This window comes from Maritimimonas sp. 2205BS37-2, from assembly GCF_056591755.1.
This window is the reverse complement of record NZ_JBWQOI010000001.1, coordinates 346029-403699: the sequence shown is the minus strand read 5'-3', so window position 1 is coordinate 403699 and position 57671 is coordinate 346029. Positions and strand designations below refer to the sequence as shown.

Sequence of the window (57671 nt, the reverse complement as noted above, 5' to 3'; positions counted from 1 at the left end):
TTTAATTGTGGATAGTTTACTAACTCTTTATAAACAATTTTTAATTCTCTAAATCCTTTCCATATATAGTCTTTTTCAGGTTTTTTGTTATACACATTGTTTGGTAATTTTCTAAATGTAATATGCGCAAAACCAAGCCACCAAATTCCTACTAATACAAAAGTCAATCGTGAAGGCATAGCTGCATCAGTAAAGCCAAACCACTCAGGTTTTTGAATCATTACTAAATTGAAAAGCAATAAAAGTACTGAGCCTACATAACCATAAATAAATCCTTTAGCACTAGCTTTATCTTGTTGCTCAGGAAGTGCAACTTCGGGGAGATATGAATTATAAAAAACAATACTTCCCCAAAAGCCAATGCTTGCTAAAATAGTAAACAAGATTCCCACCCAAAGAGAATCAACATCTTTAAAAAAGAACAAGCTCATTACCGATAATGCTCCAACCCAACAAAATACTTTTAAGAATTTAAGTTTGTTACCTGTATAATCGGCTATTCCAGAGAGAATTGGAGAAATAAAAGCTACAATCAAAAAAGAAAATGACAGAGCATAATCATATAAAGTTATAGGCGTCCATAAGCTTCCTAAAAAAGAAACCTTATCAAATTGTTCTGTAACAACTCCGTAATATATTGGAAAAACAGCTGTAGAAATTACTAAAGAATATACCGAATTTGCCCAGTCATAAAATGCCCAGGCATTAATGAGCTTCTTATCTCCTCGTTTTAGCATGGTTGGTTAGTTAAATTAAAAAAGCCGTTCTATTGTAGAACGGCTTACAATGTACTAATTTATTTAAATATCAATTTGCCATCGTTTGAGCATTCAATCTTTTAGCAATTACTTTTGCTTGAGGTATCCATTCGGTTAAATGCTTAATACGTGTTTGATTTGACGGATGTGTGCTCAAAAATTCTGGTGGCGCTTGTTGCGCTCCTGCTCTTTTGCTCATACGTATCCATACGTTCACAGATTCAGCCGGATTATAACCAGCCATAATCATAAACACAACGCCTAATTTATCAGCCTCTGTTTCGTGCGTTCTACTAAACTTTAATTGCCCCAACTGTGACCCGATACCATAAGCGGTCATCCACATTTGTTGTGTTTTTGGGTCTTTATTACCAGTTGCTAATGCAACTCCCAAACCACCAACTTGAGCTAACATTCCTGTAGACATACGTTCTGCTCCATGTCTAGCAAATGCATGTGCTACCTCATGTCCCATAATAGCCGCTACGCCGTCTTCATTCTTTGCTATAGGCATGATGCCTGTATAAAAAACCACTTTGCCGCCTGGCATCGCCCAGGCATTTACTGTTTTATCATCAATTAAATTAAATTCCCAGCGGTAAGCATCTGCTTTATCTGCCATGTTGTTAGCGCGCATATAACGATCTACAGCACCAGCTATCCTTTTACCAATAGTTTTTACTTGATTGGTCATTTCTGAGTTGGATGATACCTTATTCTGATCTAGAAATCCCTGATATTGTTGAAATGCCATAGGCAATATCTGAGCATCGCTAACTAAGCTAAATTGTTTTCTCCCTGTAATCGGCACTGTACTACAACTTAAGAGAAATAAAAAAACCAGACTAAGTGAAGTTACTTTTTTCATATTACTATTCGTTTTTTGTTACTCGTAAATATACAAATTTTGCATAAATTAGTGTCTATGAATCAAAAATCAAATTCCGTTCCAAAAGAAGCATTTAAGTTCCCGAGTTCGATTATTCAGCGAGCAAAATTTTATCAGTTTATATCGAATTCATTGGCTTCAAAGTTTGCCTATAAATTATTCATTACACCTTCAAAATTCAAAACACCAGAGCGTGAATTGATGATGCGCAAGAGTGCTAAAAATATTCTAGTGAAGATTCCTGGAATAGAACATGAAGTTATGCTATATGAGTATGGGTTTTCAAAAACTAAAGTATTATTAGCTCATGGCTGGTCGGGGCGTGGAACGCAACTCTATGAAATAGCTGATAAATTATTAGAAAATGGTATGATGGTTATTGCCTTTGATGCTATAGCTCATGGGCAATCAAATGGAAAAGCCACAAGTTTAGCCGAAAGCATGGCCGTTACAAAATACATCGCTGAACATTATGGCCCATTTCAGTTTGGGATTGGTCATTCATTTGGTGCAATGACTTTGTTAAATGCTCAGGCATCAAAGCCACTATTTGAAAAGATTGTTTCCATAGGTCAAGAAGGTTCTTTAAATATTGTTATTGATGAATTTTCCAAAAAATTAGCATTGAAACAGAAAACCGCGAACGGAATAAAAAATTATATTAAGTCTTCACTCAACACGAATATAGAAGCAATCTCAGGAAATCAAATTGCTAAGAAAATAAATATTCCGGTTTTAGTTTTGCACGATATGAAAGATACAGATGTTGATGTAAGTAGTGCTTTTAAATTGCGTCAAAATTTACGACATGGCACCGTAGTTATTTCAAACGGGTTGGGTCATCGAAAAATTTTACGTGATCAAGAAGTGATCAACAGAATAATTAAGTTTTTAAAACCTAAATAATGAAGCGTTTACTATTTGTATCTCTTACCCTATTACTTTTTAGCTGTTCGACAAATGCTCAGAACAAGAATTCAAAGAAGTCAACAAAGAAAACCATGAAAAAAAATATAGAAAAAGTGGTTAAAACAGAAGCAGAATGGAAAGCCATTCTCTCACCACAAGAATATTATGTTTTAAGACAAAAAGGAACCGATAGACCAGGTAATGTTGGTTACACAAAGCATTTCGAAAAAGGCACATATCATTGTCGTGCTTGTGACTTACAATTATTTGAATCGAACAGTAAATATGAATCACATTGCGGATGGCCCTCGTTTGACGATGCTATTGAAGGCACCATAATATTTACACCAGACTATAGTCTTGGAATGAGGCGTACCGAAATTACTTGTGCAAGATGTGACGGCCACTTAGGGCATATTTTTGATGATGGGCCAAAAGAAACTACCGGTAAACGTTATTGCGTAAATACAAGTTCAATTAAGTTTGTAAAATCAGAGTAAGTTTTTGGATAAATTTCATTAAATTTAGAGTTCTTGATCTTATCAAGAACTCTTTTTTTATGGAAGAAAATTACATCATCAGTATTCAAAAACAATTTAATTATTATAAAAGTTTAGGAGATAAGACTTTTGAGCAATTAAATGAAGATCAGCTATTTTGGCAAAGCAATGAAAGCGATAATTCAATTGCAATTATCGTAAAACACATTGCTGGAAATATGCGAAGTCGATGGACCAATTTTTATACCGAAGATGGAGAGAAAAGCTGGAGAAATAGAGATCAAGAGTTTATAAATTCATTTAACACAAAGGAAGAAATAATTGCGTATTGGGAATCTGGTTGGCACTGTTTGTTTTCTATCATTAATTCACTAAAAGCGGAAGATTTAAGCAGGATTATTTACATAAGAAATATTGGACATACTGTAACTGAAGCCATTAATAGACAGCTTTGTCATTATTCATTTCATATTGGTCAAATAGTTTTTTTAGGAAAATTGTTAAAAGGTGCGAATTGGAAAAGTTTATCGGTTCCAAGAAATCAATCTGATGCCTATAATAAAGAAAAATTTAGTCAAGAAAAACACCGAGGGTATTTTACAGACGAACTATAATAAAATTAAAATATATGCAACGTACGAACTGGGTAAATAGAACATTTAATTTGGGGATTCCGGCTGGTTGGTTATTCAATATTTTAACTCGGCTGGATGGCACTTCAGTTAGATTAAACGGCTTGACGGAGCACCTCTCAAATGAGCAACTTAGTCTAAAGCTAAAAGATAAATGGAGTATAAAAGAACATATTGGACATTTAATTGATCTTGAGGAACTCCATTCAGGTAGAGTGCAAGATTTTATGGAGAGGAAGACTATTCTAAGAGCCGCCGATATGAGTAATAAGAAAACCTATGCAGCCAATCATAACGATAAATTAGTAAGAGATCTAATCGATGAGTTTAGATTGAAAAGGGATGAATTTACAAGTTCTTTAAAAAATTTAGACGATGGCGCTCAATTGTTTGTAGCCACACATCCTCGATTAAATGTGCCTATGAAAGCTGTAGATATGGCTTTTTTTACAGCAGAGCATGATGATCATCATATTGCTTCAATTTACGAGATAATAGCAGCATTAAAATAGATTCAGTTTTTATAAGTTTTCATTTTTTATATCTTTAAAAACAAATTCATTAGCATATGGATAAAAAAGCGATAACCGAATTATTGGAAGAGAAACATCAAGATCTTTTTGATTGGATTGAAAATCAACCCGAAGAAAAATGGACAGAAGGACCGCAAGGAAAATGGACAACCGGGCAACATGTGCTTCATCTATTAAACAGTATCAAACTATTAAATCATGCCATGAGCTTTCCTTCGTTTCTGTTAAAATATAAATACGGCACTTCAAATAGAGAATTGAGAGATTATTCAGCCGTGGCTAATCGTTATCAGGAAAAGCTAACTGCAAATCTAGACCGAGCAAGAGACTTTAACAGTAATTTAAAAACACCAACACTAAAAGAAAAAGAACATCTTCTCACTACTCTAAAAATTCAAAATAAAAAATTACAACATAAGACCAACAAATGGAAGGATAAAAATTTAGACAACCTTATCTTACCTCATCCTTTAATGGGAAAAATGCCTGTTCGTGAAATCGTAATGTGGACCGCCCATCATACCGAGCATCACACAAATTCTTTAAAACAAAACTATTAGTTTTAGTTACAACTAGACATCAAGTTAGATCTTTCGAGCAATTACTTCACGCATTGCAGGGCAAAAAATAGTTGCTCCTGGTTCTTTTTCAAGTTCGGCAAAAGCAGCTAATGCTGCTTTTACTTCTTGATTGGTTAAATACCCAGAGCTTACTAATTTCGGAAAATAAATATGAAAAAAACTTTTCGGCCAATGCCAGGTAAACTCTTTTGGTGTTGCCATTTTAGTTAATGGTCGCATGCTGATCACCTCGTATCCACATTCTTTGAAATAAACCGGTAAGTTTCTGCCTACGTCGATCTCTCCATTTTGTTCTTTTAAGCTTTTTAATGCAGCGGCAATTCCTTTTGCCAATGCAGGAATATGAGGTTCAGATTGTAAGGTAGACCAATCAAAATACTCTTGTGTTACCACTACTCCACCCTTTCTCAAGGCTTTATTTAATTTATTGAGTACTACTTTAGGGTTTGAAACCCATGCAAGTGCCCAGCGATCGTATACGCCATCAAGGCTATTATCTTCAAGTTGCATAGCATCAAAATCACAGCATTGAGTTTCTATGTTTAATCCGAAGCTTTCTGTTACTTTATTTAAGAAATCAATAAAATGAGCAGATTTATCAACGCCAATAACTTTTCCTTTAGTTCCGGTTATATATGCTAATTCTGTAGTGCAAAACCCAGGGCCACAACCCAAATCTAATAAGGTTTGTCCTGCTGAAAATCCTGCTAAGTCCCATCCTTTAATGGCCTCGCTAGACCAAACTTGATGTTGCAATCCTAAACGATGTAATTCTTCTTTTTCGGTACCTAAAATATATGCATTTGCTTCTTGCTTAGACATAAAGTAAATTTAATCTTTTAAATTGGTGAACTCTCAAATTTATGGATAATATCTATCATCAAAAAAAGACAAAAGGTAAATTCTCGAATATTATAAAGAGTTATTGGCAAGTTTACAGCGAGAACACTGAGGTACATAAAGAGAAAATAGTTCCTGATGGTTATCCCGAGCTAATTTTTCACTTTGGTGATCCATATAGGATACATATTAATGGAAAATGGGAAATACAATCTCGTTATCTTCTGGCGGGCCAAATTCGAAACTTCTTTTTTTTGGAAAACACAGGAATGTCCAAAATTTTTGCCCTAAAGTTACAACCTTGGGCAGTTCCCCTTTTTTTAACTATCGAAATGTCATCTTTAACCGATAAGGTAATTGAAATTCCTGATGAGGTCCTTAAAAAATTATCGCCATTAAAAAACATTGCAATAAGTTCAGAATCTTTTGAAGATAAAATTAAACTAATTGAAAATTGGCTAGCGATTAATTTAACTACTTTTAAAGGGCATAGAGGTCAAAAAATTGTTAAACAAATAATAGAAAGAAAAGGAAACATCGATTTAAAAATTGCTCGAGAAAATATTGGCATTAGCGAACGCAGCTTAGAGCGTTACTTTAAATCTAAAATCGGATTGTCTCCTAAATTTTATACGCGCATCATTCGTTTTTCTAACATTTTTAAACTCATCAGAGAAGAAACTATTGATTGGGGAGATATATACTATCAAACGGGATTTTACGATCAAGCACATTTTATCAAGAATTTTAAAGAGTTTACCGGAGAATTACCCACAAACTATAAGTTCTTCGAAGAAAATATGGCCAATTTATTCCTAAAAAAATAGTTGTCGGTTTTGTACAATACTTTACTTCATTTTACCAATAAGTTTGTACAAACTAGTGTAACATGAGAAATTTTAGATTAAGCTGTATTATTTCATTATTAGTCCTTTTTTGTGCTTGTGCTCAAAATAAAGAATTAGAAAAGGTAAACTTTTTAATAGGAATTTGGAAAGTAGAACATAAAGAAAGTTATGAAGAATGGAAAAAATCTGATGCTCATTTAACAGGCAAAGCTTACAAAATAAAAGATGGAGGAAAAAGGGTATCGGAAAGATTAGAAATAAAATTTGAAAACAAAAATATAGTATATACTGCAACTGTTTTAAATCAAAATCAAGGTAAAGGGATTCCTTTCATCTTAAATACTTCTAAAAAAGAACTTATTTCTTTTGAAAATTTGGAACACGATTTTCCGAAGAAAGTACAATATAAACAACTCAATAAAAATGAGTTACAGGTATTCGTATTAGGAGAAAATGATAGAGGGTTTTCTTATAAGTTGATAAAGCAATTCGATTAGTCTTTAGTTCTAAATTCATTTAGTATTAAATGGTTATTTTTGATGTGAATCTTTGTACAAATACTATGTTCAAGAGAATTACTTTGATAGCGGCAGTTCTAGTATTTAATTTCATGTTTTCGCAATCGAAATCAAAAGAGCGTATTCTTTTTATAGGAAATAGTCTTACCTACACAAATGATCTTCCAAGCCTTGTGAAAGAAGAAGCAAGCAAAAAAGGTAAAACGGTAAAAACAAAAATGATTGCTTTTCCAAACTACGGTCTTGAAGATCATTGGAATGATGGAAAAGTACAAAAACTTATAAAAAAAAATCAATTCGATTATGTAATCATTCAACAAGGCCCTTCTTCACAGGCCTATGGAAGAAGTAGCTTAATAGAATTTGGTGAAAAACTAAAGAAATTATGTCAAGAGAATAATACACAGTTAGTTTACTTTATGGTATGGCCCTCAACACATTATTACAAGACCTTTGATGGTGTTATAAAAAATCATACCGATGCCGCCAATAAGAATAATGCCTTACTCGCACCGGTTGGTAAATTTTGGAAAGCGTATTTTGATGAAACCAATGACCATTCTTATTACGGAATTGATGGTTTTCACCCTTCTGTAAAAGGCAGTAAAAAGGCCGCTGAGATAATTGTAAAAACACTCTTTTTCAACTAAATTTTCTTCTCACAAATCATTATCTTTGCCACTTACTAAAAATGACGCGAGATTATGTTTAATAATTTAAGTGATAAATTAGATAAAGCCTTTCATGTTTTAAAAGGGCATGGAAAAATTACAGAAATAAACGTTGCTGAGACTTTAAAAGAAGTTCGTAGAGCACTTTTAGATGCTGATGTTAACTATAAAATAGCCAAAGACTTTACCAATCGTGTAAAAGAGAAAGCGTTAGGGCAAGACGTATTAACTACCTTAAATCCTGGTCAATTATTAGTAAAGATCGTAAAAGACGAGCTTACTGAATTAATGGGTGGTGAAACCGTTGGTATTAACCTTGGCGGCTCTCCAACAGTAATTTTAATGTCTGGTTTACAAGGTTCTGGTAAAACTACCTTTTCAGGGAAACTGGCAAATTACCTTAAAAATAAAAAAACAAAGCAAGTTTTATTAGTTGGTTGTGATGTTTACCGACCTGCCGCAATTAATCAGTTAAAAGTAGTTGGTGAACAAATAGGTGTTGAAGTATATGCTGAAGAAGGAAATCAAAATCCTGTTGAAATCTCCCAAAACGCAATAAAATATGCCAACTCCAATGGCAAAAATGTAGTTATTATTGATACCGCTGGTCGTTTAGCGGTTGATAATGAGATGATGACCGAAATCTCAAATATTCACAAAGCCGTAAATCCGCAAGAGACTTTATTTGTTGTAGATTCAATGACGGGTCAAGATGCTGTGAATACCGCAAAAGCATTTAATGACATTCTAAATTTCGAAGGGGTAGTATTAACAAAATTAGACGGTGATACTCGTGGTGGTGCTGCTTTATCAATAAAATCAGTAGTTGATAAACCTATAAAATTTATAGGTACCGGAGAGAAAATGGAAGCCATAGATGTTTTTCATCCTGATCGTATGGCCGATCGTATTCTTGGAATGGGAGATGTGGTGTCTTTAGTAGAAAGAGCTCAAGAACAGTTTGATGAGCAGGAAGCCCGTAAACTACAAAAGAAGATTGCTAAAAATCAATTTGGTTTTGATGATTTCTTAAAACAAATTCAGCAAATCAAAAAAATGGGGAATATGAAAGACTTAGTTGGAATGATCCCCGGAGTTGGTAAAGCAATGAAAGATGTTGATATTGATGATGATGCTTTTAAGGGAATAGAGGCTATTATTCACTCTATGACACCATCAGAAAGAAGTAAACCTTCAACTATAAATTCTAGCAGAAAAAAGCGTATCGCCAAAGGCTCTGGCACATCAGTTCAAGAAGTCAATCAGCTTATGAAGCAGTTTGACCAAATGAGCAAAATGATGAAGATGATGCAAGGTGGTGGCGGTAAACGTATGATGCAAATGATGAAAGGCATGGGAAGATAAAACAATTGGCTACTTACTTAAGTAGCCTTTTTTAATTATAAATTTTATACAATGATTCTACTTGACGGAAAATCAACCTCAAACGCAATTAAAGACGAACTCACCGAAGCCGTTGCAAAACGTAAAGCTGAAGGAAAAAAAACGCCACATCTTGCCGCTGTTTTAGTTGGTAATGATGGCGCAAGTATGACCTACGTTAATAGTAAAGTTAAGGCCTGTGAGCGTATTGGGTTTGAATCAACGTTAGTAAAACTAGAAGATACAATCTCTGAAGATGAATTATTAGTAGAAATTGAAAAACTAAATACTAATGATGCCATTGATGGATTTATTGTTCAGTTACCACTACCAAAGCATATTGATGAATTGAAAATCACAATGGCTGTTAATCCAGATAAAGATGTAGATGGGTTTCATCCTATGAATGTAGGTAAGATGGCTTTAAATTTACCTACTTTTTTGCCAGCTACTCCATTTGGTATATTAGAATTATTAGAGCGCTATGATGTTGAAACAAGTGGTAAACATGTAGTTGTTATTGGTAGAAGTCATATTGTGGGTGAACCTATGAGTATTTTACTAGCCCAAAAACGTAAGCAGGGAAATGCAACGGTTACGTTAACACACAGCCGTACGAAAAACCTACCTGAAATTACACGCCAAGCTGATATTATTGTTGCGGCATTAGGAATTCCTGAATTTCTAAAAGCCGATATGGTTAAAGAAGGTGTAACAGTAATCGATGTTGGAATTACTCGTATTGATGATCTTTCAAGAAAAAGAGGCTATCGATTAGTTGGAGATGTTGCATTCGAAGAAGTGAGCAAAAAATCTAGTTTTATCACACCAGTTCCTGGTGGCGTGGGGCCAATGACCATCGCGATGCTTTTGAAAAATACTTTATTGGCTTGTGAAAGCAGAGACTAACCTAATAAAGATTAAAAGACAACAGATAAAATATAAATTATTAATTCAATAATTAATCTCATAACCATAGCATTAAATGTATATCAAATGTAAACATGAAAATGTTATTAAGTGTTAAGGATTTATTATTTAATAAATATTTAACATCGACAAACTACTGAATATCAGTCCTCTCTTTTTAGACAACTAATTTTCCAGGTGGCATAGGCAAAAGTTTCATCTTTTGTAACCCACTCACCCATCCAGTTAAATCCTTTATCAGAAATATTAGAAAAAGTTAAACGGTAATATCCATCCATACCGTTTGGTGCTTTTTGTTCATTATATAAGACAATATTATCTCCTTTTTTATTCCCTTCCCAGGCCGATAATCTGCTAGCAATAGATTTCGTAGTATAATAATGCACATACCAACGAGCACTATCTTGACTATATTGACGAATACTTCCAGAACTACTACCATCAGATTTAGTAGTTTCATCTTGAACAGCCATCCCGTTCATTATATATTTAAATTTCCAAGTCATATCAATAGGCGCTGCCCATGATTTATCTTTTTTTCTTACTTCCGATTTACAATCGCAAATTCCAATTAAAGCGTCATAATCTTTAAGTTGCTCTGGAGCGTTAGGGTTTATTTTCCCAAAAGGGAATTTTTTAGAAGGCTCATAATTCGCTGAAATGCTTTGAGCGAAGTTAGTAAACGATAATGAGAATAGTGAAATTAATAGGAAAACTCTAATGATCATAATAGTAGATTTGGTATTTAAATCTACCAATAAATACCTTGTTAAAATGTTAATTTGTAATTATTTAGGAAAAATTTAACTACATACCCAGTGTTGGTAAGTGTTTTATCTTATGATACCGTAACGTAGTCCTTATACAGTTTTTCAACTCCTCTTCAGGGGGTTTATCTTTAATTTGAAAAATGATCGCTCTGCTACCTTCAAAATTAAATGTATTCTTATATATAAATTTAAAAGTTGGCACTAATTTACTGGTACATTGAAAGTACATCGCATATTGCTGAGGAGATTTTGCTTTCCAATCTATTCTAAGTGTACTTCCTTTAGTTGTTAAATAACTTGGTTCTCCCCATTTTAAGGTCTCTTCCAAACTTGACACTCCTTCGAGCTCTTGAGCTGATTCAATAATTAAAGCTCTAAGGTGCATCATTCTCTTTTTTACCACAGCAGGGTAATTTTCAAAAACAGCTGTAACTCTTGGGTCGGTTATTACTTTTAAATCTTCCACTAGCTCTCTATTTTGCAAACAATTGAGACCTGTCTTTGAATGCTTTAAACTCTAAAGCATTACCGGCTGGATCTAAAAAGAACATCGTGGCTTGCTCACCAACTTCTCCTTTAAATCGTATGTAGGGTTCTATTATAAATTCAATACCTTTAGATTTAAGATCATCTGCAAAAGCATGAAATTGATTCCAATCTAATACAACACCATAATGTGGTACCGGAACATTTTTTCCATCAACAGGATTGACATGCAAATCGGTTTCAGATTTCGGTTTATAATGAATCACCAATTGATGTCCAAATAAATTAAAATCAACCCAATGTTCAGCACTTCTTCCTTCTTCACATTCTAAAACATCACGATAAAAAATTCTGCACTCACGAAGATTATGAACTGGTATGGCTATATGAAAAGGTTGTACACTCATTCTTCTCTATTTACTAAATCTATTGAAAAAGCGGGTGTACATACTGCCAAGTACTCACACTCCTCATCAAAGGGATTTGAATACTGAACTCTAACATTTTTCTCAATTTTTATAGACTGTCCCGCCTCTAATATTATGGTCTCACCTTCTATAATAAATTGTTTTCTTCCTTTAATGATATATGTAAATTCATCGAATTCTGGAGTCTGAAAAGGTTCACTCCAACCCGATGGCGCCACCATATGTGCAATACTTATTTTTTGGTTACCATCAGCGGCATTACCAAAATGTTCCTCAATTAATTTCCCATCGTTAGTAGGAACCACGAAAGGTGATTTTTGTATTGTATATTTTTTAATCATACCATTTTAATTACCAAGAATAAAAATAGCAATTTGATGCCTAATTGTTTAATTTTGCGCCTTAATTTTTACGCAATGTCTATTCAAGATATATTAAAATCAGCCATTCAAGATGCTTTTAATAGCATTTATGATGTTTCTATTGAAAAAATTGAATTTCAAGCTACCCGTAAAGACTTTAAAGGTGATATTACGGTAGTTGTCTTTCCTTTTTTGCGTGTTATAAAAGGAAATCCAATTGAAATAGGAACTAAATTAGGCGAATACATAAAAAGTCATGTAAATGAAATAGCTGATTTTAATGTAGTAAAAGGTTTCTTAAATTTAGAGTTAAGCGATGCCTACTTTTTAAATCAGTTCAGTGATATTAATAAAACCAATAATTATGGTATTTCATCAATTAATACTAATGGAAAAGCCGTTATGGTTGAATATTCATCACCAAATACAAATAAACCTTTACATTTAGGACATATACGTAATAATTTACTAGGATATTCTGTTGCTGAGATTTTAAAAGCTTCGGGTAAAAAAGTATATAAAACTCAAATTATCAATGATCGTGGTATACACATCTGTAAAAGCATGCTCGCTTGGCAACGTTATGGAAATGGAGAAACTCCTAATTCTACTGGGTTAAAAGGTGATAAACTGGTAGGTAATTATTATGTTAGGTTTGACCAAGAGTATAAAAAAGAAATTGAAACTCTTATTTCTAATGGAGTTCCTTCGGAAGAAGCAAAAAAACAAGCTCCAATCTTATTAGAAGCACAAGAAATGCTTCGCAAATGGGAAGCGGGGGATGTTGAGATAGTTGATCTATGGAAAAAAATGAATGGTTGGGTTTATGCCGGGTTTGACATTACCTATAAAAATTTAGGAGTTGATTTCGATACCTTATACTATGAAAGTGACACGTATTTATTAGGAAAAGAATTTGTTGCCGAAGGTTTAAAAACAGGAGTGTTCTTTAAAAAAGAGGATGGTTCCGTTTGGTGTGATCTAACAGATGAAGGTCTCGATGAAAAAATTGTTTTACGTGCTGACGGTACAGCGGTATACATGACCCAAGATATAGGTACAGCCATACAACGTATTAAAGACCACCCGGACGTTGGAGGTCTGGTTTACACCGTTGGTAATGAACAAGACTATCATTTTAAAGTGTTATTTCTAATACTGAAAAAACTAGGCTTTGATTGGGCCAAGAATCTACATCATTTAAGTTATGGCATGGTTGATTTACCTAGTGGAAAAATGAAATCTCGCGAAGGGACGGTTGTAGATGCTGATGATTTAATTATTGAGATGACTAATACTGCCCGAGAAATCTCTGAGGAGTTAGGGAAACTTGAAGGATATACCAATGACGAAAAGGAAGCTCTTTATAAAACTATCGGTTTAGGTGCCTTGAAGTATTTTATATTAAAAGTAGACCCTAAAAAGAGAATATTATTTGACCCAAAGGAATCAATCGATTTCCAGGGAAATACAGGTCCGTTTATTCAATATACGTACGCTAGAATACAGTCTATTTTACGTAAAGTAGATTTTGATTATAATATTGATCTAAATACTGTTGAAGGTGCTTTACATGAAAAAGAGCGTAATCTTTTAAAACAACTTTCTTTATTTCCAGAAGTTGTACAACAAGCTGCTAGTAATTATAGTCCAGCTTTGATTGCAAATTACACCTATGATTTGGTAAAAGAATACAATTCATTCTATCAAAGTGTACCCATTTTAGGTTCAGAGAATCCGCAAGAAAAGATTTTTAGAACACAATTGTCAAATAAGGTGGCAGAAGTTATTAGATCTGCCTTTGGATTCCTAGGCATTAATGTGCCTGAGCGCATGTAATTTGACAAGTCTCTTTTATACATAAATAAAGCAAAAAACGAGGATGTTATCCTCGTTTATTATTATGTACATCTTTATCTTGGGTTCTACTGGTGTTTGTTGTTTTTCTAGTGTTATACTACTTGTAAAAGTCCATTTGAATGTATTCCCTCCTATAATATCTTCATCTTCCAGTTTCCTTAAAGCTCTGCCTTAGTTAATGGAATGGCCATGTCATCATCACTAGAACATGAAGCAAATAAGGCCACAGCTGCGGTAAGGAAAATTATAACCCAAAACGCCCTTAAATTGAAGAAACTATTGATAAAAGCCAATAAATTATTAGTTTAGTGCTTTAATAAAGATAATTAATCCCCATTGCTATGAAAATTAATGCCAAAAAAAAGGAGTATAATCCTAAAAAATTTTTTGAATCTTTACATTCAATAACCGAAGAATTCTCTGATCGAGCTACCATTTCTCCTACATTTAGTTTACTAGGTACTAAGTACCATTATAATAGTGTTGAAAATTTAATTATTGAATTTTTCTATGGTAAAAATATGCCATCAGAAATTAATCTTTTAGATATTGGATCTGGATCTGGTCACTGGATAGATTTCTATCGACAAACTTTCGGTGCTTCCTCTTGTTTAGGTTTTGAAATCTCTAAACCTCAGTCTGAAAAACTAAAAAATAAATATAGTACCAACAAAAACGTTACTATAAAGGTTCAAGATATTACCGATGATAATTTTAGTGTAAACAAAAAATTTCAAATTATTAATGCGGTTGGTGTATTATTTCATATTGTAAATGATGCTAAATGGCGCACGGCTATCAAAAATTTACAAAGTTGTTTGGCTGATGATGGTATATTAGTAATCGGTGGAAGTTTTGGAAATACTACGGAAGATGTACAATTTCATAAAATTGATGAATTTAAAACACGAGAAGCATTTAAAGAAGCTTGGGATAGTTTTAAAAACACGGAAAATGAAGAGGTTCTTGTAAATAAGAGAATTCGATCGTTATCATACTGGGTTGAATGCCTGTCTGCCAATGGCTTGGAGGTTGTAGACCTATTTAGAAACAAAAAAAATAAGGATATCAAAACTCCTGAAAATAATATTTTAATTGTTCGAAAGAAATCTTAGCTCTAGTTCTCTTCATCAAAAACAATATGTTGGTAGGCACCAATATCTGGTGAAGATGTTCTATTAATTCCTAAAATATCAAAAGGAACAAGCAAGGCACCTGTAGAAGAGGCATTATTATTGGCATCAGAATTTTCACCAATTATAAAGTCATTGTCTGAAATGTTTCTAAAGTCTGGGCTTCCATTTAAGATAATATTCTGATAAAGAGTATTATTGCCGAAATCGTATACGGGATTCTCTAATAATTCTTGATTGGTAGTATCAAATTTTAATAAGCTATGCGATATATTAAAGTTAAAATTAGCTCCTTCTACTTTGTCTAAAATGAAATCAACATTTTGACTTCCATCGACTATGCAATTCGTGAAATTGGCTTCTAATAATTCGACGGGGACTATCACCTCATTGCCATCTTGCACTGTTGTAAAGAAATTATTTACTAATACAGTTGGGAACTGTCTAAAGCTTCTATTCCAATAATTTGCGAAAGTACTATGAGTAAAATTGTAAGTACCTCCTACAGTACAAGCTAAACTAGCCTGACCTGTATTACCAATCACTAAATTTTCTCCCAAAATATTTGTTTGGCGTCCCAATATTCCGAAGTTAGAGAAATTAAATAATTGCGAATTCCTTATGGTTAATGTCTCGTTACTCCCATTCACATCGTCAACAAGTAGACCGATAATTCCATTTTTTATAATAGCATAATTAATGTCATTATTTTGACTACCCGATCGCAGCCATATAGTACCCCATTGCCCAGCAATTTCGGAGAATTCGGGTTCAAGTCTATCTCCTTCAAAAATCACTTCATTATTTAATTCACCATTTACTTTTAGCGAAGCATTTTGTTGTACCAAAATACCTGAATTAGCATGAAAGTGCACTTTGGTGCCGGCTTCTATGGTTAATGTTTTATTTTCTGGTATGGCCACATAACCATAAACCACATGAGGTTTATCATTTTGCCAAGTGGTGTCATCTTCAAGTAAAAAGCCATCAACAAATAATTCATTGCCTTCACCATCTAAACCTAATGAGATTGTTTCTCGAATGCCCTGAGAGATTTGACGTGGAAACCAAAAATGGGCATCTTGGACCAAAGTTACCAAGTCCACATCTTGAAAATTATTTGCGGCATCAAATACAATAGAATCAGTATATACCGGATTTGTTACCTGATCAAAATCAATTGTGGCCTCTACAAAAATGAAGATACTATCTTTTGCAAGTATATCAATATTTTCAAATGTCTTTCCGGGTCTACCATCTACATTCAAACGATAAAAAGAGTCCTCTCCTCTACCTAATGCAATTGTTGGAATGGTTATATCATTATTCGTTCTATTATACACTCTAAAACTTCGTGTACTAGAACTAATATTAGAAAAAATTGTGTCTAAAAAAACCGTGTCTCTTGAAAATTCGAGCTGCCCGGAACTCAATATAGTATCAAAATCCTTTCGGCAAGAATTCAATGAAATTAGAAAGAGTGCAAATAAAAAAATATAACCAGATCGCATATGGAGTCTTATGAATTTATAACTAAATAGTTATATCATTTATTGCTTCTTTTTCAATTTAATTTCAAAAAGTTTTTCCCAGCGTTTTCCGGTAACAAACAAACGGTCATTTTGAGCATCGTATGCGATTCCGTTTAATACATTATCACTACCAGATTGCCCAGCCTTCGCTTGTAAACCTCGTAAATCTACAATACCTTCAACGGCGCCAGTTTTTGGGTCTAAAATTAGAATGCTATTGCGCTGCCACATATTGGCATAAATCTTACCATCAATATATTCTAATTCATTAAGATCATCCGTCTTACGCTCATTAGTATAAATTTCAATAAAGTTCTTCTCCTTTTGAGTATTAGGATCTAAATACCAGATGCGTTCGGTACCATCGCTTTTTATTAAGCTGTTTTCGCTATGGGTTAAGCCCCACCCCTCTTTGCTTTGATTATAAATGAACTCTCCTTCTTTGGTAAATGTGTCTAAGTCAAAGACAAAACCTTTCCTTCTCTTCCAAGTGAGCATATAAATTTTCCCGTTATAAATGGTCATTCCTTCTCCAAAATATGGACTTTCCAAGTTATACCTTTGTAATACTTCACCAGTTTCTATATTTACTTTTCTCAATGAAGACTCGCCTACTTGCCCTGTGCTTTCATATAAGAAGCCATCCTTAAACTCTAATCCTTGCGTAAAAGCATTTTTATCATGAGGATATTCGTTTATAATTTCATAGTTGTAAACATCTGGAGCATTTGCAGCTAAAAAAGTAATTGTATTGGTTAACTGTTTTTGTTTATCACCGTAAAAAACGGTGGCAGAAATCGCATGTTTACCTAAACGAAAATCATCAACATTAATATCCGAATTGCCATCTAAACGCTTTCCGTCAAGATAATAACGAATAGAATCTATAGGCATATTGTTCTTCTCACTTACAGCAACATTCAGTTTTTGATTAACTTTTAGAGTCTTTGGAGATGTTAATTTGAGCTTATATGGGTTGCCACAGGCCGATAAAATAAGAATTACAATACAATAAATTAGAAGTGATCTTAATGCCATTATTTAATTTTTATGTAAAAAGTATTTTTTAGTTTGAATTTTCAAAAATAGTATTAAATTTGCACTCTCAAAACAGCAAGGCTGTTAATTTAACAATTTAAAAAAGATTACGATGAGAAAAGAGATTCATCCAGATAATTATAGAATGGTAGCTTTTAAAGATATGTCTAACGATGATGTATTTTTAACAAAATCTACCGCTGAGACTAAAGAAACGATTGATGTTGACGGTGTTGAGTATCCATTAGTTAAATTGGAGATCTCGAGAACATCACATCCATACTATACTGGTAAAGTTAAATTAGTTGATACAGCAGGACGTATTGATAAGTTTAAAAACAAATACGCTAAGTTTAAAAAATAATTCCACTTCTTTCTCCCCTTTTAAGAATGGATACAAAAAAACCTCGAAATTTAGTATTTCGAGGTTTTTTTATTTAAACTAGTTAATTACTAGATTTTCTTCATTTGTTGCTTCAGCATTTGTATCTGCTCTTTTAACATACCATGTTTATCTAGCTTTTTTGCTTCTGCTATTAAATTAGTGGCCTCTCGTTTTCTTCTTTTTGTCATCGCTACTCCAGCAAGCTGTAATTTTGCCATTGCTAAATCATGATCCATTGATAAACCCAGCTGTATTGCCTTTTTAAAGAATTTTTCTGCTTTAGTTAAATTAGTTTGAGATACCATAACACCTTGTAAAAAATTGTAGTAACCTTCTTGTTTTTGTATTAGAGCAGAACTTGGATTTTTAATATAAGATAGCCATTTGGATGCTCCTGCAAAGTCTTGCTTACGCATGCGTAAAAAAGCTAATAATATAAATTCATTTTTAAAATAGAAGAAAACAAAAACACCTGCTAACAACACCAATGAAATACCGTTACCAATATTACTTTCAACAAACTGATATATTGCCCAAGCAAAGATACCAGCAGCAATTACTAATTTTATATTTTTATTAAACATATAAGGGTCTTAAAATTTAGAGCCGCAATTTACAAAATGATTTTGGGTTAGCCTTCATAAAAGCTAGCGCAACGGGATACATTTTAGAAACAGAAAAGAATAAATACTAATTATTTAATTTAAACGTTTAAAATCAAAGATTTTAAAGCAATCCCCTAAACATCTGTAATGTTAAAAAAAGTATTTAAGTTTTTACTCAAACTCCTTTTAGCAGGGACTATAATTTTTGGTATTTTCTTGGCTGCCGTTTATTATGGCGTATTTGGACCGTTGTATACGGTTAATGAGCTAAAGGAGTTTAAAAATGAAACTGCTACATTGATACTCTCTGAAGAAAATTCAATTATAGGTAAGTTTTATGCCGAAAATAGAACCAATACTACCTACGATAAACTCCCTAAACATTTAGTAAATGCATTAGTAGCAACAGAAGATGCTCGTTATTTTGAACATGAAGGCATTGATTCGCGAAGCTTAATGCGCGTTCTTTTTAAGACAATTCTTTTTAATCAGAAAAGCTCAGGTGGAGGTAGTACCATCAATCAGCAGTTGGCTAAAAACATGTATGGGCGTAAAAGTTATGGACCACTTACGATGTTGGTAAATAAAACTAAGGAAGGTTTTCTAGCGCATCGTTTGCATGGAATTTATACCAAAGAGGAGATTCTTACATTGTACCTAAACACCGTTCCTTTTGGGGAAAATGTACTTGGTATTGAGGCTGCATCAAGACGTTACTTTAATAAACCTGTAGAAAAGTTAAGAATTGAAGAAGCGGCTATTCTGGTTGGTATGTTAAAAGCAAATACGTATTATAATCCGAGACTGTATCCAGACAACGCCATAGAACGAAGAAATGTAGTTTTATCGCAAATGGGAAAATATGGATATCTAAACAGTATAGAAAAAGATTCATTACAGAAACTTCAATTAAAATTAGATTATGCAAATTTAGAATCAGAGGGTCCAGCAAATTACTTCTTAGTACAAGTAAAAGATGAAGTTAATGATATTTTAGATGTCATTAATAAAAAAGAAGGCACTGATTATAGTGTAGAAAAAAGCGGACTTGTTATTAAAACAACTTTAAATCTTAATCTACAAAAATATGTTCTAAATGCTTATAAAGGTCATTTAAGCATTATGCAGAATAGACTCCGAAAACAATATAGGACAGGAGAAAGCAACAAAAAACTGAATGAGCTTCTTGCAAAAGAAATAAAGAGATTAAAATTAACTAAAAGGACCAATGAACGAAAAAATAGAGAGCTTTTTGGCTGGAATGGCTTTTATACCGATTCGATCTCGGTACGCGATAGCCTTCGTCATTCTTTAACTTTACTACATGCAGGTTTTATATCACTAGAGCCTTCAACCGGCGCTATAAAAACATGGGTAGGTGGTATTGATTATAGAACACAGCCCTATGACCAAATTTTCGCGCAAAGACAGATTGCCTCTACTTTTAAACCAATTCTTTATGCTGCCGCATTAGAAAATGGCTCGCAACCATGTGATTACCTTGATAATGATAAGTTAGTTCTAACCGATTTTGATAATTGGCAACCTCAAAATTATGATAAAACAACCGGAGGTAAATATACCATAGCTGCGTCACTAGCAAAATCATTGAACATCCCAACTGTAAATCTTTTTTTAAGCACCCCATATACTACCTTAGAAGATGTTTGGAAGCGTATGGGTTTTTCGCAAGAACTCATCAACAAGCCTTCATTGGCATTAGGAACTTCCAATGCCAGTATTTATGAATTAGCAGTTGCGTATTCTTCCTTTGCGAATGGCGGATATAAAATTAAACCTCAAGCAATTGTATCTATTAAAACACAAGATGGCAAGACCATTTATTATAATAAATTATTAAAAAGCAACGAGCGCATTTTAAATGAAGAAAATGTATCTGTAATGAATGCGATGCTACAAAAAACTATAAATGAAGGAACTGGCACATCTTTAAAAAGTAAATATGGTATTAGCCTACCTTTAGCAGGAAAAACAGGTACCTCACAAGACTATGTAGATGCTTGGTTTGCTGCTTATAATCCAAAACTGGTAATGGTTACAAGGGTTGGAGCCTCTTCTCCTTTGATAAAATTTAATTCGGGTGCAAACGGTGCAGGTAGTACATTAGCACTACCATTGGTTGCCAAGACATTACAAAAAGTTCAAAAAAGCAACTGGATAAAGAAAGCATATACTTCAGATTTCACACTGTTGTCTGAGGAATTGACAAACCAAATGGTTTGTGAAGATTATACAGAAGAAACTGGTATATCTAAGTTTTTTAATAACATTTTTAAGAAGGAAGAAACAACGTTAGACAAAGCAAAAAGAAGGGCCGAACGAAAAGCAAAACGTAAAAAACGGAGGGAAGAAAGACGCAGAAAACAGTGATTTTCAGGCATTTTGTTGAGAAAATTAAACCATTCGTAGCTTTGTAAGTCTGAACTAGGCAAAAAATCGTATATTTGTTATTATTAATAATTATAATTGCTAAAACATGAAAAGAAAACTTCCCCTTTTGTTAGTTGCTTTTGTATTAATCTTTTCTTCTTTTTCTGATGAAAAAAAGTCTAAGATGCTGTGGTTTAAGGCCGCAGACGGTAGTGGGTACATTAGCATAGAGAAAATTGATGACAATGCTCAATCTATTCTTAAAACGACTGTAAATTCTTATTTCGGTAACGAAAGATTAAATTTTACAACGGTTACGGTAACTGATACCGATAAGTTAGCAAATGCTTCTAAAATTATATTTGATGGAACTATAGATTCTAATATGAACCCTGTTGAATATCAAGGAGAGCGATTAAAAACTAAGAAAAATGCTACATACTGGAGTTTCCATGGTAATTTTAAAAATGAAATTACTAAAGATCCTGAAGTAAATCAGTTTTTATTACCTAACCATAGCGCTGTTATTAAAATGCCTATGGCGACGATTCCATCATTTAATGTATGGGCAATCGTTTCTAATTTACCTTTCAATAAAGACGAAGGTACATTTAGATTTAATTCTTTAGACGAAACAAAATTGTATGTTAGAAAAAATCAAACAATTGAGTACGTTGGTGAAGAAGTAGCAGATGTTGATGGTGAAAAACAAACTTTACATAAGTTCGTGCATAATGGTAAAAAAATGAAACCAGCTTATTATTGGGTTAACAGTGATAGAGAATTGGTGAAATTTATTTTAGATGAAACGTTTGAATTTGTAATGAGTACTAAAGAAGAAGCTATGGGTAGACCAATGGCTAATATAGACGAAGACTAAATTTTAAGCTTTATAAATAATAGTACAAACCCGCAAATATTGCGGGTTTTTTTTGTTCTTAACAAAACTATCACATATTCGTATTTTTTATTGAGTATCTTTAGTCATTCATTAAATAATTTTCAAAATGAAAGCAGCTAATAGGCGAAGTTTTATTAAGAAATCTGCGCTTCTAACAGCAGGAATAGCCTTAATTCCTTCAGTAACTCAAGCAGAAAGTCCTCAACTAAATTCAAATGACAATATGTATTTGGTTGGTCCGCAAGAAGGATATTCTCCACATGTCGGCTCTTTACTCTCTATGATGACCATGATGCGGGCATGGGTGGTTAGACAAGTTCAAGACCTTACTATAGATGAGCTCGACTATCAAATTGATGACACCTCTAATTCAATTGGAGCCATGTTATTACATTTAGCTGCAACCGAAAAATACTATCAACTAAATACCTTTGACGAAATGGCTTGGGGAAGTTGGAGTAACGATATTAAAAAAGAATGGGACACCCCGATGAACCTTGGAGCTAATGGGCGTAAAGTAATTAAAGGTAATGATGTTTCATATTACTTAAATAAGCTCGAAGAAGTACGAAATGTAACCAAAAAAGAATTTGCAAAGCGTGATGATAATTGGATACAGAAATCAGAACCTTTCTTTCAAAACAAACCCACAAACAATTATTGCAAATGGTTTCATGTTTGCGAACATGAATCAAACCATCTAGGGCAAATTAAATTTATAAAGAAAAGACTTCCTTGATAGTGAGATTTAATTTAAAACACCTTATCGTATTCTTCATAATCTCCTTCGCGATTCTAATGTTGATTACTAAAACAAAAGTACAAGTTTGCGAAGTTTGTGGAGTACAAAGCTATGAGCGCTCCTTATTTGGGATGCCTGTTGAGTGGATGAGCGAATATGAAGTTGATGAACTAGGTTCATATAAAAAATGGAAACAAGAAAATGACACCATTCATCGACCTCATGAATGGAAAGAAGTAAATGCTGCTACAAAAGACCTTCTAACTCACTAAAAATAAATATCTTTAACTACTAATTAACTCTAAAATTACAGTAATGTCTTTTGTTCAAAAACTAGCTGCACTATCTCTTTTACTTCTGTTTGTTGCTTGTAAACAAGAAACCAAAGTTGAAACCAATGACGAATCAGAATTCAATTTTGAAAATATTACAATAAATGATCTTAAAGATGCATATGCAAATGGAACCTTTACAATTAAAGAAATCACACAAAAATACCTTGATAGAATCGATGAAATTGATAATAATGGCCCCGAGTTAAATTCTATAATTCAAATAAATCCGGATGCCATAGCGATTGCAGAACAATTAGATCAAGAACTAAAAGATGGAAAATCTAGAGGTGTACTACATGGTATTCCAATTATTCTAAAAGATAATATTGATACCTATGATAACATGTATACAACTGCTGGATCTAGAGCTTTACAAGAATCTAAGCCCTTGCAAGATAGCCATGTAGCCAAAACATTAAAGGACGCCGGAGCAATAATTATAGCAAAGGCAAACTTAAGTGAATGGGCAAATTTTAGAGGGCAAATGTCATCTAGTGGTTGGAGTGGAATTAATGGCCAAACGAAAAACCCTTATGTTTTAGATCGTAATCCATGCGGATCTAGTTCTGGGTCTGGTGCTGCCGTTTCTGCCGGACTTAGTCTTGTTGCTATTGGAACTGAAACCAATGGCTCTATAGTTTGTCCGTCTAATGCCAATGGTGTTGTTGGTATTAAACCAACTGTAGGTTTAATAAGTAGATCAGGTATTATTCCTATTTCATTTACACAAGATACGGCTGGTCCAATGGCTAGAACATTAATAGATGCCGCCCTCTGTCTAAATGCCATGACGGGAATAGACTCAACGGACTCAAAGACCTTAGCTAGTAAAGATCATATCAGAGAAGATTACACGCAATTTTTAAAGAAAGATGGTTTAAAAGGAAAGCGCATCGGAATGTATAAAGCTCCACTAGGTAGAAACTTTAAAGTAGATACGCTTTTTAATCAAGCCATTGATTATATGAAACGTCAAGGAGCGGAGATTATAGAAATTGATCAAATTGCTGATAATAGTGTTGGTGGTATGTCTTTTCAGATTATGCTGTATGAGTATAAAGATGGCTTAAATAACTATTTCAAATCGTTGGGGCCTAACGGAAAAATTAAGAGCCTAGAAGAGCTTATTGAGTTTAATAAGAAAGACTCTATAGAATTAGCATTTTACAATCAGCGATATTTAGAAATGGCTCAAGAGAAAGCTGGGCTAGATTCAGAAGATTATAAAACCACGCTTGCCAATATGTTAAAAGGATCTCGTGAAAATGGTATAGACCGTGTTATGAATGAGCATAATTTAGACGCTATTGTGGCTCCAACCGGAGGCCCAGCATGGAAAACAGATCATTTAAATGGTGATTCATTTGGGTTAGGAAGCTCATCACCAGCTGCAAGAGCAGGCTATCCTAATATATCAGTACCAATGGGATTTGTAGGTGAATTACCGGTTGGTATTTCTATATTTGGTCGTGCATGGAGTGAACCAATACTTTTAGAAATTGCCTATGCTTATGAACAAGGAACAAAACACAGAAAAGAACCTAAATATTTAGAAAACTAAATGGAATTAATCAATATAAAAGAAAAGTTCAGCCTATTTAATGAACATTGGAGCCCGAAAATTATTGGACAATTAAACGGCCAAGATGTAAAACTAGCCAAGCTAAAAGGTGAATTCGTTTGGCATGATCATAAAGATGAAGATGAATTATTCTTTATCATTAAAGGAAGCCTTATTTTAGAGTTTAGAGATAAAACCGTAACACTAAATGAAGGTGAAATGATAGTAGTTCCGAAAGGAGTTGAACACAAACCTATTGCGCACGATGAAGTTTGGGTATTATTGTTTGAGCCTAGCAATATTAAACACACCGGAGATGTGCAACATGAACTCACAAAAAAAACATATGAAAAAATTTAATTTATCACAATAAAAATTGAATTTTAGCGCTAGTTGATTAAACAAAATTCTTTTGAATGAGATTTATTAAATTCCTTTTATTTATTCCACTCTTTTTATTGACTTCCTGTGCAGAATTACAGCAGGTAGTAAATCAATTGCCGCAAGCTACTGTAACCAATACCGAAATTATTTCGGGATTAAAAGAAGCTTTAAACATTGGCATTGACAAACAAGTTAGTAAACTAACGCTAAAAGATGGTTTTTATAAAAATGAATTGGTAAAAATAGTACTGCCCCAAGAGTTACGAAAGGTAGATAAAACATTACGTGATATCGGTTTAGATAATCTTGCTGATGAAGGCTTGAAAATTTTAAATAGAGCTGCTGAAGATGCGGTTAAGGAGGCTACTCCAATTGTTGTAAATGCTGTTACGGGTATCACATTTGCTGACGCCAAAAATATTTTACTTGGTAATGACAATGCTGCAACAGCATATCTTGAAACTAATACTTCTAAAGCATTATACACGAAATTTCATCCGGTAATAAAGAATTCTTTTCAAAAAGTTGGTGCTGATGAAATCTGGAGGAATTTAATTACCAAGTATAACAGTTTACCAATCGTATTTAATAAAGTTAATCCTGATCTAACTGATTATGTGACTACCGAAGCATTAGATGGTGTGTATACTATGATTGCCGTCCAAGAAAAAGAAATACGTAATAATATTTCTTCTAGAACCAATACCTTATTGCAACGTGTTTTTGCCTTACAGGATTAATATCTAATATTGACTTTATGATGCATCTTCGGTACTCTCTATCAAAATCTCTAAAATCTCAATAGCGGCCTTTGCAATCTTCGTGCCTGGGCCAAAAACACCTACAACACCAGCATCAAATAAGAATTGATAATCTTGTGGAGGAATTACACCACCAGCGATAACCATAATATCTTCACGGCCATAGTTTTTTAGTTCTTCTAAAACTTGTGGCACCAATGTTTTATGACCTGCTGCCAATGACGAAACACCTAAAATATGCACGTCGTTTTCAATAGCTTGCTTTGCGGCTTCCTTAGGCGTCTGAAATAAAGGGCCAATATCTACATCAAATCCTAAATCGGCAAAACTTGTTGCTACTACTTTAGCGCCTCTATCATGTCCATCTTGCCCCATTTTAGCAACCATAATACGAGGTCTACGACCTTCTAACTCAGCAAACTTATCTGCTAATTCAGTAGCTCTTTTAAACGTTTCGTCTTCTTTGATTTCTCTACTATACACGCCGGTTATAGAATTTATGCTTGCTTTATAGCGTCCAAATACTGATTCTAATGCATTGGAAATTTCGCCTAAGGTAGCACGTTTTCGTGCCGCATCTACAGCCAAAGCTAATAAATTTCCATCACCCGAATTGGCACATTCAGTTAATTTATCAAGTGTTTCTTTAACTTTATTTGTATCTCTATTCAATTTCAGTTCCGTAAGCCTTTCAATTTGAGAATTTCGAACTGCCTGATTATCTACTTCTAAAATATGAAGTGGATCTTCTTCTTTTAACTGATATTTATTAACACCAACGATGGTATCTTGACTACTATCGATTCTAGCTTGTTTTTTTGCTGCAGCCTCTTCAATTCTAAGTTTAGGGATTCCTTTTTCAATAGCTTTGGTCATTCCTCCTAATTCTTCAACTTCTTCAATGAGTTCCCAGGCTTTTGCAGCTATTTCTTCAGTTAAGTGTTCAACATAATAAGAACCTGCCCAAGGATCAACTGTTTTTGTAATCTTTGTTTCTTCTTGAATATAAATTTGTGTATTTCGAGCAATTCGAGCAGAAAAATCAGTTGGTAAAGCGATGGCTTCATCTAACGCATTTGTGTGTAAGCTTTGTGTTCCTCCAAAAGCAGCTGCCATAGCTTCTATAGCTGTTCTGGCAACATTATTAAATGGATCTTGTGCTGTTAAACTCCATCCGCTTGTTTGACAATGTGTTCGCAATGCCAATGATTTTACATTTTGAGGATCAAACTGGCTTACTATTTTAGCCCATAGCATTCTACCTGCTCGGAGCTTTGCAATTTCTTGAAAATGATGCATCCCGATTGCCCAAAAGAAAGATAGTCGTGGCGCAAAACGGTCAATATCCATACCAGCCTTAATACCAGTGCGAATATATTCTAATCCATCTGCCAAGGTATATGCCAGTTCAATTTCTGGAGTAGCCCCAGCTTCTTGCATATGATATCCCGAAATAGAAATAGAATTAAACTTAGGCATATTATTGCTCGTGTACTTAAAAATATCAGCAATAATTTTCATAGAAGGCGTAGGCGGATAGATATATGTATTACGCACCATGAACTCCTTTAGTATATCATTTTGTATGGTTCCTGATAACAATTCTGGAGATACTCCTTGCTCTTCGGCCGCAACAATATAAAATGCTAAAATGGGCAAAACAGCTCCATTCATCGTCATAGAAACTGACATCTTATCAAGAGGAATTTGATCGAATAAGATTTTCATATCCTCAACCGAATCAATCGCCACACCTGCTTTACCTACATCTCCTTGTACGCGTTCATGATCAGAGTCATAACCTCTGTGCGTTGCTAGATCAAAAGCCACTGATAGTCCTTTTTGTCCGGCCGCCAGATTTCTACGATAAAATGCATTACTCTCTTCAGCCGTTGAGAAACCTGCATATTGTCGTATTGTCCAAGGACGACGAACATACATTGTTGAATATGGCCCTCTTAAATTTGGAGCAATTCCTGCTACGAAATTTTCATGATCAAAAGTTCTAAGTTTTGAGTTTTCAGTTTTGAGCTGTATGTTCTGAATATTTTTTCTCTGCATTTATTCGTTCTCTATTCGTTCTTGCTCTATTTTTTCAGCTAAACGCTTCGCAATAATTGGTTGTATTAATGTCTTTCTCGGGTTCGTTTTTACGAAAGGATATAATTCTAATTCTCCTTTCATTTTATCGTTCGGATTTGGGTGCTTATTTGTTCCTAATAAAACCTCTTGTCCACTATCAAATTGTAACTGCTCTTTTCTGGCACTTTCGGCAATTTTTCGTTGTATGGTACCTTCAAGTAACTGTTTTAAAAAACCGCCGGTACTTTCTATATCTTTAAACAATTCTAAAGATTTTTCAGCCAATTGTTTTGTAAGCGATTCAATATAATAAGATCCATTAGCGAACTTTGAAGCTTCTTTAAAGTAACTTTCTTCTTGTAGAATAAGTAACTGATTACGAGCTATTCGTTCGCCGAACTCATTCTTCTTATGATATAAAGTATCATACGATATATTTGAAATTACATTTGCTCCGCCAACCAAAGCACTCATACATTCGGTTGTAGTACGAAGCATATTGGTATTATAATCATATAAAACCTTATTACGTAAGCCAGGCACTCCAAAAATATGTGGTTCAATTTCTGAATCATATTCTTCGCACAATAAACTCCATAAATATCTAAAGGCTCTCAGTTTCGCGATCTCAAAGAAATAATTACCTCCAACCGAAAAATTAAATTGAACTGATTTAAGAGGTTTCTCATTATCTTTTGAAAACGAATTGAGATACTCATTTGCATGCGCTAAAGCATAAGCTATCTGCTGTATAATGGTAGCTCCGGCATTTTGATATAAGCTTACATCAATACTAATCACAGATATAGCTTCTGATGCTTTCAGATGTAACTTATTAATTATTTCAAAATCTGTTTTCTTATCGGTAAACCAATTACCTTCTTTCGCAAGGTGACCTATCGGATCAATATTTAGAAAAATACGATGGTTCTTAACTTTTTTGATAAGTTCAGAATTAAAACTTTCTAATAAAAAATTAAGTTTAAAATAAATAGATCCTTCTGTGGGAATAAGAAGTGTATTTAATAACTTATCAATATCAAATGCTTCGTTCGCTTCAAACTGAATAGATGTAGCTCCTCTATTTAAAGCGTCTTTTGCTAAAAAATTAGCCGTTTGCTCGTCAGAAATGAAAATTGATTGGCAAATTTCGGTCTCTTTATTTAACGTAGGAATCTTAAGTGTTTCAAAATCGTCTTGATGATAGAAAGGTTTTACTTTAATACCTTCATTTGATTCCCAAACTAATGCCTCATTATAATCTGCGCCTTTAAGATCAACTTGAATCTTTTGTTTCCATTGTTTTGCCGAAACCTCATTAAATTCATCAAACAAAAAATTATTCATTTCTTACTTCTTTTTTAAGGTATCAAACTCAATTAGATATATATCTTCATTCTTTTTCTTCATATGATATTTTTCTCTGGCAAATTTTTCTAAAGAATCTGGATCTTTCAAATCTCCTATCTCTTTTCTATCCTTATCAATACCTTCTTTAAAATAAGTGGTATCACTAACAATTTTATCAACCTCTTTATTTATATCACGATGGATTAAATAAGAATTTTCATCAAAAAATAACATCCAAATAATAAAAATTATGAGAATAAGTACATATCTATTACTTATAAATTTTACGAAAGGTTTATTTTTAAATTGTTTAAATGTCATTTCTATTGTAATCGTTCTTTGATTACCGATTTAACTATATCTATTGCAACTTTATTATGACCACCACCGGGAATTATGATATCGGCATATTCTTTCATTGGCTCAATAAACTGTTCATGCATTGGTTTTAGAGTCTCTTGATAACGCTGAATGACTTCATCCATATCGCGCGCACGTTCTTGAATATCTCGTTTCAATCGTCTAATTAAACGTACATCAGAATCAGCATGTACAAAAACTTTAATATCGAGTAAGTCGCGTACTTTACGTTTTGTAAAAATCAAAATACCTTCAACGATAACTACTTTACTTGGATGCGTTTTAACACTATCTTTTGTTCTATTATGCGCTGCAAAAGAATACACTGGTTGATCAATAGCATTTCCTTTTTTCAATTCAACAAGATGTTCAACTAATAATTTAAAGTCTATCGCTCTTGGATGATCAAAATTAATCTTGGTACGTTCTTCAAAGGTCAAACGGTCGGTTGCTTTGTAATATGAGTCTTGTGATATTACGGTCACATCACTATCAGGAAATTCATTAATAATCTGATTCACAACAGTTGTTTTACCGCTTCCAGTACCTCCGGCTATTCCTAAAACGAGCATAAAAGTTTGGTTTATTTAACAGGGCAAATTAACTAATTATTTTAGTTTTTTAAGGTATCAAACTAATTCTTAGGAACAATTTTTACAATTCCTAAATTTTCTACACCTATATAAATATCACCTTTAGGACCTTGACGCATACTACGAACTCTACCAATACCATTTAACAAACGCTCTTCTTTTATCACTTTTTTACCTTTCAGAATACATAAATTCACATATTGAAACCGTAATGAGCCTACTAAGAGATTCCCTTTTAATTTTGGATACTTGTTACTGGTTACAAATGTCATTCCACTAGGCGCTATAGAAGGTGTCCAATAATGTAATGGTTGCTCCATTCTGGGTAGTGCTGTATGTTTTGTAATTTTTGAACCGCTATAATTAATTCCATATGTTATTTTAGGCCATCCGTAATTTTTCCCTTTTTGGATGCTATTAATTTCGTCACCTCCTCTTGGGCCATGTTCATGTGTCCAAATTTCTCCTGTAACGGGATGTTTTTCCATACCTTGAGGATTACGATGTCCATAAGAATAAATGGCTGCTTTAGCTTTTGATTTATTAACAAAAGGATTGTCCTTTGGAATTGTTCCATCGTCATTTAGGCGATACACTTTACCTCCATCACGTGTAATATCTTGCGGATTTACATCTCGATTACCTCGATCACCAATAGTAAAGTATAAATAATCATTATTATCAAATTCAATTCTCGAACCAAAATGTTGTCCACGACTTGTATTTGGAGTTGCCTTATACAAAAGTTCTTTATTTACCAGTTGATCTCCACTAAGTTTAAATCTCATTAAAGAAGTGTTAGCACCATCTCCATTACCATTTGAAGAAGCATAAGTAATATAGATCCATCCATTTTTTTTATAATTTGGATGTAATTCTATATCCATTAAGCCTCCTTGCCCTAATACTTCAATTTCGGGTAACCCTTTTAGTTCTATTTTCTTATCATTTTTGAAATGGATGAGCTTCCCTGATTTTTCAGTGATTAACATTGAATGATCTGGTAAAAAGGTAAAACCCCATGGAATATATAGGTCTGGTACTATAATTTCATGAGTATATGCATTATTTACCGGAGTTTTATTCTGTGCACATCCGATAAAACCAATAAAAAAAAATATGATTAGAAAAGCCTTAAATGGTTTCATTTTAATTAAAATTAATATGATTTGAATTTACAAATAATAATTTATTGAAACTGTTAATAAAAAGTATATATTTGCAATCCTTTTTTCGGGGTGTAGCGTAGCCCGGTTATCGCGCCGCGTTTGGGACGCGGAGGTCGCAGGTTCGAATCCTGCCACCCCGACTAGAAAAGCCAGAAATTTATAATTTCTGGCTTTTTTTATATGATTATTGAGTAGTTGCACTTAGAAAAATCATTTGCATTAATTATCTTAGCCAACAGCGGAATGTTTCTTACGAACCATCCCGCAACTAATCATACACAAACCGTTGTAAGTCATATTATGGAAAATAGTAACCCACAAGGAACATTGGACGGAAAATCACAAGAATTGATTAGTCAAGAAAGGTCTGCCATTTTCAGTGTAATTGACCAATCTGAAACGGATTTTGAAAAGAAAATCACGTATATTTCTGCTGGTGCTTTAGCATTAACATTGACCTTTCTAGACAAAATTGTTGATTTGGAATCAGCGGAATACTATTTTGTACTAATTCTAGGATGGATTCTTCTAGCTTTGACGCTTTCAATCAATTTGTTCGGAATATTATTTTCTAGGAAAATGTCAGTAAAAAGTCTGGAAGAATATGACAGTAATATGAATGCGGAAACTCACTATAAAAATGCAAGAAAAAGAAATAAGCTGATTAGTTTACTTGACCTAACATCATTGTTAACTTTATTAGCAGGTATTTTTTTGATTGTAGTTTTTTGCTCTCTAAATTTAGATAACACAAAAAAGAATAACGATATGCCAGAAGGTGATAAAATTGAAAAAGGGCGGATAATTCAAACGCCAAATCCAAGTACAAATACTGGAAGTGGTAATAGTAATACTGGAAACAGTAATGGAAATAATAGTGGAAATGGCTCTTCAGGAGGAAATTCTACTTCAGATAAAAAATAATACACCTTACAACAACGTGTATAGCTCATTGCGGCTGAATTCCTTAATCGGAATTCATTGCAATTTGCTATCTTTTGGTTACGGCGGAAAATCATAGCTGATTTCCCGCAACGAGCCATACACAAACCGTTGTATGTAATTAAAACTGAATTTAACAATGAAAATCAAAATCTTTTTAATAATTCTATTATTCTCAATTGTCTCTTGTTCTAATGATGATAATGAAATGGATTCATTCGACACAAATCTAATTGAGGGAATATGGAAATTTAATAATGATAACACATTTTATATGACTGATGGCTCTATTGTAGAAGGGCCACTTCCAAACATATGTGGTGACCAACTAACCATAAAAATAAATGCTGATAATAGTATAGAATCAATAGAGTTGCACAAAGATAACTGCATAACTTCTACGGATAATTTAAGCTATTTCGAATGGGAACATATAGGAAATGGAGAATTCAAATTCTATAGAATAAGTATGAATGACCAAAGCATTTGGGAGATAACATTCGAAATTAGTTTTCCTTCTTCTAATACTATGAAATTACATAATGTAGCACCTGGAACTTATAACTTTGAGAGCTTCGATTCTATTGATTATAATTTAACAAAACAGTAAATGAGGTATTTTAAACCTGAAAAAAAAACTACTTACAACAACGTGTATAATTAATTGCTAATAACAAAAGGCTGAATAATTAAATTCACCTTATTTCCTACCAAAGCCATGGTAATCCTGTTTAAACTTAACTTATTTTAATCTACTTCATCTACTATTAATTTCATTATATTTATTGGTATAAAAGAATATAGTTACCAAGGTAACTTTATAATTACGTTGTACGCAAGCAAAAAATGGAATTTGAAAAGGATGAAAAATATTGGAGTGATTACACCGAATTTATAAGTGAAACGGAAAATCTGACTGAATTTAGTCCCGCGGATTTATTATCTCAATACCAACAAGTACTTGAAGAATTTAATGATGCGTATGAAGGGTATTTTTCGGAATGGCAATATGAATTTGATTTGGCTTTTACAACTCGAAGAAAAATTCAAAAAATAATAAATCACGAAGCGATTTCGGACAACGTTTTATTGAAAAATTTCATCGAACAAATTCAGATTATGGACAGGGAAATTAATAAGTTCATTCCGAACAAAGACCAATCAGAGTGGTGGAAAAGTCTTGAAATAAGATTTAAGCGGAAATAAAAGCCAGCGTACAACAACATGTATAGTTCATTGCTTAAGAATCTTTATATTTATTGGTATAAAAGAAATATAGTTACAAAGGTAATTATATACGTACGTTATCTACAATATGAAAGAACAAAATGAAATTATTATCCTATATCCTTTTTCTCATAGTTATTACATCTTGTAATGCTCAAAAACCAATCTCTTTTGACTTTTCACAAGTGGAGAAAATAGAGGTTTATCAAGGATATCCAGGAACAAAAGTTAAGATTAAAGATGGTTTTGAAAAGGAATTCATTTTTGACTTAAACGAATCCAAGAATGTAGGACCGACCAAATATATGAAAACACTTAGAATCCTGATTCATCAAAAGAATGGAAAAGTTGACACTCTTCTGACTAATGGAACAATTCATCAATATAATGGTTGGAGCAAGTCTAAAATTGACTTGTTAAAAAAGTATTCAGAATTAGAAAACACAAACTTATCTGATACGATTAAAGGACAACTTCTGGTTGCCGAACGCTTAAAGGTTCTAATGTCATCCAAGGAATATGATGATGCAATTCTACTATTTTCAAAAGCACAACAGGAGAATATCAAAAAAATTAAAGAAGATAAAGAAATATTCAATTATTGGTGCTTAGCTTGGACATTTGATGGCGAAAAGTTTCAACGCTATGTGACCAAAATAAAGGAGGGAAAAGCTTACTTTATTTTTGAAGATAATGAATGGAAAATAAATGAAAAGTAGATAACACTGTATCTGAAATCATAGCACCCTTCGGGATGCTCCGCTTCATATACTAACCGTTGTGGTACATTATAAATGAAAGCCAGAGATAAAATACTGTTTTTCTTACTTGAAGTAATTTCCGGGGTTGGAATTGGTATATCAGGAGCTCTCCTAGTTTTACCGAATAAACCAGTTCATGATTTGAATTTATCAATCATAATTGGATTTCTTATGATTTTTGCGTTTGCTTTAATCGGAATTGGAATACCAGGTTTTTTTCATAGTCGAATAAATGATAGAAACAAAAATTTTGCCTTTGGAATGGCTAAAGCAGCCTTAGGAATTCTAATCGGAACAATACTAGGTGCAATTTTGAGTTCGCTAACCCATGACCTTCTTCCGTATCGTGTTTCATCCTTTTATATCCCTATACTTATTCCCATACTTTTGGGCGTGATAGGATTTAATAACGGAATAAAAAACGTATTACAACAACGTGTATAATTAATTACTTCGGAATTTCCTCATCGCAAATTCACACGCATTAATTATCTTAGCCAACAGCGGAAATAGGTTTACCCCTTCCCTCATCTAATCATTCATATATCCAAAGCAAATTACTAATTGATAAACTATGAACAGAAAGTATTACTTATTATTGATCGTTGGACTAGCTTTTATTTTGCAAAGCTGTAAAACAACCCGTTCATATAATTTCTATTTAGATCAAAAACTGCCAGAAACTGTACCTAAGCTGTTTGCGCCGTCAATAGTTAATACAGATGACATAGAAATTAATGCAGTATTTAACTCCTCTTTTACTGAATTATTTTTTACAAGAATTATTGATGGAAGCTTTGTTATACATCATTCTGAATTAGTTGAAGGTAATTGGACAATACCTAAACCCATTAAAATGTACGCTGATCAAGATACTAATTCGGTAGCAATTGACCCATCAATTACTAAAGATGGCAATACCATGTACTTTCTTGGTATCAGCCCTGAAGAACGTTCAAACGATGCCAAACCAAACATCTATAAAAGTCAAAAAATAGAAGGTAAATGGCAAATAGCTACAAAGGTTGGATATCCTATATCAACTGAAGAATATGCAGAGTCATACCCAGTAGTAGTTGCTGACGGAAGCTTATACTTCACATCCGACCGCCCTGATAGTTTAGGTAAACGTGATATTTATCGAGCTCAATATTTAGGTAATGGAAAGTTTGACACCCCTGTAAATATTGGCCCAGAAGTAAATTCAGAAAAAAGTGAACGAAGCACTTATGTTTCACCTGATGAAAGTTTTTTGATTACCGCAAATACATATACAGATGAAAAGGGGTTTGCCGTATCCTTTAAAAAAAATGGCAAATGGCAAACACCAATCCACTTTGAGATTGGTGAACCGTTAATCAAAGACTGGATTTATTTCTGTCCTTATATGTCACCTGATGGTAAGTATTTTTTCTTTTCAAAAAGGCTTAGTAATCCTCCAAATAGCGGATGGAAAGGAGTTACTAAAGGAGAAGTGTATTGGGTAAGTGCTGATATAATTTTTAAACTTAATAGAAAATGAACACTTATAAATAGAGCATAATTTATTGCTCTCGATATTCTAATATAAAAATTGCCTAGTTTTAGAGGTCTTTTTCACCGTTCACAGAAAAAATATCCATACTCACAGATAAAAATTTCATTTGATCAGCTTCTTCGTCACATTTGAAGTCTAGAATTTTTCAAATGGTACGTCTTAAGAATTTTTTATTTTTATTAACGCTTTCAATCTCGGCATTCGGGCAACAAAATGAATATCGCGGCTTAGTAAAAGATAATAATACTCAAAAAGTTATACCCTTTGCAACAATTGTTGCTTATAACAACACAAATCTAATTGATGGTATTTCTACCAATAACGAAGGTCAGTTTCATTTAAAAGTAAAAGGTGCGCTCACTCATTTAGAAATAAGTTTTATCGGATATAAACCTTTAAAATTATTTATTGCAGATATCAAGAAACCTCAAAACCTAATTATTAACCTAAAACAAGCAAGCAATGAACTCGACGAGATTGTTGTGCAGGCCGAAAGAACCACTACACAGCTAAAAATTGATAGAAAAATTGTTAACCTCGGAACAGACTTGCAGCAATCAGGCGTAACAGCACTAGAAGCTTTTGATCAAATCTCGGAAATACAAACCGATCTTGGTACCGGCACACTCTTATTGCGCGGCAGCGGAAATGTAAGATTGTTGGTTAACGGAAAACCTTCGGCTTTAAACACCACTGAGCTGCTAGATCAAATTCCAGCATCTGCAATTGATAAAGTAGAAATAATTACCTCTCCATCTGCAAAAAATCAAGCAGACGGCCTCTCGGGAATTATTAATATTATTCTCAAGAAAAACTTTAATAAAGGGTTAAATCTAGCTTTAAATACCTCTGTAGGCACAAAACGTTATCAATTTGGTTTGGACGGTAATTATAATTCATCCAATATTAATTTTAGATTACGAGCATCACATGGAGAGCGGCGAATGGATAGCGAGCAATGGATTTTTCAGCGTTACTTAAATGGAAGTACTCGTGATTTTTATGCACCACATGATTTTAATGGAAAAGTAAGTAGCATTGCTTCTGGTTTAGACTTCTTTTTAAATGACAAGAATGAGCTATCATTTGAAGTAAATTATACATATGACTTTCATAGCTTCTTTAATGATACCTTTTATTCTAATGTCACTGGAGCGGATGACTTTGTTTATAACAGAAATTCATCGCACACTCATAAAACAACGGTTTATAATGTTAATTATAGAAGAAAATTCAGCACAGAAGCGCATTATTTAGAAGTTGATTATAATCTTAACCTTAACGAAAATATTTTGCCGGCATCAGATTTTGAAGAAACCATTTTTCTTTTCGATGAAGAGCAGCGTAACAACAATGATTTACATGCTTTCGCAGTAGATTTTACCCTACCAATTAATAATGGCAGTATTGAAACCGGCATGTCTTTTAACTTACGTAAGTTAAAGAGTTTCAATGATTTTGAGCCAAATCAAGGTAATGCAACTTACGATATTTTCAATTATAAAGAAAACCTTTTGGGAGTTTACGGTTTAGCAAAATTCAAGACCGGAAAATTTAATTGGCAAACGGGACTACGCTATGAATATTTTAATTCAAATTCAGATAATACAATCAACGGTGAAATGACCGATTTAAATTTTTCTAATATATTTCCATCCCTCCATCTATCGTATAATGCCAGCGAAGAAAATACCTTTAGCATTGGTTATAGTAAACGAATTTCAAGGCCAAATTTCCATCATATTAATCCCTTTCAAATAGGTAATCAATATTTTCAATGGAATGCAAACCCTAAATTAAAACCTGAATTTGCTGATAATTACGAACTTAATTATCAATATAGCGGGAATAAATTTAATGCATCAGTAGGCACCTTTTATCGATACAGAAAAGATGTCATTCAATGGATCGATGTTATCGACGACGACGGTGTGCGTACAATTAGTTTTGAAAATGTAAATACGCGAAATACGTATGGATTGGAGGTCAATACACAATACAAAATCTACAAATTTTGGAATACTCAACTTTCAGCAAATTATTACTATTCTAAAGCAACACAAACCAATATTACTTTTGATAATTTATACGCATCTAATGTAATCTTAAAAAATACATTCAAGCTATCTAAAAACATTAGCACAGACATTACCTATCGACATACCCCAGAACGACAAGATGTATATACAATAACTCAACCGCGAAACCGAATAGATTTGGCTGTTAGAGCCAAGTTTCTCAATAATAAATTGACGGCAAATCTTAGAATTGTAGATGTGCTAGATAATAATTTACGGAAAAGAAAAATGATTTTAGATAATATAACTCAGCATGAAATATGGCGATTTCAATCACAAACTTTCGGGTGGCTACTCAGCTTAAATTATAAAATTCTTCAGAATAAAGGAAAAACCAGAAACCGAAAGCAACGTAATTATAACCATGGCGGCGCAATCGATTAAAACAACTCATATGAAAACAATTCTAAAATTCTTAGTACTCAACTTACTCTTCAACTCAGTGGGTAATGCTCAGACCGTATTCAAAAAAGAAAGAATTACACCAGAAGAATTAAGCACTTGGAAAACATTAGATAAAGGAAAATCAACAATTCAAGGGAATGAACTCATTATTGAAGAAACTAAAGGCTCCGATGGGTATTTTCTAATTAGTCCAAAAATATACAAAGGAGACTTCATTATTAATTACAAAGCCAAAGCATTATCGAATTCTTCGGTTATGATTGTTCTTTTCTCGGTTTCAGACCAAGGAAAATCATTACAATTGACTTTACCGCCAAAAGAGGCAAAAGGCAGGGATTTTTGGGAATGGCGGAGAAATCTAAAACATTACAACTTAACTTTTAATAATCGCTCACATAATTTTAAACCATTTTTTTATAAAAACATAACTCCTTTTAAAAGAGGATTTCACTTAACTAAAGAAAACAATATTGTTGATGTGAACAAATGGTATACTATTGAAATTGGCAAACAACAAAGTCGCATATGGTTTAAACTTGATAATGAAATCATTTTTGAACAAGAAGACTGTAATCCGCTTCCGGGAGGACATTTACTATTGAGAATTAGTGGTACAAATACGAAAGAGGTGATATATGCAAAGGTGGCGATAAAAGGTCTAACAATATCCTATCAATAAATTGTACCTTGTCTACATGCAAGAACATGAAAATGCATATCAAAAGTTTTTAAAACTCGAGCCAATTCTACATATATTATTATGGACAATTGTTTTGTTCTATCCGTATATTAAGTATTTTGGAAAAGAAGGTGGATATCCCATGTCTTTTTTGCATGAATTAAATTCATTAGTATTTAAAATGACCATTTCTTACCTTTTATACTTTTGGTTTTTTCCAAAAAAAGAGAAAAAGAAATTTATATTTATTGCTGTTTTAGCCATTGTTGCAAATACGTTGTTGTATGAATATTTTGATCGAATGTTTCATACAGGTAATAATCATTTTTGGAAACATTTTATTGCAAATACGTTGACCTACCTTAGTTTTGGTGTTGTCTTTTTCGCTCTTTTTTCTATCAAAGATTTGTATAAAAAGCAAGATCGAATTGACAAACTATCAAAGGAAAAAAAACAGGCAGAGCTAAATGCCCTAAAAGCACAAGTGAACCCTCATTTTTTATTTAATACGCTTAATACTTTATATGCAAATGCATTAAAAAAAGATGATAAGACTCCTAATTTGATTTTAAAATTATCAGATAATTTTAGATACTTTTTGCATGAAGGGCAAAATCAAGATGTAAGTATTAAGCAAGAAATCAAACACCTTCAAGATTATGTAGATTTACAGCAAGAACGATTATCAAAAAAAGTTCTAGCTACATTTACAACCCAAATTGATAATCTTGAACAAAGCATTGCACCTCTATTGTTTATCGCTTTTGTTGAAAATGCTTTTAAGTATACCAGCCGAATGAAAGGAAATAATCATCCCGTGCATATTAAATTAGAATTAAAAAATAACCTTTTAATCTTTAGTTGCAGTAATCCTTTTACAGAAGATGATAATCAAGTTATTGATCCGGGCTGGGAAGAAAGTGGAATTGGAGTTAAAAATACTCATAAACGCCTGCAATTATTATATCCAAAAAATCACCAACTCTTAATAGAAAAAAAAGAAGGAATATTTAAAGTAAACTTAACCATTAAGTTATGATTCATTGCATAATCATAGAAGATGAGCTATCTGCCCAAGAAATATTACAAAGTTATATTGATAAATCGCCTTTTTTATCATGTCTAGGAATTTATGAAAGTGCCTTAGAAGTGCCTCCTAAATTATTAAACACTGCAGATTTATTATTTTTAGACATACAACTGCCAGAATTAAATGGTTTATCATTTTTAAAATCACTAAAAAGTCCTACAAAAGTTATAGTAACTACAGCCTTTCCCAATTATGCGGTTGAAGCATTTGAAGAAGCCGTTATAGATTATTTAGTGAAGCCTTTTTCTTATGAACGCTTTTATAAAGCAATATCGAGGGTTAGAAATCAATTGTCTGAACATAAAAATAACCAGGAGCTTTTTTTATATGCTGACAAAACGATTTACAAAACAACTACAGATAAAATTTTATTTATAAAAGCTGAAGTAGATTATGTTAAAGTGGTTTTAAAAGATAAGGAGATCTTAATTTTAGATAGTTTACGTAATTGGGAAACCAAGTTAAAAGATTATAATTTTATTAGAACACACCGTTCTTTTATTATAAATCTTGATAAAGTTGAAAAGGTTTCTAGAAATCAAATACATATTGAAGAGCAAATCATACCCATCGGAGCAACCTATAAAGCTAATTTCTTGGAAAAATTTAAATAAGTAGATACATTCTGTATTCGAACATGTATTTTCACACTTCCAGTAACAGAATTTACTCATAAAATTCGTTTTAATACAGTATATAAACTAATTTAAAACTAGCGTATAGGTTCTACTACTGTTATTGAACTCGGCTTAACAAATCTATAAGATAATTAAGCACTATCGATCTATAATATTGCTGCAAATTTTAAAAAAATATGGTAGCAAATTTTAAAAAATGTCTTATCGCGTTATTAGTATCTTATAGTTTTTACATGCCTTTGAGTATCGCTCAAAATTCTAATGACCTAACTGCAAATATTAAAGGTCAAATTATAGATAAAGTATTACAGGAACCTGTAAGCTATGCAACAGTTGTCATTAAAAATATAGTAGATAATAGTATCATAAATGGTAGCATTTCAAATGAAAAGGGAAAATTTGAGATTAAAAAAATACCTTATGGTGAAATTCTACTCGAGGTTCAATTTATTGGTTATAAAACAGTAACCAAAGAAGTGACTTTAAGTAGTAAAAATTTAAACATTGGTACAATTATTATTGAGCAAGAAGCCGAATCTCTTGAAGATGTTGAAATTATTGCAGAACGATCTACAATAGAACAACAGATAGATAGAAAGGTAATAAACGTTGGAAAAGACCTAACAACTGCTGGTTCTTCTGCTGCAGATATCATGATTAATATTCCATCTATAGATATGGATCAAGATGGTAATTTATCATTACGTGGTAACGATAATGTTCGTGTTCTCTTAGATGGAAAACCAACCAATATCAGTGCAAATCAGTTATTGCAGCAAATCCCATCAACATCTATTAAAACAATCGAATTAATTACCAACCCATCGGCCAAATACAATCCTGAGGGTATGAGTGGTATTATTAATATTGTCTTACATAAAAATGCAAATATTGGCTTTAACGGATCTTTAAGCACTGGAGTCGTTATTTGGGATAATGTACAATACAATGGTAATATAGATGTTAATTACAGAACTCAAAACTTTAACATCTATGGGAGTTATGGCACAAATCATCGAAAAAGAAGAGTAATAGGAACTATATTCAGACAACAAGACGAATCAAATGAAAAATGGAATTCTTCCAGTGATAGTAATTCGCACCTTTTTAAGCTTGGAATAGATTATTTTATTGATGCCAAAAATTCTATATCATTTTATACCAATCAGAACTTTTTTGAGAGTGATGTTTTAAGTAAAAACAATGTGCTTTTTTCAGGCCAGAATGCATTTGTTGATCAGACATATAATAGTAATAGAGCTAATATCAATTCGAGTTATAACTTTGATTATAAGCATGAACTCAATAAAGAAGGACATACCATAGAACTTGAGGTTGATTATAACATGTATGATGGTACCGAAGATGCTAATTTTACGATTAAAAATGAAGCTTCAATCAATGACTACTTAGATGATATTACAAACAGTAGAGATAACATAATCGTAAACCTTGACTATATAAATCCATTATCTGAAAAAACAACAGTCGAAATCGGAGCAGAAGCCAGGCTTCAATCTATTGATAATGCTTTTTTAACCTCGAATGTTAATAGTAACAATTCAACATACAACTACAATAGGTATATATATGCTTTTTATAGTACCTTAAGTAAAAACTTAGGAAAATGGTCCTATCAAATAGGAGCGCGTTTAGAAAACTACGATGTTAAAGGGCTTTTTAATCAGATTGGATCAAACGATCAAACCTTTAAAGACCAAATTTTTAGTATATATCCCTCGGCTTTCTTAAAGTATACGCCCAACGTTGAAACTCAGAAGGACGTATATCAAATAAGTGTTAGCAAAAGAGTTGATAGACCCGGTTTAGATCAAATAAATCCGATTAGGGTTTGGTCTTCAGCAAGAGTAACAAACATTGGTAACCCAAACTTAAAACCACAATTCACAAATTCTGTTGAAGCAAACTATACAAGAAAGCTAAACAAAGGAAGTATAACAAGTGGTATCTTTTTCAGAAAAATTTCTGATGAAATAATTCGATTTGCATTTCAAGATTCTCAAATGCCATCAAGAATATTATTTTCATATAATAACTACGAAGATAATACTGCTTTTGGCTTTGAATTATCTGGAAATTATAAACCGCTACAATGGTGGAACCTTAGTGCTAGTTTCGAATTGTATTCGCAACAACAAAAAGGAATAGCTGAAAACGAAGAAATTAAAGTTAATAACCTTCTTTATAATCTTAGAATGAGCAATAACTTTAAGATCAATAAAGAAATAACCTTACAACTTTTTGGTTTGTATAGAGGCGCGAATGACAATCTACAATATGAGACAAAAGCTTTTTATTTTGTGAATGCCGGATTAAGGTACAGTTTTGCTAAGCGAAGAGGCACATTCAGCTTAAACATAAATGATATCTTTAAAACGCAACAATTTTCATTTAATGGTTATCGACCTATTATACAAACGGGTGAATTTAGTTGGAATAGTAGAACTTTATACTTTGGTCTATCTTATCGATTTGGAGGAAAGAATCAATTAATAAAAAGAAAAAAACGGGATACTAATGAGAAAAAAGGTAGAGACTTCTTATAAAAGTCGCTACCTAATTATTAAAATAATCAGAAGGTGTTGTACCCATCAAATTTTTAAAAGATTTGATAAAAGTAGCTTTAGAATTAAAACCTACTTCTTGTGCAATTCCAAATAGAGTGAACTCATCTTTTTTAACCTTTGCCAGTCTAATAAACTCCTTAATTCTATAATAATTAACATATTCAAAGAAGTTCATACCAATACGTTCATTAAGTAATCTAGCCATTTCAGGGTTCGAAATACCAATCATTTCTGAAAGTTCTGCTTTTAAAAGCTTATTGTTTAAGTATGGCTTTTTGTTTTCCATCAAATCATCAAGTTGTTCTTTTAACCTATCTAAATCGGCATTATTAAATTTAGATTGATTATATTTTTTTATAACCGTAAGGGGTTTTAGCTTATAGACTTCAGGTGAAATCATACTATAATAGGCAATAAATAAAACGATAAATGAAATTATAAGCCATACTATATTTCTAAAATCTCTTTCAATCATCACAGAACCAAACAAACTAATAATATAAATAACAGACCATACAAATAGACAAATACCTACTGCTATATGTAGATTGTAAAAAAAATTGTCTTTTATAGAATACGAAAGTTCATTTTTAATTTTTTTTCTAAAAATCAATAGTTCTCTAAAACTGAGACTCCAATAGGTAGTGTTCACAATTAGACCGATTGCATGAAATAAATATATAACTCTATCGGTTTCACCAGAAGCAGATCGTTCTTTCATAATAACATCAGAGGGTAGTACAAAATAAAACAGTACAAATAAAATGTAGCTAAGTGCTGGAATGTAGTGAATCAAATCAGAGCTTTTATATTCTTTCCCTAAAAATGATGTTCTCGTAAATAGATAGATGGTAGTGCCAAAAAGCAATCCTGCCAATTCAGAAGAGGCAATCAATCTAAAATTTCGCCCAAAAAAGCCCTGTATGTGTAATATCTTACCGATTAATCCAAGTAAAATTGCGATTATTAAGAATATAAGATACCTGTTTACTAATTTTCTTCTTTTAGGAGTCACTACATATACCAACAATAGCAATATGCACTGAAAGAAAGCAAAATAAATTAATTGATTATAGATTGATTGCATTGCTTAAAATTATTTTACTTGATCAAAAACTGATTTACATTTAGCAAACCTCTAGAATCCATTTTGACATTCTTTTGGTAAAACGCTTCAAATTCTTCTTTACTGTTCCACGCTGTTATAACAAAGTAATCGGGATTATAGTAATACTTAAATGGTGATTTACCATTGGTTAATTCTACTAATGTTCTACCACCGCTTTTATTGACTTCTTTTTTAAACTTCTTTATGAACTGGTTAAACTCTCCATCACTTTTTTTCCAATACGCAGTGGCTACATTATATTTCTCTTTATGGATGCTAAAAGTAACATCTTTTGGCATTTCGTAATAGGTTAAATTAAAAATTGAGAATAAGTTTCTTCTTTGCACATCAAAATCTGGAACCTCATCATAAATTTCCTTTAAAAAAGATTCGCGTTTTTCTAGGTTATCCCATTTCCCAATAATGAACACGTTAGGGTCAATATTTCCCTGTAAATTAGTTGCGCCAGAAGCCTGTAATAATTTAAAACTTTTCTTAAATGCCACTGGAAAAGCTGTTTGCCTATATCGCTTATATGCTTCAGCTATATCAGGCTTTCTCTCTATCAACAAAATATCTAATATCTCTCCTTTTTTAAAAGAGTGTTTTTTTACATTTTCTTGACCAAATACGTTCTGTGAAGCCAAGACCAATAAGAGTGAAATTATCACTTGTTTAATTGTTTTCATAATCATAAAATAATAGTTAAAAATTCATTTTTAGCTAAAATATATTGCCGTGTTTAAAACAGTCTTAAAAAAAAGTAAATAGAAGTTCAAATACCGTTTTTGCACTTGTATCATTCTGATTTTTTACAGATTCACTGAGGCTCATTTTATATTTGGATCGAATTAAAAAATATAAATATATAATAGTATGAAAAGTGTTAAACGAATAGTTATTCTCACAGTTTTATTTGGAATTTTCTCTTGTCAAAATCAAAAAACAGCACGTGAAATTGAAAATGAATTTGTTGAAAAATATGCTCCGGCAGGTCTAAATACATATGGGTTTACATTGGCGGTAGATTCTAAAGTGCCAGAAGTTCACCAACTTTTTAACGATGTGTCTGCGAACTTTTATTTTTATGGTAACAAGGAGGAATTCGAAAAGAAAGCGGCAAAAATCATAGAATTAGACCCTAATTATCCAAGCGGTGTTTTAATGAGTGGTTTTTATGTTCAAGATCCTCAAGAATATAAAAAACTAGTTACGAAGGCTTATAATCTTTCTAAAAAATCTGAATTGAAATCTGAGAGGGATATCATGCAGGCGGAATATTCGCTTTTAATAGAAGAAGACTACCTCAAGGCTCAGAAATATTTTCAAAAAGTAGTTGATATGTATCCTGACAGTGCAGCTGCTATTTGGTCATTGGGTATGGCTTATTATTATAATGATGAATATGATAAAGCATTAGAATGCTATCGAAAGAGTACAGAGTTAATCCCAAACCTACCAAAAGGGTATGAATTCATGTCGGTTATGTATTATCAAAAGAAGGAATATATAAAAGCTTTAGAATATCTCGAGCTAGCCAAGAAGAATGGGGCAAAAACTGAAAATGATATTTATTTTGCCGAGTATGAACATATCGCTTATTATAAAAATGGTCTCTATGAAAAAACTATAAAATCTATTGAAGCTGCACAAGGTTATGGAGCATATTATAGGAACAGCGAAAGTCTAAAAAAAACATATGAAGCCGCTAAGTCTAAACTTGATTCTATACAATCGGTCAAATTATAGCTAACTAAGATCTAAAAAAAAATTATCTTAAAAATTAAATCTATCTCTGAGAAAGAATATTATTCTCATTAATTAGATTGTTTTCTTATTGAATTAAAAAAGGCTGGGCAATTTCTTGCTCAGCTTTTTATTGTTTCTAAAAAATATAGCTAAATAGTTAAACCATTCGACCATCTAATAAATTAATAATTCTTGAGCCATAAGCTGCATTTTTTTCAGAATGTGTTACCTGTATTATGGTTACACCTTCATTGTTCAGCTCTTTAAAAAGTTCCATTATTTCTTCCCCTTGTTTTGAATTTAGATTTCCCGTAGGTTCATCGGCAAGAATTAACTTTGGAGAAGAAATCAAAGCCCTGGCTACCCCAACTAATTGTTGCTGCCCACCACTTAACTGAGATGGAAATAGATCTTTTTTCCCAACAATATTAAATCGATCAAGAGTATCGGCAATTTTAGCTTTTCTTTCTGAGCTTTTTATTTTTTTATATAATAAGGGCATTTCTAAGTTTTCATAAACCGTAAGTTCATCAATTAAATGATAAGCTTGAAAAACAAAACCTATATATTGTTTATACAAATTTGAACGCTGTTTTTCTTTTAGTTGATGTATCGAAGCTTCCATAAAATTATATTCTCCCTCATCAAATCCATCTAGCATTCCCATTACATTTAGTAAAGTAGATTTCCCCGAACCAGAAGGTCCCATGATAGAAATAAATTCTCCTTCACTAACCGATAAGTTGATATCTTTCAATAGAAAAATCCGTTGTCCACCAGATTTCACCCACTTGTGTATATTTTTTAATTCTAATAACATGTTTTTATTTTTTATTCATCTCTTAATACTTCAACAGGATTACTCATTGCAGCATTGATACTTTGCCAGCTAACGGTAACTAATGCAATTATAACCGTTGCTGTGCCTGCCAAGGCAAAAACCCACCAATTTAATGTTGTTTTATAGGCAAAATTTTCTAACCAACCGTTCATTACATACCATGCAATGGGAATAGCTATTAAAAATGCAATTCCTAACCAACTCAAAAAGTCTTTATTCAGTAACTGAACAATTTGTGTTATTGAAGCACCATTTACTTTTCTAACCCCTATCTCTTTTTTACGTTGTATACAGGCATATGAGGTTAGCCCAAATAAACCTAAACAAGCAATAAATATTGCCAATAAAGTAAATATTCTAAATGCCGAATTAAATTCTTTATCCTGATTATATTGTGCTTCAAACTTTTTATCTAAAAACGTATATTCAAAAGTGCTTTGCGGAAATACCTGTTTCCATTTCTGCTCTACCTGAGCAATCGCAGATGAATAGCTTGAGTTAGAAGCTATGGTTTTATCAAACTTTACCAGCAGGTTATTACTGCTATTTTGATGTAAAATAATAATTGGTTGTATCTTAGTCTTAAGGTCAAAGTGATGATAATTTTCAATGACTCCAGATATAGTCCATTCTGCACCAAGAAATTTTACAATTTTACCTACGGCCTCTTCAGAACTAGCAATTTCTAGCTCTCGCATTGCCATTTTATTGACAATAATGTTCTTACTTTTTCCACTTGGATTATCTATAAATTTCTTTCCGCTTAAGAATTTAATATCAAGAATATCAAAATAATTACCTTGAGCTACATACGCATAAAATGTCTTTCTATTATCTTCTTTACCGTTAGGGTAAGTTACACCTATAAAAGAGTTAAAATTTTCATAGCCGCCGCCAGGGTAGGTCTGTGCTCTAGAGACATTAAGAACTCCCGGAATTTTACGTAGCTCGTTTTCTAGCACTTTATACTCACTGCGAACCAACGAATCAGGTTTTTGTGTTAATATCTCACTTTGAAAAGCTACAACCTGATTTAAATTTGATCCTATAGGTTGCGCTTTTAAAAAATTAATTTGCTTAGATACTACTAATGTACCAACAAGTAAAACTATAGTTGCAACAAACTGAGTAATGATTAATCCTTTACGGATGTTTAATCCGTTTGCAGATACTCTCACCTTTCCTTTTAAAGCTTTTGAAGGATTATAACCACTTAACAAGAAAGCAGGATAAAGACTAGCTAATAGGATACCAATAATAACCAAACTAAAAATAGGTGTTAATTGTTTCAAGCTTTCTAAATTCAACATTAGATTACTTCCGGTTGTCTTGTTATATATTGAAAGTAAGGCATAACTAGCCATAACAGCTAAAGCAATAGAAATCAAATTTAAAACTATAGATTCTAAAATAGATTGCGTAATTAATTGACCACGTTGAGCTCCTGCCACCTTTCTAATACCTACTTCTTTCGCACGTTCTAAAGATTTTGTTGTAGAAAGATTTATATAATTTAACCAAGACAATAAAAGTATAATAAATGCAATTGCAGTTAAAAATTTAATTTTTGTTGCACTACCATTGGTCTCGGCTTCATAAGGTTTATTAGAATATAAGTGAATACTCTCAAGTGGTTCGATATTATAGCGCTCGTCTTCATCATCTTCAAAATCTCTAGCAATTATTTTACTTTTTAACTCATTAAAATTGATGTTTCTTTCGGTTTTTACATATGTAAAGAAGTTACAATGGCTCCAATTTGGTTTACTCTCTATATCAGAAGCAAACCAATTGGCATACGATTTCATTGAAATCAGAAAATCATTTTTATAGTGTACATTCTTCGGTAAGTCTTTTAAAATACCAGTTACCGTTAGTACAACTTTTTCACCTTCATGAAATGCTAGCAGTGTTTTTTTAATGGGATTTTCATTACCAAATATTTTTTTAGCAAGATGTTCTGATAAAACAATAGTATTAACTTCTTTTAAAACCGAACTTCTATCCCCCTTTAGTAGTGGATAATTAAATATATCAAAATAGGTTTCATCCGCCAGAGAACCTTTGGTTTCTATGAAGGTATTTTCATTATACTTAAATGCAACTTTATCAAATTGATACAGCCTAACATATTCTAATATTTCTGGTAATTCTTGTTTAACTGTTGGGCCAATTAGATTAGCCGTTTGTGCGTCAGCCTCCTCAAAAGTATCGCCTTCTAAAGCGTCCATATACATACGATATACATCTTTTGAACCATCAAAAGTATCGTAATTACGCTCAAAATTTACATATACCATTATCAGAATAAATGAAGCTAGTCCAACTGAAAGTCCAGCTATATTTATAAATGAATAGAGCTTATTTTTACTCAAATACCGAAAAGCTATTTTTAAGAATAATTTATACATGTTTTTATTTTTATTCTGTTCTTAATGATTTTGTTGGATTTTGCATTGAAGCTCTTACCGATTGATAACCAACAGTTAACAACGTTACAATTATTGATAAAAACCCCGCAAGAACAAACATCCACCAAGAAATTTCAACTCTGTATTCATAATTTCCTAGCCAATTGTTCATAACATACCAGGCAACCGGTGTGGCAATGACAAAAGAGAGAACTATGAGTTTTAAAAATTCTTTAGATAATAATGTTGTAATACTTTTAACCGATGCACCTAGTACTTTACGAACACCTATTTCTTTCTTTCTATTTTCTGCCATATAGCTTGCTAATCCGAAAAGGCCTAAGCATGAAATGACTATGACTAAAAATGTGAATAAACTTGCCAAGCTACTTGTTTGTTGAGTTTTTCTAAACTTCTTAGCGAATTGCTGGTCTACGAAGTAGTAGTTAAAAGGGTATTCTGGATTATACTTTTTAAATAATGCTTTGGTTTTTGCTAGATTTTGCGCAACTGAATTATTGCTGTTGAATTTAATATGCAATACTCTGGCCCAAGGGTTAGCACCCTCAATTACCATCGGTACTATCTTTTGATATGGCGACTCGTATATATAATCTTTAATTACGCCTACAACAGTATATCTTACATTATCATCAATTATAATTTGCCCTAGCGGTTCTTCAAAACCCATATGTTTTGCTGCAGATTCGTTTAAAATCATAGCAGTAGAATCTGTTGAATACTTTTGTAAATCTATATCACGCCCAGCAACCAATTCAAAGCCCATAGTTTTCACAATATTATCATCTGTACCCATGCGCGTTATCGTGGTTTTATCATTTTCCTTTTTACCCTTCCAAATTAATCCCCATGTATCACTATTTCTAGATGTAATAGGTGAAGTCATTTTTGTAACAGATTCTGCAATACCAGAAGACTGCAATTCGTTTTTTAAGAGCTGGTAATTTTTACTCAAATCTCCTTCCAACCAAGAATATATCAGGTTATTTTGGCTATACCCAAGTTCTCTATCTTGTGCATTTTTTATTTGTTCTCTTACTATAATGGTAGACGTAATAAGTACTATTGCTACCGTAAATTGAGTTACAACCAATACTTTTCGAGGAGTTATTAATGCGTTTACTTTTTGAAATGTACCCTTTAAAACCGACGAAGGTTTAAAAGCAGACAAATACAAAGCAGGGTAGCTACCTGCTAAAATTCCTGTAAAAAGAATAACACCGGTGGCAATTACCCAAAACCTTATACCTGTTAAGTTTAATGAAAGTTGTTTACCAACCAGAGTATTAAACGAGGGTAATACTAATAAAATAAGAATAAAAGCCAATAAAGCCGCAATGAATGAAACAAGGATAGATTCTCCTAAAAACTGTGTTACTAAGGCATTCTTCCTAGCACCTACAACTTTACGAACACCAACTTCTTTTGCTCGTTTTTGGCTATGAGCCGTACTTAAATTCATAAAATTGATGCACGCTACTAAGAGTACAATAATTGCGATAATACCAAACAATCTAATGGTGTCTATTCTGCCGCCAACCTCTACACCATTTTTAAACTTAGAAAACAAATAAGTTCTCGAAAATGGTTGTAAGTAGGTGCCCATATTAGCTCCATCTTTATCATACCGTTTACGCAAAGTTTTTATTTTAGAAGAGAACGTAGTATAATTAACCCCTTCCTTTAACATTACAAAAGTCGTTGTATTATTGTTCCCCCAATGGTTACTTTCCCACCCTTTTTGCTTTAAGTAAGACCAAGGAATTAAATACTCAAACTGAAAACGTGTATTGGTTGGTAGTTTTTTTAAGACTCCAGTAATTGTAAATATTTCTGAGTTTTCTACTTTTATTGTTTTACCGACAGGGCTTTCATCACCAAAGAGTTTTTTAGAAAATTCTTCGGTAATAATCATCGAATAAGCATCATTAAAAACACTTTCTAAATCTCCTTTTACCAATGAGAAATCGAATATTTTTAAAAAATCTGTATCAATGGCATGACCAATACCTTTAATTCGCTTTTCGCCTTTAGAGAATAATACTGTATTATCCCAGTTTAGTCTTGCAACACTTTCTACTTCCGGGTAATCTTTTTTAATAGCTAATGCCATTGGTTGTGGTGTTGTATTCCATGTTTGGATCTCACCATTAATTTCTAGTTGGTTATTTACCTCGTAAATGCGAGCTATATTTTTATGGAATTTATCAAAATTAAATTCAAAATTTATCCACAGCGTAATTAATGCCGTAACCGACAGTCCTAAAGAAAGTCCGATAATATTCAATAATGAAAAACCTTTATTTCTAATAAGATTTCGCCAAGCAATTTTTAGATAGTTTTTAAACATGGTTCTTTATTTAAATTACTCGGTTCTAAGTGATTTTAATGGTTGTATTAAAGCTGCGCCAATAGATTGATAGCTAATGGTTAATATGGCAATGATTAAAGCAATGATTCCTGATGCTAAAAATAATTCCCAACCAATATTAATTTTGTATTCAAAATCTTCGAGCCATCTACTCATTATAAACCATCCGATAGGTATTGCAATTACAATGGCTATGAATATCAGCTTAAGAAAATCTAAGGTTAAAAGCTTATAGATACTTTTAAATGGAGCGCCTAAAACCAACCTGATACTTATTTCTTTTTTACGTTGTTCAATCATAAAAGCTGAGAGTCCAAATAAACCAAGGCAAGCTACCAAGATTGCGAAAAGAGCAAAGCTGTTAAATATTTGCCCCATTCGTTTTATGTCTTCATGCATTTGGGCAAACTTTTGATCTAAAAAGCTATAATTAAATGTTTGATTAGGTATGTTTTTAGACCAGATAGAACCAATAGAAGCTATAGTTTCTGATAAATCATTAGAACTCAACTTGACCGAAAAAGCGCCAATATCATTTCCAATAACAAGCGCTAATGGTCCTATATCGTCTTTTAAGGATTTAAAGTGAAAATCATCCATTACACCTACTATGGTCCAATCAAACCCATTAGAAATTTGTTTTCCAATTGGTTTTTCTAAACCAAGTGCTTTTGCCATTTTCTTATTTATAATGATAGAATTTATAGAATCGGATGCATATTTTTTTGAAAAATCACGTCCTTCACTAACCTTAATACCTAACGTTTTGATATAATCATAATCTACACGCCAAATCTGTGACGGTACCCCAGTTTCGGCTTTACTTACTCCCGATTTTCTAAATGTATTGCCATTTCTTTTGGTTCCTTCTATTGGCAAATAATTACTCTTAGAAACTGATTTCACAGATGGTAATGCTAAAAGTTGTTCTTTAAAATTACCGGCTTTAGTATTCAATATAGACGTTCCTTCTATCACTAAAACTCTTTCTTTTTCATAGCCCAATTCTTTTGTTAGAACGAAATTCATTTGCTTATAAATAACAAGTGTTCCGATTATCAAAATGACAGAGGTAGCAAATTGAAATACTACAAGACCACTGCGTAATTTTCCACTTTTACTCCCAACGCTAAGATTTCCTTTTAAAACTGAAGCGGGCTTAAATGAAGACAAGTAAAAGGCAGGATAAAGTCCAGCTATTAATCCTACGAATAAGGCAGAAGTCAAAATTACCGGAATAAACCACCAGGCACTCCATGGCATCTCAATAGCTTTAACCGCCATTGAATTAAACATTGGAAGCAGTAACCATGTTAAAAATACTCCAAACACAAACGATACAATACTAAATAGGATTGACTCTGACAGGAATTGAGAAACCAGATTATTTTTAAAAGCGCCAACAGTTTTGCGTAATCCTACCTCCTTGGCTCTATTGGCAGATTTCGCGGTTGATAGATTGATGAAGTTTATACATGCCAATAACAAAATAAAAATAGCAATTGCAGCAAATAACCATACAAATCTAATATCGCCATGGTTAAGGTGATCAAACATTTCTGGATCTGTTTTTAAATGAATATCTGCAATTGGTTGCAGTATGAACTTAGCTTTAAGCAGTGATTCAGAATGTGTACCATATCCTTCTTTCTTATAAGCCGGTATCATATGATTAGTTATAATCGTGTGCATTTTATTTTCTAAAGCAGCGATATCAGCATTCTTCGATGTTCTAACAAAAGTGAGATAATTGTTATTTATCCAATTCATTTGACCATCATTGATAGTCATCAAAAAATCATAATTAAAATGAGATTTAAAATTACGTTTGGCCATGACACCAGTAATTTTATACGGATTTCTAGTATCGCCATCTAGTATTACAGTCTTCCCTACAGCAGTACCATTTGGAAAATATTTGACTGCTTTTTCTTCTGAAATTACTAAGCTATTTGGCTGCGTTAATGCATCCTTAACAGTTCCTTGCAAAAAAGAAATTTCTAAAACTTCTAACAAACCCTGACTTGCAAAAACAAAACCATCATCATTGAAGTTTTGAGGGTCTCCTTGTAATTGCAGTGTTTTTTTACCTGCCCCAAAAAGTTCTCCCGCATTGTATTTACCAGCAAGTTCTATTTCAGGGTAATCAGCCGCTATTTGCTCAGCAAAAGGCAGTTGAAAATGAACATTCTTCATTAATTTACCTTCATAAGGAAACTCCACCAATACCCTAAAAATTTGATCTTTGTGTTTATAATGTTTGTCATAGCTCTGTTCGTTTATGATAAAAAGAGAAATAAGTAAACATGCAGCTATACCAATCGCAAACCCTCCCATTTTGATAAAGGTGAAAAGCTTATCTTTTTTAATACTACGCCAAGCTATTTTAAGATGATTCTTTAACATGATTCTTTATTTTTTAACTATTCTGTTCTTAAGCTCTTTACCGGATTGGTATAAGCCAATTTTAAAGTTTGATAGCTTATTGTTATTAAAGTAATTAGCATTATGATTATAATAGCTATTGCAAAATACCACCAGTATATCTTTGCCTTATAAGTGAATTCTTGGAGCCACTGATTCATAAAGTACCAAGTAAGTGGTGTAGCTATTAAACCAGCAATTAAGACTAGTTTTAAAAAATCTATAGAAAATAAGGTTAGTATATCTATAACATTGCTCCCCAATACTTTGCGGATACCTATTTCTTTTGTTCGTTTTCTTACGAAAAATAGAATGAGCCCATAAAGCCCTAAACAACCTATTAAAATAGCCAGAGCAGAAAATGTCTTTGAAAGTGATAAATAACGCTGTTCTCTTTCATATTGTGCCGCTACTCTATCATCTAAAAAGTGATAATCAAAAACATAACCTTCAAATACTTCAGACCATCGTTGATCTATTTGAGTTAATGTTTGTTTTGTATTAGATGCATTTATTTTAATAGCTATTTCATTATATGCATTTCTATTAGGTGCAATGAATACCGGGCTAATTTCTTGTGTAAAATTGCGATCATGAAAATCTTTAATAACGCCAACTATAGTTGCTTTTATGGTTCCACTATTTACAGCTATTTGCTTTCCAATCATTTCTTCGGGTGAATCGAGCCCCAGTTTTCTTGCAAGTCTTTCATTTACTAATATTTCATCAATAGTATCTCTTTTGAAAAAATTTCTACCGGCCGTTAGTTCTAACCCAAAAGTGTTGATATAATTTTCATCTCCTAATTTTGCTTGAATACTAAATTCTTCGGCTTCTGGTCTGGTATTATAGCGAATGTTTGTCCCCCAATTAGCATCTGCAGCGCCTGGACTACCAAAACAACTAGAAACATCCTCTACACCAGCTATACGCGATAACCTATCTTCAAGCCCATTCAATCTTTCTTCTTCAATTTCACTTGGTATAGGTATCATCACTATAGACTCTTTATTAAACCCCAAATCTGAATTAACAGCGTAATCAATTTGCTGTGATATGATTATAGTAGATGCTATAAGTACTATAGAAACTGTGAATTGTGTAATTACTAATATTCTACGTGTAGAAGAGTTACCCGCATCATTATAGTTCAGCTTACCTTTTAATGCTAAAACAGGCACAATACGGCTCATCAATATACCAGGATAACTCCCAGATAAAAAAGATACTAAAGACAAGATTATGAGAATAAAAACTCCAAACTTTAGATTCAATAAATCACTAATGGATAATTGAATTTCAAAAAGATTATTGAAATGGGGTAAAAATAAAATGGCAAACAAAAGGCCTAATCCCATAGAAAATAGACTGATAACAAAAGTTTCTGATAGAAATTGCCAAAATAAATGTTGCTTGAAACTTCCTAAGACTTTACGAATACCTATTTCTTTTGATCTATAGAAAGCCTGTGCTGTTGAAATATTAATGTAATTAATACTAGCAATTATAATTAAGAATAAACCTACTATCGCAAAAACCCAAAGTAAAACAGAGTCTAATCCTCCATAATCAGAATTGAAATGTATATCTGATAATGGCTGTAGTTTATATACATGTTTATTCTTACTATTAGGGCGATGTTTTTTAGGAAGTTCTAACAGTGTAGTCTCAATAGCTTCTATATTCTGATTAGGCTTTAATAAAGCATAACACTGTAAATTATTTGTAATACCTCCCCAATTTTCTCCTGCTGCAAACTCAAATGTATCAACTAAATTTTTGAATGAAATAAATAATTGATTATTGAAATAAGAGGTTCTTGGAAAGTTCTTTAAAACTCCTGTAATTGAAATAACCTTATTATTATCTAAAATAAATGTATTACCAACAACATCAATTGTTCCATACATTTTAAGCGCCATTTCTTCGGTGAGTATGGCGGTGTTAGGAGCGGAAAGTGAAACATCATTACTTCCATTTAAAAGAGGAAAATTAAATATCTTAAAAAAGTCTTCTTCAACATAAGCAACTTCTTCCATTAACTTATTTTCAGTCTCATTGCTCTTAATTGTTAGTAACATTTCTTCTAAAAAAACAATCTTGGCAACTTTTTCAGCATAATTATATTCATCTCGAAAGACTTTAGCAAAAGCGGGAGGAACACTAGCATTGTATTCAATATCGTCTCTATGCTCTTCTGTATTCAATCGATAAATGTTGTCTGAATTGTAATGAAATTTATCAAATGACAGATTATAATTAAGAAAAAGAAAAATAAGAATACTGCTACCAAAACCTACAGCCAAGCCTAAAATATTAATAGTAGCAAATACTTTTCTCTTCATTAAGTTCCTCCAGGCTATTTTAAGATGATTTTTAAACATGATTCTTTATTTTATGACTATTCTGTTCTTAGTGATTGTGTTGGATTTACCATGGCTGCTCTAAAAGATTGAAAACTTACTGTTAAAAATGTAATTAGTAATGCCATACATCCTGCAAGGGCAAATACCCACCATTTAATTTCGATTTTATATACAAATCCTTCGAGCCAATTATTCATTAATAAATAGGCAATAGGCGTAGCTATAACCAATGCTATTACTACTAATTTCACAAAGTCTTTGGTAATTAAGTTGATTACTGAATTAATGCTAGCTCCAAGTACTTTACGTATTCCTATTTCTTTCTTTTTTTGTTCAGCTATATATGATATAAGACCAAATAATCCGAGGCAACTAATTAAAATAGCAAGTATGGTAAATACTATTGATATTTTACCCAAGCGCTGCTCATCTTCATAAAGCTTTTGTATATTCTTATCAATGAAGTTATAGAAAAACGGCGCGTGGGCATTTGTTTGATTCCAATTGCTTTCTAAACCTGATATTAAGGACTGATAATCTTTGATTTCGGCCTTTACGATTAACCAATTTGGTGATTCATCATTATATAACAATAAAGGTTTTATAGTCTCTTTTAGTGAGTCAAAATGATAATTCTCTGATACTCCAACAATTTCATATTCAGTTTGCTCATTCTCATATGATTGAATAATGGTACTCCCTATCGCCTTTTCTAAAGGAATATTGAACATGTCTATAGTAGCTTTGTTAACAATTACCTGAGTGCTATCCGTTGAGCGTAAAGTTCTACCAGCCAATAGTTTTGTGCCAACTGTTTTAAAGTAGTTTTCACTAACACCATTATAAAAAACCGAGCGTATATTGCTAGAACTTTCGTTTGGTAAATGCATACCAAGATCGCCTAATATTCTTTCTGAAGGATAGTGGTTACTCCCAGTAACTAATTTAACCCCTGGTACTGAAGTTAATTGCTCTTTTATAGCGCTATATTTATTAGAAAGCTCATTAGTTCCTAATCTCACTGCTATAAGGTTTTCTTTATCAAATCCCATGTATTTACTTTGAGCAAATTGCAATTGTTGTGTAATAACTATAACTGAAACAATTAATATGGTAGAAACTATAAATTGAAAGACAACCAAAGATTTTCTTAGATTACCATGGCCCAATTGTAGATTAGACGTACCTCTTAACACCTTTATAGGCTTCACTGCC

55 protein-coding genes and 1 tRNA gene (2 of these 56 cut by a window edge) are annotated in these 57671 nt (G+C 32.6%); 33 read left to right on the top strand and 23 right to left on the bottom strand.

The window, feature by feature from the left end; all coding sequences use genetic code 11:
• Both AC1EUU_RS01760 and AC1EUU_RS01755 read right to left on the bottom strand, forming a co-directional pair.
• Nucleotides 1–737, bottom strand: the 5' portion of a protein-coding gene (locus tag AC1EUU_RS01760) for an MFS transporter (protein ID WP_480199658.1). 562 nt of this gene lie to the left of the window's left edge; the window shows 737 of its 1299 coding nt (coding positions 1–737); it begins with the start codon at nucleotides 735–737; its stop codon lies off the left edge, out of view.
• A gap of 70 nt (nucleotides 738–807) precedes the next feature.
• Nucleotides 808–1626 (bottom strand): M48 family metallopeptidase, encoded by an 819-nt coding sequence (locus tag AC1EUU_RS01755; RefSeq protein ID WP_480199657.1) that lies wholly within the window; start codon nucleotides 1624–1626, stop codon nucleotides 808–810.
• Nucleotides 1627–1683: 57 nt separating this feature from the next.
• Here AC1EUU_RS01755 and AC1EUU_RS01750 point away from each other — a divergent pair, with 57 nt between their 5' ends.
• The 5 genes from AC1EUU_RS01750 to AC1EUU_RS01730 all read left to right on the top strand — a co-directional run bounded on the left by AC1EUU_RS01750 (nucleotide 1684) and on the right by AC1EUU_RS01730 (nucleotide 4781).
• Complete coding sequence (locus AC1EUU_RS01750; protein WP_480199656.1) at nucleotides 1684–2553, top strand: alpha/beta fold hydrolase; 870 nt, start codon at nucleotides 1684–1686, stop codon at nucleotides 2551–2553.
• Between the two features lie 95 nt (nucleotides 2554–2648).
• The gene (gene msrB, locus AC1EUU_RS01745; protein WP_480199655.1) at nucleotides 2649–3056 is read left to right on the top strand and encodes a peptide-methionine (R)-S-oxide reductase MsrB; all 408 of its coding nucleotides are present in this window, start codon (nucleotides 2649–2651) and stop codon (nucleotides 3054–3056) included.
• 59 nt (nucleotides 3057–3115) lie between these two features.
• Nucleotides 3116–3670, top strand: coding sequence for a DUF1572 family protein (locus tag AC1EUU_RS01740; RefSeq protein WP_480199654.1), 555 nt, complete (start codon nucleotides 3116–3118; stop codon nucleotides 3668–3670).
• A gap of 14 nt (nucleotides 3671–3684) precedes the next feature.
• Nucleotides 3685–4200: a DinB family protein gene (locus AC1EUU_RS01735; protein WP_480199653.1), complete on the top strand. Its 516-nt coding sequence runs from the start codon at nucleotides 3685–3687 to the stop codon at nucleotides 4198–4200.
• 56 nt (nucleotides 4201–4256) lie between these two features.
• Nucleotides 4257–4781 (top strand): DinB family protein, encoded by a 525-nt coding sequence (locus AC1EUU_RS01730; protein ID WP_480199652.1) that lies wholly within the window; start codon nucleotides 4257–4259, stop codon nucleotides 4779–4781.
• Nucleotides 4782–4805: 24 nt separating this feature from the next.
• Here AC1EUU_RS01730 and AC1EUU_RS01725 read toward each other — a convergent pair whose 3' ends face one another.
• Entirely contained in the window at nucleotides 4806–5624 is an 819-nt protein-coding gene (locus tag AC1EUU_RS01725; protein WP_480199651.1) for a methyltransferase domain-containing protein, read from the bottom strand.
• Between the two features lie 41 nt (nucleotides 5625–5665).
• Here AC1EUU_RS01725 and AC1EUU_RS01720 point away from each other — a divergent pair, with 41 nt between their 5' ends.
• The 5 genes from AC1EUU_RS01720 to folD all read left to right on the top strand — a co-directional run bounded on the left by AC1EUU_RS01720 (nucleotide 5666) and on the right by folD (nucleotide 9971).
• Entirely contained in the window at nucleotides 5666–6469 is an 804-nt protein-coding gene (locus AC1EUU_RS01720; protein WP_480199650.1) for a DUF6597 domain-containing transcriptional factor, read from the top strand.
• A 62-nt stretch (nucleotides 6470–6531) separates the two neighbouring features.
• Complete coding sequence (locus AC1EUU_RS01715) at nucleotides 6532–6987, top strand: hypothetical protein (RefSeq protein ID WP_480199649.1); 456 nt, start codon at nucleotides 6532–6534, stop codon at nucleotides 6985–6987.
• Between the two features lie 65 nt (nucleotides 6988–7052).
• The gene (locus AC1EUU_RS01710) at nucleotides 7053–7658 is read left to right on the top strand and encodes an SGNH/GDSL hydrolase family protein (RefSeq protein WP_480199648.1); all 606 of its coding nucleotides are present in this window, start codon (nucleotides 7053–7055) and stop codon (nucleotides 7656–7658) included.
• A gap of 54 nt (nucleotides 7659–7712) precedes the next feature.
• Nucleotides 7713–9044 carry a signal recognition particle protein gene (ffh, locus tag AC1EUU_RS01705; protein WP_480199647.1) on the top strand — a complete coding sequence of 444 codons (1332 nt, stop codon included), beginning with the start codon at nucleotides 7713–7715 and terminating at the stop codon, nucleotides 9042–9044.
• Nucleotides 9045–9095: 51 nt separating this feature from the next.
• Entirely contained in the window at nucleotides 9096–9971 is an 876-nt protein-coding gene (folD, locus tag AC1EUU_RS01700) for a bifunctional methylenetetrahydrofolate dehydrogenase/methenyltetrahydrofolate cyclohydrolase FolD (RefSeq protein ID WP_480199646.1), read from the top strand.
• A gap of 164 nt (nucleotides 9972–10135) precedes the next feature.
• Here the strand turns inward: folD and AC1EUU_RS01695 are convergent, their stop codons facing one another.
• From AC1EUU_RS01695 to AC1EUU_RS01680, 4 genes are all read right to left on the bottom strand, one after another.
• A complete protein-coding gene (locus tag AC1EUU_RS01695) occupies nucleotides 10136–10720 on the bottom strand; it encodes a hypothetical protein (protein ID WP_480199645.1) in 585 nt (194 codons plus the stop codon).
• A 79-nt stretch (nucleotides 10721–10799) separates the two neighbouring features.
• Nucleotides 10800–11228, bottom strand: coding sequence for a DUF1801 domain-containing protein (locus AC1EUU_RS01690; RefSeq protein WP_480199644.1), 429 nt, complete (start codon nucleotides 11226–11228; stop codon nucleotides 10800–10802).
• A gap of 7 nt (nucleotides 11229–11235) precedes the next feature.
• Nucleotides 11236–11655 carry a VOC family protein gene (locus AC1EUU_RS01685; protein ID WP_480199643.1) on the bottom strand — a complete coding sequence of 140 codons (420 nt, stop codon included), beginning with the start codon at nucleotides 11653–11655 and terminating at the stop codon, nucleotides 11236–11238.
• Nucleotides 11652–12017 carry a cupin domain-containing protein gene (locus AC1EUU_RS01680; protein WP_480199642.1) on the bottom strand — a complete coding sequence of 122 codons (366 nt, stop codon included), beginning with the start codon at nucleotides 12015–12017 and terminating at the stop codon, nucleotides 11652–11654. The genes AC1EUU_RS01685 and AC1EUU_RS01680 overlap by 4 nt, the downstream gene beginning before the upstream one ends.
• A gap of 75 nt (nucleotides 12018–12092) precedes the next feature.
• Here AC1EUU_RS01680 and argS point away from each other — a divergent pair, with 75 nt between their 5' ends.
• Nucleotides 12093–13877 (top strand): arginine--tRNA ligase, encoded by a 1785-nt coding sequence (argS, locus tag AC1EUU_RS01675; RefSeq protein WP_480199641.1) that lies wholly within the window; start codon nucleotides 12093–12095, stop codon nucleotides 13875–13877.
• A 362-nt stretch (nucleotides 13878–14239) separates the two neighbouring features.
• A complete protein-coding gene (locus tag AC1EUU_RS01670; protein ID WP_480199640.1) occupies nucleotides 14240–15013 on the top strand; it encodes a class I SAM-dependent methyltransferase in 774 nt (257 codons plus the stop codon).
• A gap of 2 nt (nucleotides 15014–15015) precedes the next feature.
• Here the strand turns inward: AC1EUU_RS01670 and AC1EUU_RS01665 are convergent, their stop codons facing one another.
• Together AC1EUU_RS01665 and AC1EUU_RS01660 are read right to left on the bottom strand one after the other, a co-directional pair.
• Nucleotides 15016–16374: a hypothetical protein gene (locus tag AC1EUU_RS01665; protein WP_480199639.1), complete on the bottom strand. Its 1359-nt coding sequence runs from the start codon at nucleotides 16372–16374 to the stop codon at nucleotides 15016–15018.
• Nucleotides 16375–16581: 207 nt separating this feature from the next.
• Nucleotides 16582–17601 (bottom strand): glutaminyl-peptide cyclotransferase, encoded by a 1020-nt coding sequence (locus AC1EUU_RS01660; protein WP_480199638.1) that lies wholly within the window; start codon nucleotides 17599–17601, stop codon nucleotides 16582–16584.
• A 112-nt stretch (nucleotides 17602–17713) separates the two neighbouring features.
• On the opposite strand from AC1EUU_RS01660, the gene AC1EUU_RS01655 reads away from it, so the two are divergent.
• Nucleotides 17714–17965, top strand: coding sequence for a type B 50S ribosomal protein L31 (locus tag AC1EUU_RS01655; protein WP_480199637.1), 252 nt, complete (start codon nucleotides 17714–17716; stop codon nucleotides 17963–17965).
• An 89-nt stretch (nucleotides 17966–18054) separates the two neighbouring features.
• Here the strand turns inward: AC1EUU_RS01655 and AC1EUU_RS01650 are convergent, their stop codons facing one another.
• Nucleotides 18055–18570 carry a DUF2892 domain-containing protein gene (locus AC1EUU_RS01650; RefSeq protein ID WP_480199636.1) on the bottom strand — a complete coding sequence of 172 codons (516 nt, stop codon included), beginning with the start codon at nucleotides 18568–18570 and terminating at the stop codon, nucleotides 18055–18057.
• 168 nt (nucleotides 18571–18738) lie between these two features.
• Between AC1EUU_RS01650 and AC1EUU_RS01645 the strand changes: the two genes are divergently transcribed.
• The 7 genes from AC1EUU_RS01645 to AC1EUU_RS01615 all read left to right on the top strand — a co-directional run bounded on the left by AC1EUU_RS01645 (nucleotide 18739) and on the right by AC1EUU_RS01615 (nucleotide 25645).
• Nucleotides 18739–20982 carry a transglycosylase domain-containing protein gene (locus tag AC1EUU_RS01645; RefSeq protein WP_480199635.1) on the top strand — a complete coding sequence of 748 codons (2244 nt, stop codon included), beginning with the start codon at nucleotides 18739–18741 and terminating at the stop codon, nucleotides 20980–20982.
• Nucleotides 20983–21088: 106 nt separating this feature from the next.
• The gene (locus AC1EUU_RS01640; RefSeq protein ID WP_480199634.1) at nucleotides 21089–21862 is read left to right on the top strand and encodes a hypothetical protein; all 774 of its coding nucleotides are present in this window, start codon (nucleotides 21089–21091) and stop codon (nucleotides 21860–21862) included.
• 127 nt (nucleotides 21863–21989) lie between these two features.
• Nucleotides 21990–22622 (top strand): DinB family protein, encoded by a 633-nt coding sequence (locus AC1EUU_RS01635; protein WP_480199633.1) that lies wholly within the window; start codon nucleotides 21990–21992, stop codon nucleotides 22620–22622.
• A gap of 59 nt (nucleotides 22623–22681) precedes the next feature.
• Nucleotides 22682–22897 carry a hypothetical protein gene (locus AC1EUU_RS01630; RefSeq protein WP_480199632.1) on the top strand — a complete coding sequence of 72 codons (216 nt, stop codon included), beginning with the start codon at nucleotides 22682–22684 and terminating at the stop codon, nucleotides 22895–22897.
• A gap of 43 nt (nucleotides 22898–22940) precedes the next feature.
• Nucleotides 22941–24521, top strand: coding sequence for an amidase (locus AC1EUU_RS01625; protein WP_480199631.1), 1581 nt, complete (start codon nucleotides 22941–22943; stop codon nucleotides 24519–24521).
• A complete protein-coding gene (locus AC1EUU_RS01620; RefSeq protein ID WP_480199630.1) occupies nucleotides 24522–24881 on the top strand; it encodes a cupin domain-containing protein in 360 nt (119 codons plus the stop codon).
• Between the two features lie 56 nt (nucleotides 24882–24937).
• Nucleotides 24938–25645, top strand: coding sequence for a DUF4197 domain-containing protein (locus tag AC1EUU_RS01615; RefSeq protein ID WP_480199629.1), 708 nt, complete (start codon nucleotides 24938–24940; stop codon nucleotides 25643–25645).
• A gap of 15 nt (nucleotides 25646–25660) precedes the next feature.
• Here the strand turns inward: AC1EUU_RS01615 and scpA are convergent, their stop codons facing one another.
• The 5 genes from scpA to AC1EUU_RS01590 all read right to left on the bottom strand — a co-directional run bounded on the left by scpA (nucleotide 25661) and on the right by AC1EUU_RS01590 (nucleotide 31199).
• The gene (gene scpA, locus AC1EUU_RS01610; protein ID WP_480199628.1) at nucleotides 25661–27727 is read right to left on the bottom strand and encodes a methylmalonyl-CoA mutase; all 2067 of its coding nucleotides are present in this window, start codon (nucleotides 27725–27727) and stop codon (nucleotides 25661–25663) included.
• On the bottom strand, nucleotides 27728–29095 hold the full coding sequence (locus AC1EUU_RS01605) for a methylmalonyl-CoA mutase subunit beta (RefSeq protein ID WP_480199627.1): 1368 nt from the start codon (nucleotides 29093–29095) through the stop codon (nucleotides 27728–27730).
• 3 nt (nucleotides 29096–29098) lie between these two features.
• Complete coding sequence (locus AC1EUU_RS01600; protein ID WP_480199626.1) at nucleotides 29099–29419, bottom strand: FtsB family cell division protein; 321 nt, start codon at nucleotides 29417–29419, stop codon at nucleotides 29099–29101.
• 2 nt (nucleotides 29420–29421) lie between these two features.
• A complete protein-coding gene (gene udk / locus AC1EUU_RS01595) occupies nucleotides 29422–30030 on the bottom strand; it encodes a uridine kinase (RefSeq protein WP_480199625.1) in 609 nt (202 codons plus the stop codon).
• A 62-nt stretch (nucleotides 30031–30092) separates the two neighbouring features.
• Nucleotides 30093–31199, bottom strand: a complete 1107-nt coding sequence (locus AC1EUU_RS01590) for a PQQ-dependent sugar dehydrogenase (protein WP_480199624.1) — start codon at nucleotides 31197–31199, stop codon at nucleotides 30093–30095.
• A gap of 86 nt (nucleotides 31200–31285) precedes the next feature.
• On the opposite strand from AC1EUU_RS01590, the gene AC1EUU_RS01585 reads away from it, so the two are divergent.
• The 12 genes from AC1EUU_RS01585 to AC1EUU_RS01530 all read left to right on the top strand — a co-directional run bounded on the left by AC1EUU_RS01585 (nucleotide 31286) and on the right by AC1EUU_RS01530 (nucleotide 43144).
• Nucleotides 31286–31360: transfer RNA gene (locus AC1EUU_RS01585), tRNA-Pro, on the top strand.
• Between the two features lie 103 nt (nucleotides 31361–31463).
• Nucleotides 31464–32144 (top strand): hypothetical protein, encoded by a 681-nt coding sequence (locus AC1EUU_RS01580; RefSeq protein WP_480199623.1) that lies wholly within the window; start codon nucleotides 31464–31466, stop codon nucleotides 32142–32144.
• 157 nt (nucleotides 32145–32301) lie between these two features.
• Complete coding sequence (locus AC1EUU_RS01575; protein WP_480199622.1) at nucleotides 32302–32772, top strand: hypothetical protein; 471 nt, start codon at nucleotides 32302–32304, stop codon at nucleotides 32770–32772.
• A 236-nt stretch (nucleotides 32773–33008) separates the two neighbouring features.
• Entirely contained in the window at nucleotides 33009–33368 is a 360-nt protein-coding gene (locus tag AC1EUU_RS01570) for a hypothetical protein (protein ID WP_480199621.1), read from the top strand.
• Nucleotides 33369–33490: 122 nt separating this feature from the next.
• Nucleotides 33491–34108: a hypothetical protein gene (locus tag AC1EUU_RS01565; protein WP_480199620.1), complete on the top strand. Its 618-nt coding sequence runs from the start codon at nucleotides 33491–33493 to the stop codon at nucleotides 34106–34108.
• 75 nt (nucleotides 34109–34183) lie between these two features.
• Nucleotides 34184–34594 carry a hypothetical protein gene (locus AC1EUU_RS01560; protein ID WP_480199619.1) on the top strand — a complete coding sequence of 137 codons (411 nt, stop codon included), beginning with the start codon at nucleotides 34184–34186 and terminating at the stop codon, nucleotides 34592–34594.
• Between the two features lie 130 nt (nucleotides 34595–34724).
• Nucleotides 34725–35672, top strand: coding sequence for a TolB-like translocation protein (locus AC1EUU_RS01555; protein WP_480199618.1), 948 nt, complete (start codon nucleotides 34725–34727; stop codon nucleotides 35670–35672).
• Between the two features lie 164 nt (nucleotides 35673–35836).
• Nucleotides 35837–38149 (top strand): TonB-dependent receptor, encoded by a 2313-nt coding sequence (locus AC1EUU_RS01550; protein ID WP_480199617.1) that lies wholly within the window; start codon nucleotides 35837–35839, stop codon nucleotides 38147–38149.
• A 10-nt stretch (nucleotides 38150–38159) separates the two neighbouring features.
• Nucleotides 38160–38849 carry a hypothetical protein gene (locus tag AC1EUU_RS01545; RefSeq protein WP_480199616.1) on the top strand — a complete coding sequence of 230 codons (690 nt, stop codon included), beginning with the start codon at nucleotides 38160–38162 and terminating at the stop codon, nucleotides 38847–38849.
• Nucleotides 38850–38865: 16 nt separating this feature from the next.
• Entirely contained in the window at nucleotides 38866–39888 is a 1023-nt protein-coding gene (locus AC1EUU_RS01540) for a sensor histidine kinase (protein ID WP_480199615.1), read from the top strand.
• On the top strand, nucleotides 39885–40553 hold the full coding sequence (locus tag AC1EUU_RS01535; RefSeq protein ID WP_480199614.1) for a LytR/AlgR family response regulator transcription factor: 669 nt from the start codon (nucleotides 39885–39887) through the stop codon (nucleotides 40551–40553). Before AC1EUU_RS01540 ends, AC1EUU_RS01535 begins: the two co-directional genes overlap by 4 nt.
• Nucleotides 40554–40810: 257 nt before the next feature.
• Nucleotides 40811–43144 (top strand): TonB-dependent receptor, encoded by a 2334-nt coding sequence (locus AC1EUU_RS01530; protein ID WP_480199613.1) that lies wholly within the window; start codon nucleotides 40811–40813, stop codon nucleotides 43142–43144.
• A 10-nt stretch (nucleotides 43145–43154) separates the two neighbouring features.
• On the opposite strand, the gene AC1EUU_RS01525 is transcribed toward AC1EUU_RS01530, so the two are convergent.
• Together AC1EUU_RS01525 and AC1EUU_RS01520 are read right to left on the bottom strand one after the other, a co-directional pair.
• The gene (locus AC1EUU_RS01525) at nucleotides 43155–44252 is read right to left on the bottom strand and encodes a helix-turn-helix domain-containing protein (protein WP_480199612.1); all 1098 of its coding nucleotides are present in this window, start codon (nucleotides 44250–44252) and stop codon (nucleotides 43155–43157) included.
• A gap of 14 nt (nucleotides 44253–44266) precedes the next feature.
• Complete coding sequence (locus tag AC1EUU_RS01520; protein ID WP_480199611.1) at nucleotides 44267–44962, bottom strand: hypothetical protein; 696 nt, start codon at nucleotides 44960–44962, stop codon at nucleotides 44267–44269.
• Nucleotides 44963–45149: 187 nt separating this feature from the next.
• Between AC1EUU_RS01520 and AC1EUU_RS01515 the strand changes: the two genes are divergently transcribed.
• Nucleotides 45150–46022, top strand: coding sequence for a tetratricopeptide repeat protein (locus AC1EUU_RS01515; RefSeq protein WP_480199610.1), 873 nt, complete (start codon nucleotides 45150–45152; stop codon nucleotides 46020–46022).
• Nucleotides 46023–46179: 157 nt separating this feature from the next.
• Here the strand turns inward: AC1EUU_RS01515 and AC1EUU_RS01510 are convergent, their stop codons facing one another.
• The 6 genes in view from AC1EUU_RS01510 to AC1EUU_RS01485 are tightly spaced (at most 17 nt apart) and all read right to left on the bottom strand, a layout consistent with a single transcriptional unit that may run on beyond the window.
• Nucleotides 46180–46842 (bottom strand): ABC transporter ATP-binding protein, encoded by a 663-nt coding sequence (locus AC1EUU_RS01510; protein WP_480199609.1) that lies wholly within the window; start codon nucleotides 46840–46842, stop codon nucleotides 46180–46182.
• Nucleotides 46843–46853: 11 nt separating this feature from the next.
• Nucleotides 46854–49274, bottom strand: coding sequence for an ABC transporter permease (locus AC1EUU_RS01505; protein ID WP_480199608.1), 2421 nt, complete (start codon nucleotides 49272–49274; stop codon nucleotides 46854–46856).
• A gap of 10 nt (nucleotides 49275–49284) precedes the next feature.
• Nucleotides 49285–51645, bottom strand: a complete 2361-nt coding sequence (locus AC1EUU_RS01500; RefSeq protein WP_480199607.1) for an ABC transporter permease — start codon at nucleotides 51643–51645, stop codon at nucleotides 49285–49287.
• Nucleotides 51646–51660: 15 nt separating this feature from the next.
• Entirely contained in the window at nucleotides 51661–54072 is a 2412-nt protein-coding gene (locus AC1EUU_RS01495) for an ABC transporter permease (protein ID WP_480199606.1), read from the bottom strand.
• A gap of 17 nt (nucleotides 54073–54089) precedes the next feature.
• Nucleotides 54090–56474, bottom strand: a complete 2385-nt coding sequence (locus tag AC1EUU_RS01490; protein ID WP_480199605.1) for an ABC transporter permease — start codon at nucleotides 56472–56474, stop codon at nucleotides 54090–54092.
• A 17-nt stretch (nucleotides 56475–56491) separates the two neighbouring features.
• Nucleotides 56492–57671, bottom strand: partial view of an ABC transporter permease gene (locus tag AC1EUU_RS01485; RefSeq protein WP_480199604.1) — the 3' end only. The gene runs 1199 nt beyond the window's last position; only the last 1180 of its 2379 coding nucleotides appear in the window; its start codon lies beyond the right edge, outside the window — the gene reads right to left on this strand; the stop codon is at nucleotides 56492–56494.

Excerpts from the sequence above, each read along its gene's own strand:
- AC1EUU_RS01755 (WP_480199657.1), bottom strand. The coding sequence starts at position 1,626 with ATGAAAAAAGTAACTTCACTTAGTCTGGTTTTTTTATTTCTCTTAAGT.
- AC1EUU_RS01750 (WP_480199656.1), top strand. The coding sequence starts at position 1,684 with ATGAATCAAAAATCAAATTCCGTTCCAAAAGAAGCATTTAAGTTCCCG.
- msrB (WP_480199655.1), top strand. The coding sequence starts at position 2,649 with ATGAAAAAAAATATAGAAAAAGTGGTTAAAACAGAAGCAGAATGGAAA.
- AC1EUU_RS01740 (WP_480199654.1), top strand. The coding sequence starts at position 3,116 with ATGGAAGAAAATTACATCATCAGTATTCAAAAACAATTTAATTATTAT.
- AC1EUU_RS01735 (WP_480199653.1), top strand. The coding sequence starts at position 3,685 with ATGCAACGTACGAACTGGGTAAATAGAACATTTAATTTGGGGATTCCG.
- AC1EUU_RS01730 (WP_480199652.1), top strand. The coding sequence starts at position 4,257 with ATGGATAAAAAAGCGATAACCGAATTATTGGAAGAGAAACATCAAGAT.
- AC1EUU_RS01725 (WP_480199651.1), bottom strand. The coding sequence starts at position 5,624 with ATGTCTAAGCAAGAAGCAAATGCATATATTTTAGGTACCGAAAAAGAA.
- AC1EUU_RS01720 (WP_480199650.1), top strand. The coding sequence starts at position 5,666 with ATGGATAATATCTATCATCAAAAAAAGACAAAAGGTAAATTCTCGAAT.
- AC1EUU_RS01715 (WP_480199649.1), top strand. The coding sequence starts at position 6,532 with ATGAGAAATTTTAGATTAAGCTGTATTATTTCATTATTAGTCCTTTTT.
- AC1EUU_RS01710 (WP_480199648.1), top strand. The coding sequence starts at position 7,053 with ATGTTCAAGAGAATTACTTTGATAGCGGCAGTTCTAGTATTTAATTTC.
- ffh (WP_480199647.1), top strand. The coding sequence starts at position 7,713 with ATGTTTAATAATTTAAGTGATAAATTAGATAAAGCCTTTCATGTTTTA.
- folD (WP_480199646.1), top strand. The coding sequence starts at position 9,096 with ATGATTCTACTTGACGGAAAATCAACCTCAAACGCAATTAAAGACGAA.
- AC1EUU_RS01695 (WP_480199645.1), bottom strand. The coding sequence starts at position 10,720 with ATGATCATTAGAGTTTTCCTATTAATTTCACTATTCTCATTATCGTTT.
- AC1EUU_RS01685 (WP_480199643.1), bottom strand. The coding sequence starts at position 11,655 with ATGAGTGTACAACCTTTTCATATAGCCATACCAGTTCATAATCTTCGT.
- AC1EUU_RS01680 (WP_480199642.1), bottom strand. The coding sequence starts at position 12,017 with ATGATTAAAAAATATACAATACAAAAATCACCTTTCGTGGTTCCTACT.
- argS (WP_480199641.1), top strand. The coding sequence starts at position 12,093 with ATGTCTATTCAAGATATATTAAAATCAGCCATTCAAGATGCTTTTAAT.
- AC1EUU_RS01670 (WP_480199640.1), top strand. The coding sequence starts at position 14,240 with ATGAAAATTAATGCCAAAAAAAAGGAGTATAATCCTAAAAAATTTTTT.
- AC1EUU_RS01660 (WP_480199638.1), bottom strand. The coding sequence starts at position 17,601 with ATGGCATTAAGATCACTTCTAATTTATTGTATTGTAATTCTTATTTTA.
- AC1EUU_RS01655 (WP_480199637.1), top strand. The coding sequence starts at position 17,714 with ATGAGAAAAGAGATTCATCCAGATAATTATAGAATGGTAGCTTTTAAA.
- AC1EUU_RS01650 (WP_480199636.1), bottom strand. The coding sequence starts at position 18,570 with ATGTTTAATAAAAATATAAAATTAGTAATTGCTGCTGGTATCTTTGCT.
- AC1EUU_RS01645 (WP_480199635.1), top strand. The coding sequence starts at position 18,739 with ATGTTAAAAAAAGTATTTAAGTTTTTACTCAAACTCCTTTTAGCAGGG.
- AC1EUU_RS01640 (WP_480199634.1), top strand. The coding sequence starts at position 21,089 with ATGAAAAGAAAACTTCCCCTTTTGTTAGTTGCTTTTGTATTAATCTTT.
- AC1EUU_RS01635 (WP_480199633.1), top strand. The coding sequence starts at position 21,990 with ATGAAAGCAGCTAATAGGCGAAGTTTTATTAAGAAATCTGCGCTTCTA.
- AC1EUU_RS01630 (WP_480199632.1), top strand. The coding sequence starts at position 22,682 with ATGTTGATTACTAAAACAAAAGTACAAGTTTGCGAAGTTTGTGGAGTA.
- AC1EUU_RS01625 (WP_480199631.1), top strand. The coding sequence starts at position 22,941 with ATGTCTTTTGTTCAAAAACTAGCTGCACTATCTCTTTTACTTCTGTTT.
- AC1EUU_RS01620 (WP_480199630.1), top strand. The coding sequence starts at position 24,522 with ATGGAATTAATCAATATAAAAGAAAAGTTCAGCCTATTTAATGAACAT.
- AC1EUU_RS01615 (WP_480199629.1), top strand. The coding sequence starts at position 24,938 with ATGAGATTTATTAAATTCCTTTTATTTATTCCACTCTTTTTATTGACT.
- scpA (WP_480199628.1), bottom strand. The coding sequence starts at position 27,727 with ATGCAGAGAAAAAATATTCAGAACATACAGCTCAAAACTGAAAACTCA.
- AC1EUU_RS01605 (WP_480199627.1), bottom strand. The coding sequence starts at position 29,095 with ATGAATAATTTTTTGTTTGATGAATTTAATGAGGTTTCGGCAAAACAA.
- AC1EUU_RS01600 (WP_480199626.1), bottom strand. The coding sequence starts at position 29,419 with ATGACATTTAAACAATTTAAAAATAAACCTTTCGTAAAATTTATAAGT.
- udk (WP_480199625.1), bottom strand. The coding sequence starts at position 30,030 with ATGCTCGTTTTAGGAATAGCCGGAGGTACTGGAAGCGGTAAAACAACT.
- AC1EUU_RS01590 (WP_480199624.1), bottom strand. The coding sequence starts at position 31,199 with ATGAAACCATTTAAGGCTTTTCTAATCATATTTTTTTTTATTGGTTTT.
- AC1EUU_RS01580 (WP_480199623.1), top strand. The coding sequence starts at position 31,464 with ATGTTTCTTACGAACCATCCCGCAACTAATCATACACAAACCGTTGTA.
- AC1EUU_RS01575 (WP_480199622.1), top strand. The coding sequence starts at position 32,302 with ATGAAAATCAAAATCTTTTTAATAATTCTATTATTCTCAATTGTCTCT.
- AC1EUU_RS01570 (WP_480199621.1), top strand. The coding sequence starts at position 33,009 with ATGGAATTTGAAAAGGATGAAAAATATTGGAGTGATTACACCGAATTT.
- AC1EUU_RS01565 (WP_480199620.1), top strand. The coding sequence starts at position 33,491 with ATGAAATTATTATCCTATATCCTTTTTCTCATAGTTATTACATCTTGT.
- AC1EUU_RS01560 (WP_480199619.1), top strand. The coding sequence starts at position 34,184 with ATGAAAGCCAGAGATAAAATACTGTTTTTCTTACTTGAAGTAATTTCC.
- AC1EUU_RS01555 (WP_480199618.1), top strand. The coding sequence starts at position 34,725 with ATGAACAGAAAGTATTACTTATTATTGATCGTTGGACTAGCTTTTATT.
- AC1EUU_RS01550 (WP_480199617.1), top strand. The coding sequence starts at position 35,837 with ATGGTACGTCTTAAGAATTTTTTATTTTTATTAACGCTTTCAATCTCG.
- AC1EUU_RS01545 (WP_480199616.1), top strand. The coding sequence starts at position 38,160 with ATGAAAACAATTCTAAAATTCTTAGTACTCAACTTACTCTTCAACTCA.
- AC1EUU_RS01540 (WP_480199615.1), top strand. The coding sequence starts at position 38,866 with ATGCAAGAACATGAAAATGCATATCAAAAGTTTTTAAAACTCGAGCCA.
- AC1EUU_RS01535 (WP_480199614.1), top strand. The coding sequence starts at position 39,885 with ATGATTCATTGCATAATCATAGAAGATGAGCTATCTGCCCAAGAAATA.
- AC1EUU_RS01530 (WP_480199613.1), top strand. The coding sequence starts at position 40,811 with ATGCCTTTGAGTATCGCTCAAAATTCTAATGACCTAACTGCAAATATT.
- AC1EUU_RS01525 (WP_480199612.1), bottom strand. The coding sequence starts at position 44,252 with ATGCAATCAATCTATAATCAATTAATTTATTTTGCTTTCTTTCAGTGC.
- AC1EUU_RS01520 (WP_480199611.1), bottom strand. The coding sequence starts at position 44,962 with ATGAAAACAATTAAACAAGTGATAATTTCACTCTTATTGGTCTTGGCT.
- AC1EUU_RS01515 (WP_480199610.1), top strand. The coding sequence starts at position 45,150 with ATGAAAAGTGTTAAACGAATAGTTATTCTCACAGTTTTATTTGGAATT.
- AC1EUU_RS01510 (WP_480199609.1), bottom strand. The coding sequence starts at position 46,842 with ATGTTATTAGAATTAAAAAATATACACAAGTGGGTGAAATCTGGTGGA.
- AC1EUU_RS01505 (WP_480199608.1), bottom strand. The coding sequence starts at position 49,274 with ATGTATAAATTATTCTTAAAAATAGCTTTTCGGTATTTGAGTAAAAAT.
- AC1EUU_RS01500 (WP_480199607.1), bottom strand. The coding sequence starts at position 51,645 with ATGTTTAAAAACTATCTAAAAATTGCTTGGCGAAATCTTATTAGAAAT.
- AC1EUU_RS01495 (WP_480199606.1), bottom strand. The coding sequence starts at position 54,072 with ATGTTAAAGAATCATCTTAAAATAGCTTGGCGTAGTATTAAAAAAGAT.
- AC1EUU_RS01490 (WP_480199605.1), bottom strand. The coding sequence starts at position 56,474 with ATGTTTAAAAATCATCTTAAAATAGCCTGGAGGAACTTAATGAAGAGA.